This window comes from Paraburkholderia largidicola (assembly GCF_013426895.1).
Lineage (GTDB): Bacteria > Pseudomonadota > Gammaproteobacteria > Burkholderiales > Burkholderiaceae > Paraburkholderia > Paraburkholderia largidicola.
Genome location: NZ_AP023176.1, coordinates 2,231,026 through 2,288,696, shown reverse-complemented (window position 1 = coordinate 2,288,696; position 57,671 = coordinate 2,231,026). Strand labels below are relative to the sequence as shown.

Below are 57,671 nucleotides of genomic sequence, written 5' to 3'. Positions count from 1 at the left end.
GGGAATCCAGTGAATCACGCTGTTCAGGTAGACGACGTCGAAGTGCGCGTCGGCGATGTCCGCCAGTTGCCCGGCACGGCCGACGCGCGCCGCGAAACGGCCTTGCGCGCGTTGCAGCGCGCGCTCGACGCGCAGCGGCAACGGATCGATGCCGAGCACTTCACCTTGCGCGCCGACGCGCTGCGCGGCCGTTTCCGTCAGTCGGCCCGTGCCGCAGCCGATGTCGAGCACGCGTTCGCCTTCGCGCAGGTCGAGCGCGTCGAGCAATTGCAGACCGTGATTGAACTGGCGGATGCCGAGACGATCGTAGTCGTCGGCGAGCTTGGCGGAATCGAGTTGCAGGCTGGGTGCTTTCGACATGAGAGTGAGCGCAGTGGTCGTCTTTGAGCGCTCATTCTTGTCGACGCAGTACGTCGCGACAAGAAAGCATTCGAGCTATTCATATGCGCTGCGATGCTTTCCTGTCACGTTCTGGTGCGGCTGCGTTTGCTATCGTGAACAGGCATCTGCAACAGTGAATGATGCGGATGCCTGGTGTTTCGATTCGCCGCTAATTTGTGTCAAAGCGGTGTGTCAATGCGGTGTGCCGTTGCGCGCTCAGTTCGTCAATGCCTCGCGTTCGAGCTCGCGCAGTGGAATGTGCCGCACATCGCGCCCCTTCACGACGAACACGACGAATTCGGCGATGTTCTTCGCGTGATCGCCAATGCGCTCCAACGCCTTCGCGATGAACAGATATTCGAGCGCGACCGAAATGGTGCGCGGCGTCTCGTTCATGTGCGTCGCGAGCCGCTCGACGATCGCGCGGAACACTTCGTCGATGGCCTTGTCGTCGCGCACGATCTGCGCGGCGGCCACGGCGTCCATACGCGCAAACGCGTCGAGCACCCGATGCAGGATCGTCGACGCCAGTTCACCGCACTTCTTCAGTTCGACCAGCGAGATGGGCGGTGTTCCGCCATGTTCGTCGATGCGCCGCATGCGTTTGGAGATCTTGCGCGCTTCGTCACCCATGCGTTCGAGGTTGGTGACGCACTTCGACATGGCCATCAAGAGCCGCAGGTCGCGCGCAGCCGGTTGCCGGCGTGCAATCACGCGATGGATTTCCTCGTCGATTTCGATTTCGAGCGCGTTCAGCTCGCGCTCGCTGGCGCGGATGTCGTCGACGAGCGCCGGATCATAGGCGTCGAGCAACGACAGACAGCGGGTGATTTGCCGTTCGACTACGCCGCCCATTTCCAGCAGATTGGTCGACAGCATGTTGAGCGAGGCGTCGAACTGACTCGAGAGATGCTTGTCGGACATGATGCGCCCCCTTGCCACACAGGCTCGATGTATGTGATGCGGTATTTCCGCTTGTCGCCACGCTGCGTCGTATTCCGCAGTGTAGAAAACCGTATATATCGTTTTATGTTAACGGCGCAAAAATGCGCACGCAAGCGGGGTTATACCAAGGCGCAAGACCGCGTTGCCTGCGGGCAACGGGCCGGAAGGAGCAGGGGAGCGTTGCTGGCCGTTCGAGGACGGCCAGACGGTCAAGACGGGCTTATTTGCCGGCAGGCGGGATCGGAATCATCCCGGGGAAAACATAGGCCTGCAACATCGCAATCACGCCGATTAACGCGGCGCCGGCAATGGAATGGAAGAATACCGTGCGGAAAATAGGGCCGAGCGCGAATGAGCGCTCCTTCGGGTCGTCGTAGCAGGCCGCGCACGCGACCATGATGGACTGCGCGTCGATCATCTTGCCCATCACGCCGCCCGTCGAGTTGGTCGCCACGATCAGGATCGGGTTCAGATTGAGCTGCTGCGCCGTGATGCGCTGCAGGCTGCCGAACAGCGCGTTCGACGCCGTGTCGGAGCCCGTCAGGAACACGCCGAGCCAGCCGAGGAACGCCGCGAAGAACGGGTAGAGCACGCCCGCGCCCGTGAACGCGAGGCCGAGCACGGCGTCGGTGCCTGAGTAGCGTGTGAGGAATCCGAGGCCCAGCACCTGGGCGATCACCAGCACGGGGATTTTCATCCGGCGCATGGTTTGAATGAAGGCGTCTTTCCACTGCGTGGCGCTCAGCCTCAGCACGAGACCCGACAGCAGCGCTGCAACGAAGACGCCCGTGCCCGCCGCCGACAGCCAGTTGATCGTGAAGCGCGCTGCTTCCGCTTTGGCGTTGGCGGGCACCACGGGCGGCATCCGTTGCACGAGGTTGTGCAGCGCGGGCATGTCCCAGACGGGCAGCGACAGCGTGCCCTTGAAGGGGGAGCCGAGCAGCGTCGTCGAAAACGTGACGCCCGCGAACAGGTTGTTGAGCAGCTTCTTGAACTCCGGCACGCCCCACAGCGCGCAACAGGCGATCAGGATCACCCATGGCATCCACGCATAGACCGTTTCCGCCGCTGAATACGGGTACTTCCATTCGCCGCGGTCCGCCGTGACGGGTGTCGTGCCCTTGCCGGCGCGCGCGAGCGCTTCGCGTTCATCGCGCAGCAGGAAGCGCGTTTTCGGATGCCACACGAAGCGCAGGAACAACGCCGTGCAGATCACCGAGAACACGCCGGATACGACGTCCGTCATCAGATGCAGCGCGGGGCTGCCCGACGCGTAGAACTGCATGAGCGCGAACGATCCGCCTGCGCAGAGCATCGCGGGCCAGACTTCGAAGACTTCTTTCCACGATCCGCCTTCCATCTTCACGAAGGTCGCGACCAGCCAGAAGGGTACGAGGACCGAGACGAACGGCAATTGATGGCCCGCCATCGCCGACAGCGTGACCTGATCGAGCTCGCTCACGGCCGCGAGCGTGACGATCGGCGTGCCGATCGCGCCCCACGCGACGGGCGCCGTATTCGCCAGCAGATTCAGCACGGCGGACTGGAACGGCCGGAAGCCAAGCCCGACCATCACGGCGCCCGCAATCGCAACAGGCGTGCCGAAGCCCGACGTGCCTTCGATGATCGCGCCGAACGAAAAAGCGATCAGCACGCATTGCAGCCGCCGATCGAAGGAAATATGGACGATCGATTCCTTCACGATCTCGAACTTGCCTGTCACGACGCTCATCGTGTACAGAAACATGGCGGCGAGCACGATCCAGATGATGCCGAGAAAGCCGGAAAGCGAGCCGAGCGCAAACGCGGAAACGGCCGACGCCACCGGCATTCTGAAGACGAGACACGAGATGATGAACGCGGCGATGACGCCGAAAAACGCCGCATACGGCGCGGAGATGCCCAGATGCACGTTGCCCTGCGCGTCGCGGTGGCGGTGCAGGGCGATGAAGTACAGCAGCGTCAGGATCGGGATCGCGGCAATGATCGTGGAAAGGAATGCATTGCCCAACGGGTTATAGGTTTGCTGGTACATGGCTTTCCTTCCTGATCCAGGGATTCACGCCCGTCCTGCCATGGGCGGCCCGCGCCGCAGCGGCGCTCGATCCTTACAAATTCCCGACCAATGCTTGTGGTATAGCGGGACGAATCGTCGATTTCAAGTTTTGTGGCCGCCTCGGCGCATGTTTGCGAGGCTTCCTGGACCAGGAAAGCGATGTCGAGCGGTGCGGGTTTTCGCTCATATCGCGCCAGAACAGACACTGCAGTTCGCGTGATGCGCGGTGCGCAAAAAATAACGCGGTGCGTTGCCGCTTCAACGGCGAACGCACCGCGCATTCAACAGCTGCAACGGCAGCAACCGCTCAGGCCAGATCGAAGCGGTCGAGGTTCATCACCTTCACCCATGCTGCAACGAAGTCGCGCGTGAACTTCTCCTGCGCGTCCTCGCTCGCGTAGACCTCGGACAGCGCGCGCAATTGCGCATGCGAGCCGAAGATCAGATCGACGCGTGTGCCCGTCCACTTCACTTCGCCCGTCCGGCGGTCAGCGCCTTCGAACACCTCCCGTGCAGGCGACGTGGGCGTCCATTCGGTGCCCATGTCGAGCAGGTTGCGGAAGAAGTCGTTGGTCAGCGTTTCCGGACGCTTCGTGAACACGCCGTGCGTATCGGCGCCCGTGTGCACGTTCAGCACCCGCAAGCCGCCGATCAGCACCGTCATCTCCGGTGCCGTCAGCGTCAGCCGTTGCGCCTTGTCGATCAGCAGCGCTTCTGCCGGCACGTCGTACTTGCCCTTGACGAAGTTGCGGAAGCCATCGGCGAGCGGCTCCAGCACGGCGACGGATTGCACGTCGGTCTGTTCCGGCGACGCGTCCATGCGCCCCGGCGTGAACGGCACGCTGACGGGATGCCCGGCGTTCTTCGCGGCCTGCTCGATCGCCGCGCCGCCCGCCAGCACGATCAGATCGGCGAGCGAAATCTTCTTGCCACCGGACGCCGCGCCATTGAACTCGCTCTGGATGCCTTCGAGCGTTGTCAGCACCTTCGCCAGCTGCCCGGGCTGATTGGCCGCCCAGTCCTTCTGCGGCGCAAGGCGGATGCGCGCGCCATTGGCGCCGCCGCGCATGTCTGAGCCGCGGAACGTCGACGCCGACGCCCATGCCGTCGACACCAGCTGCGAGACGGAAAGCCCCGAAGCCAGCACTTTCTGCTTCAGCGACGCAATGTCGTTCTCATCGACCAATGGATGATTCACGGCGGGAATCGGGTCCTGCCAGAGCAGTTCTTCGGCGGGCACTTCCGGGCCGAGGTAGCGGGCGCGCGGCCCCATGTCGCGGTGCGTCAGCTTGAACCAGGCGCGCGCGAAGGCATCGGCGAATGCGTCCGGGTTCTGCATGAAGCGCCGCGAGATCTTCTCGTACTCGGGGTCGAAGCGTAGCGACAGGTCAGTGGTGAGCATCGTCGGCAGCAGCTTTTTCGACGGATCGTGCGCGTGCGGGATCGTCGCCGCTGCGCCCTTGGCGACCCACTGGTTCGCACCAGCCGGGCTCTTGGTCAATTCCCATTCATGGCCGAACAGGTTCTCGAAGAAGCCCATGCCCCATTGCGTCGGCGTGGCCGTCCAGGTGACTTCCAGGCCGCTCGTGATCGTGTCGCCGCCCTTGCCGCTGCCGAAGCTGCTTTTCCAGCCCAAGCCCTGATTTTCGAGTTCGGCGGCTTCGGGTTCGGCGCCGACGTTATCGGCGGGACCGGCGCCGTGCGTCTTGCCGAACGTGTGGCCGCCCGCGATCAGCGCCACGGTTTCCTCGTCGTTCATCGCCATGCGGGCGAAGGTTTCGCGGATATCGTGCGCGGCGGCGAGCGGATCGGGATTGCCGTCCGGTCCTTCCGGGTTCACATAGATCAGGCCCATCTGCACCGCGCCAAGCGGATTCTCCAGATTCCGCCCGCCATCGGTGCGGCTGGTTTCCTGGCCGTGCAGTTCCTCGTCGGCGACGAGCACGCCTTCGTCGCCTGCGTCGCGGGGCGCGGCGGCCTTACCGTAGCGAACGTCGCCGCCCAGCCAGGTTTTTTCATTGCCCCAGTAGACGTCCTGGTCCGGCTCCCAGGTGTCCACGCGGCCGCCCGCGAAGCCGAAGGTCTTGAAGCCCATGGTTTCGAGCGCGACGTTGCCGGACAAGATCAGCAGATCGGCCCAGGAAATCTTCTGGCCGTATTTCTGCTTGACGGGCCAGAGCAGGCGGCGGGCTTTGTCGAGGCTGACATTGTCAGGCCAACTGTTCAGCGGCGCGAAACGCTGCTGGCCGCGACCGCCGCCTCCGCGTCCGTCGCCCGTGCGGTATGTGCCGGCGCTATGCCACGCCATGCGGATGAACAACGGTCCGTAGTGGCCGAAGTCCGCGGGCCACCAGTCCTGCGAATCGGTCATCAGCGCGGCGAGGTCCTTCTTGACGGCGGCGAGGTCGAGGCCCTTGAACGCCTCGGCGTAGTCGAAATCCTTGTCCAGCGGATTGGACCGGCTGGAATGCTGGCTGAGCAGATCCAGCCGAAGCTGCTTCGGCCACCAGTCGCGGTTGGTCGTTCCGCCGCCAGCGGTTTGAATGAACGGGCACTTTGCATCGCTTGCCATGCGTCGTCTCCTTGGGAGGGTGTCTCCACTATGCGTTTTACGATGGTGTCGGGCTTGCGCGACAGAGCGCGGCCCCGCGCCAGCGCGTCGGGTCACGAGCGCGGCGGGATGTGCGATTACGCATATCGCCGCGATGTCGGCGCATCTGTCCGGTTTCAATATATGCGACGGCGAAGGGCAACTGAATTCGTTTGCGGCAATGCCGCCAATAGCTCGCCGCTATAGCGCGCGAGCGCATTCACTGCGGACTTGCGCTGATACCTGGTGCCGTATCGCCTATTCTTTTTGGGTTTGCGTGACAGTTCGCCCTGATTCCATTTGAGTGCGCGATGAACCGTGAGGAGCGGAACATGGAAGACGTGGATGTGCTCGTCGTCGGTGCGGGTCCCGTCGGCTTGCTGCTCGGCACCGAATTGCAGCGCGACGGCGTCGCCGTGAGCGTGATCGACACGATGCCGGCGAGAGGATTCTTCTGCAAGGCGCTCGGCATTACGCCGCGCACGCTGGAGATCTTCGACGATCTGGGAATCGTTGATCGCGCAATCGAGGCGGGTGTCTGGCTCACGGGCGTCGAGACGTGGGTCGACGGGGCGAGGGTGGCCACGCGCAGCATGCAGGTGCCGGAGCAGGGCTTGCCCTATGGGTCGCTTTCGCTTGCGCAGTACGAGACGGAGCGGCTGCTCGAAGCGGCGTTCACCGAACATGGCGGGCGCGTGCACTACGGTTTCAAGCTCGACAGCTTCGTCGAAACGGACGAGGGTGTCGAAGCGTTTCTGACGGGGCCCAAGGGCGAGGCGCGTACGGTGCGTTGCCGATGGCTCGTTGGATGTGACGGCTCGCATAGCAAGGTGCGTTCGGCATTGGGGCTGTCATATGAAGGCGCGCAATTTCCGCAGACTTTTGCGCTAGCCGATGTGGACGTCGACTGGGATCATCCGCGCGGGCCGATGTACCGCTTTGAATGGAGCGATGCGGCGCGCGCGAAAACCAGCGTGGCGGCGGTGCCCGTTCGCGGATCGGTGCGGCGCTACCGGCTGTCGATGATCGTGCCTGACGAGCATTCAGCCTCACTGGCGGGCGTTGCCGCACCCGATTTCGACACGATGCGTGCGCTGCTGTTGCCTTCGCTGCCCGAAGGCACGCAGTTGTCTTCGATGCGCTGGTCGTCGGTGTATCGGGTGAGCCATCGCATCGCGTCCGGGTATGGACACGGCCGCGTGTTCATTGCGGGCGATGCCGCACATATTCATCCGCCCGTCGGCGGTCAGGGGATGAATACGGGTTTGCAGGACGCGCACAACCTCGCATGGAAGCTCGCGTACGTGGCGAAAGGTCTTGCGCATTCCAAGTTGCTCGACAGTTATTCGGCGGAACGTCATCCCGTCGGCGTGGATGTCGTGCAGTCGACGAGCGCGGCGCTCAACGCCGTGCTCGCCCGCCAGGCCGCCAATCCGGCGATGCGCGAGACGCAGTTGCTGGTGACCTATCGCGGCAGTCCGATCGTCGCCGACATGTGCGCGGATGCGGACCCGGAGTTGCCCGCACCCGGCGACCGGCTGCCTGATGCGTGTGGTTTGTCGCAGCGCTTCGTGGGGCGCCCGCGACGGCTGCATGAGTTCATCGGGCATGGACGGCATGTGCTGCTTGGTTATGTCGATGCGGCTGGCGCGCAGGTTGATGCGTTTGTCGATGGCTACCGGGCGCTCGCCGGGTTGTTGCCGGATGCGGCCTCGGCTGTGCTGGTTGCGGCGCCCGGCTGCGACGTGTCGGGCGGCGAACTGACGACGGTGTTGACGGATACAAAGGGCGAGTTTGCGGCGGCATGTCGCGCGTCGGGCGGCATGGTGTGGATCGTGCGGCCGGATGGGCATATCGGATGGAGAAGCGGCCATTGCTCGGGCGATGCGGTGAAAAACTGGGGACGCGTTCTTCGCGGATAAGCCCGATCGTGACGCAAAAACATCCGCGTCGCGCCACATGGAGTGCACCCGCAAACAAGACATCGGTTCGCGCATGGACAAATCCTCGGGCGCGTCAAAAACGATACTGCAGGCATCACACCCCACGCCCGAGGTCCCCATGTCCACGCCTGCCCGCGCCCGCTGGCCGTATGTGTTTGTCTCCGCGTTTCTCGGCACGGCCATCGAGCAATACGACTTCCTTCTCTATGGCACGGCCTCGGCGCTGGTGTTCAACCGGCTGTTTTTCCCGAACCTCGATCCGCTCGCGGGCACGATCGCATCGCTCGGCACGTACGCCGCCGGTTATTTCGCGCGCGGCGCGGGGGCGCTGATCTGCGGACACTTCGGCGACAGGATCGGCCGCAAGACGCTGTTGATGGTCACGCTGCTCGTGATGGGCATCGCGTCGACGCTGGTCGGCTGCTTGCCGACGTACGCGTCCATCGGCATCTGGGCGCCGATCCTGCTGACGACGCTGCGCGTGCTCCAAGGCTTCGCCATCGGCGGCGAGCAGAGCGGGGCGATCGTGCTCGGCGTCGAGAGCGCGCCGGCGCATCGACGGGGACTGTACGGCAGCTGGAGCAACTCCGGCAGCTACGGCGGCGTGCTGCTATCGACAGGCGCGCTGCTGCTGACCTCGCTATTGCCCGAGCCCGCGTTTCTGTCATGGGGCTGGCGTCTGCCGTTTCTGTTCAGCGCGGTGCTGGTGGTGATCGGGTTGATCGGTCGCGCGCGTCTGCCGGAAACCGTCGAGTTCGCGCAATTGCAGGCGCGTCACGGCGTGTCCCGCTTTCCGCTCAGAGACCTGATGCGCGACCATGGGCGCGCTGTGATGATCGTCTTTATGGCGCGGCTGGGTGAAATCACGTGGTCGGTGTTCGTGGTGCTGTTCGCGGTCGCGTATGTCACGGTGCAGCTCAAGCTGCCGAAATCCGTGATTCTCGGCGCGATCATGAGCGGCGCGGCGCTCGGCGTTTTTATGGTGCCGTTCTTTGCGGCGCTGTCGGACCGTATCGGGCGGAAGCCGATCTATCTCGCCGGTTTGATCGCGTGCGCGCTCTACGTGTGGCCGTTCTTTACGATGCTCAATACGCGCGATCCTGTGTGGATCCGCGTCGCCGTCGTGCTCGCGCTCGGCGTCGTGCATCCGATGATGTACGGTCCGCAAGGCGGCTTCTTCGCCGACATGTTCGACGTGCGCGTGCGCTTCTCGGGTGTGTCGATTGGCGCGATCGGCGCGATTGTCGGCGGCGGGATCAATCCGTTGATCTGTTCGTCGTTGCTCGCGCAAGGGCACGGCAATCCGAACGCCGTGGCCACCTACATTACCGCGAGCGCGCTGGTCGCCGCGTGCTTTACGTTCTTCGCGCCGCGACGTCCGCTCGATGCAACGCACGCGGAACCCTTAACTGAGGCGCCGGAACTTCGCCCGAACCCGCTTGGCGACGCACGTTCTGCGTGACGCGCCGTGAAGCAAATACGCCTTCCTAATGGAGCAGTCGATGAATGAACACGACCGGGAACTGAACGACGGCCTCGCCGCGAAGATGGACAGCAAGCTCGAACAGGGCGCATGGGACGCGCGCCAGAAAATCGCGCTTGCGTGCCGGATGCTCGCGCACGAGGGTCATTCCGAAACGCTCGCCGGACAGATCACCGTGCGCGAAACCGACGGCACGTTTCTGACTACGGCAATGGCATACGGCTTCGATGAAGCGACGCGCAGCAACGTGATCCGCATCGACGACGAAATGAACGTGATCGAAGGCCGCGGCATGGCCAATCCTGCGATCCGTTTTCATCTATGGGTCTACCGGCGGCGGCCCGACGTGAACTGCATCGTGCATACGCATCCGCCGTACGTGAATGCTTTGTCCATGACGGGACGTCCGCTCGAAGTCGCGCACATGGACGCCACGCCCTTTCACGACGACTGCGCGTTCCTGCGCGAATGGCCCGGCTTGCCGATCGGCGATAGCGAAGGCGAGATCATTTCGACGGCGCTCGGCAACAAGCGTGTGATTCTGCTGGCGAACCACGGCTTTCTCGCGGCGACGTCTTCGCTGGAAGAATCGGCGTATCTGTCGGTGCTGATCGAGCGCGCGGCGCGCAGCCAGATTCTTGCGCAGTCGGTGGGTGAACTGAAACCCATCGACGCGGCGCGCGCAAAAGAGTCGCACGATTTTCTGCTGCTGCCGAGCATCGTCAAGTCGAGCTTCGCGCTGTTCGCACGACGCGTGATCAAACGGGAGCCGGACGTGCTGTTCTGAACGCGGCGCGGGCCGGAAACCCATGCGAGAATGGGCCGTTGCGACCTCATGATTGTCCAGCGGCGTCCAGGCCGGGAGGATTTCGCCATGCCCGACAGTTCCGCGTTCCGTCTGCCCTACGCGCCGACACTTTTCCCGATGCCGTCGAGCGGTATCGACGAGTTGAAGCGTTCGCTCGATTACATCGTGATGCCGGGCGAACTGCTGTTCGACGGACATGTCGCGCAAGACGAGTTGCGCGCATGCCGGCTGACGGGCGGCGGCGTGCTGGCAACGGCGCACATGGGCCGCCAGGAAGTGCGGCACGACAACGACCATCTGCGCTGGCTCACGGGCGATGACGTCGTCGTGCTGGTCGCGCTGGCGGGGCGCGGCACCGTCACGCAGCAAGGCTGCACGCTGCCGTTCGCAAAGGGCGATATCACGTTTCGGCGGGCACGTGTGCCGTCGGTTGCGCGTATCGACGAACCCGCGCATCTGTTGATGATCCGTTTGCCAATTGCGCGTTTTCTTGGTCAGGCGGTTTCGCGGCATGCGCAGTTCCGCCCGCAGCGCGCGGATGCCGGATCGGGCATCGTGAAGAGCCTGCATTGTTTCGTCGACGAGGTGCTGCCTTCTTTCGAGAGCATGAGTCCCGTCACACTCGCCGCCGCTGAAGAGGCGCTTGTTGCGCTGCTCGGCGCGGCCTATCGGGAAGCGGAGGAAATCGCGCAGCGCACGGGCCGCGAGGCGGCGCCCACCGTCGCGCAACCGCTGCGCTGGGTGCAGCTGACGCGGTTTATCGAAGCGAATCTGTGCGACCCGGAACTGGATGTCGAAGCGTGCGCGTTGGCTTTGGGTGTCTCGAAGCGCTACGTGCACAAGCTCTTCGAAGCGCTCGGTCTGCAGTATGGCAAGTACGTACTGCAGCAAAGGCTTGCGCGGTGTCGCGATGAGTTGCGCAATCCGTTGCTGGCCGGTCTGTCGATCGAACAGATTGCATATCGCAATGGCTTCAACGACGCGGCGCATTTCAGCCGGCGCTTTCGCGACTGCTACGGCGCGTCGCCGCGTGAGTTCCGCAAGCGCGAGAGCTTGCTCTGAGCGATCCCTTCCGGAGCAACCGCTGCTTCGTTGATGTATGATAATGATTCTCATTAAGTCAGTCATTCATCCAGCGTTCCGCCCATGCGCGAGTTCTTGCCGGTTGCGCTCGCGTTTGTCAGCGCGCTTCTCTTCTATCTCGGATCGCCGGGTCAGCAATGGCGCGCCGCGCCGTTGTGGCCGCGCTTGTCCCAAGGCGCGGCGCTCGTCGCCTTTGTCGCTGCCCTGATTCCCGGCATCGCCGCCGGTCATCTGGCAACGACGCTTTCCCTCGTCATCACCACCTTGATGGCCAGCTTCGTCGCGTTTCCGTTCGTGGCGGCCCTGCGCAGACGCGCGTCGGGAACGGCGCGATGAGCGACACCATCCGCGACGTAACGAAGAAACCGAAAGTCGAAGGACACTGGATCGGCAAGACGACGGCGGGCGTGATCTGCGGATTCATCGTCGCGCTGGCGTCGAGCGGGCTGCTCGTGCGGCTCGCGCCGAGCGCTGGTATCGATGCCGCGAAAGCCGAAACGGCGATGCTGTTCGTGCCGCTCGTCTGGACGGGCGTGTTTTCCGTCGCGTATCTGTTTCGCAGCGGTTTGCGCGCGTGGCTCTGGCTCGGCGCAGCGAGTCTCGCGACGCTGGCGCTCTTCGAAATCTGCAAGTAAAGCTCATGCGCACCGATCTCCTACGCGTCTACAAGACCGTGCATACGTGGACCGGCGTGATCTGCGGGCTCGCGCTGTTCATCTGCTTCTACGCGGGCGCGATCACGATGTTCAAGGATCAGCTGATCGACTGGACCACGCCGCGCGACAGCGTGCATCAGCTGATTCGCGTCGAAGACTCGCCGAAGCTGATCGAGCAGGTGCTCGCGACGCAGCCCGACGCACGCAAGTATCTGTCGCTGCGTTTTCACGATCGCGATCACGCGTGGCTCACATGGCCCACGCACGGCCGCACGCAGCGCGCGACGGCCACGCTCGATGCGAACGGCCAGTTGCATGTCGACACGACGCATCCGTCCGATGTCGCGCAGTTCGTCAACGTGCTGCACATGACGGCGGGCGTGCCGGGCGGCTTCGATGTCGGCATGGGTGTGATGGGCGTGGTGTCACTGCTGTACGGCCTGGCGCTGGTGTCGGGCGTGATCGTGCTGTTGCCGACGCTGATCAAAGACCTGTTCGTGCTGCGTATCGGCAAGAACCTGAAGCGGATGTGGCTCGATGCGCACAACGTGGTCGGCATTCTGAGCTTGCCGTTTCATCTGGTGATGGCGCTGTCGGTGGTGGGCTTCGGGCTGCACGACTACATCTACAGCGCGCAGGACAAGCTGATCTACGACGGCAAGCTGCAACCGATGCTCGTCGCCCAGAATCCGTTCTTCGGCAAGGCACCTGTGAAGCCAGAACAGGACGCGACGAAACTGCTCGCGCCCACGGCTTTGCTCGACAGGGTGCGCGCGCAGGCGCCAGGCTTCGAGCCGGAAGAACTGACATGGCGGCGCGCGGGACAGCCTGGCGCAACAGTTTTCGTGCGAGGCGAAGCCCCGGATTACCTCGCACGCAGCGGCGGCTTCGCGCTAATGGACCCCGTCAGCGGCGAATTCGTGAACCACAAGTTCCTGCCCGGCGACGGCAATGGCGACAACTGGGCTGCTGCCACGAGTGCGATTTACGCGCTGCATTTCGGCAGCTACGGCGGCGCGCCGATTCAATGGGGCTACTTTCTGCTCGGACTCGCCGGTGCGTTCCTGTTTTACTCGGGCAATCTGCTGTGGATCGAAAGCCGGCGCAAGACGCAGCGCGCGGAGAACCAGAGCATCGCGCAGCGGCGCTCGGCGAGCTTTCTCGCGTCGTTGACGGTGGGTGTGGCGCTCGGTTGCATCAACGGCATTGCGTTGAGCCTCGTCGCAGCGAAGTGGCTGAGCGGCCATGTCGCGGATATGCACCAGTGGCACGCGTCGATCTACTACACGGTGTTTCTCGTGTGCATTGCGTGGGCGTTCGTGCGCGGCGCGCCGCGCGCGGCCGTCGAACTGCTGCTGTGCGCGGTGATTGCCACGGCTGCGCTGCCGTTGACGAGCGTCGCCGGCTGGCTGTTTCCATCGACGAACTGGTGGGCGGGCGGCAGCGACGGCTCGCTGGCCGTCGATATCGTCGCGGCGCTCGGCGCCGCATGCTACGCGTGGATGTGGCGCGCGACGGCCAGACGCGTATCGATGGGGCGCACCGACAGCGTCTGGTTCGACCGCTCGCGTCAGAAGTCCGTGGTCAGCGACATCAGCAACGTACGCGGCTTGCCCTGAGTCAGGTAAGCGCCCGTCGTCGATGACCAGTACGACTTGTTGGTGATGTTCTCGACGGTCGCGCGGAACGTCGTCGTGTGCTTGAAGACGGTCGTCGTGTAGCGCGCGCCGAGATCGAAGGTGTCCCACGCCGGAATCGACAGCTTGTTTGCCGCATCCAGATACTGATTGCCCGTGTGGACCCACGCGGCCGTGAACGTCAGGCCCGGGACCCACGGCAGATCGTATTCGCCGCCGATGTTGAACAGATACGCCGGCACGCCGATCGGACGATAACCATCCGTCGCGCCCAGGTTCGTGTCGAGCTGCTTCGCGTTGAGCAGCGTCGCGCCCGCCAGCAGGCGCACGCCCTTCACCGGCTCGCCATACACCGACAATTCGATCCCGCGATGACGTTGCGTGCCGTTCGTGCCGAACACGTTGGTCGTGCTATCCGTGTAGGCCGTCGGTTGTTCGATCTGGAACAGCGACAGTTCGCCGCCGAAATGATTCGTGTCGTACTTCGCGCCGACTTCATATTGCTTCGAGCGGCGCGGCGACAACGTCTGGCCGACGTTGCTCGCGCCGAACGGCGCCGTCTGGCCCGCTGCGAGCGACTCCGCGCGATTCGCGAACAGCGAGATCCCGCTGGTCGGCTTGACGACGAGACCGAAGATCGGTGTGTTGATCGACTGGTCGAACGTGCTCGAAATCTGGTCCGTGCCGACCGTGTAGTTGTTCTGATGCAGCTGCTGGTGACGCGCGCCGATCGTGAACAGCACGCGGTCGTTGAAGAAGCCGAGCGTATCCGACACGGCGATGCTCTTCGTCAGGATCTGGTCCGCGAGGCTCGGCTCGTCGAAGCTGCCCGCGACGAAGCTGTTCGCCGCCGGCTCGGGCACGATGCCGCCGCCATACAGGCTGGTCGGGAAGGCGCTGCTGAAGGCGAACGCTTCGCGGTCGACGAGGCTCGTGATCGCCGCGCCCAGCGACACCATATGCGTGACCGGACCCGTCGCGAAGCGGCCGCGCACGCCGACTTCCGCCGATTCCGCGTTGGTCGTGCGCAGGATGTCGCCACGCGTGGCCGTCGTGCCCGTGAGCGCGTTGAAGGTCGGCGACGAATAGGTGCCGTCTTCGTGCGAGCGATGCACGCCGCCGCTCGCGTAGGCCGTCCAGCCCGGCAGGAAGTCATACTCGGCGCGCAGGATGCCGACGGTGTCTTCCAGCGTGCTCTGCGTCCACGGCTGCGCGAAGTTGTGCGTCGCCGACGGCGGTTCGGGCACGATGTCGCCCGTCACGGAAACGGTCGAGCGGCCTTGGTCGATGTTCTTGCGCTGATACAGGAAGTCGCCGTACAGACGCAGCTTCTCGCCGCGCCAGTCGAGCGACACGGCTGTGGTCTGGTTGTGGCGGAATTCGTCGTCGATGCTGGTCTGGCCGCCGTCGATCGACCCGTTCACACGAATCCCGAACTGGCCTTCGCTGCCGAAGCGGCGGCCGACGTCGACGTGCGTGCCGATCTGGCCCGACGCCGTGCCGTCGACGGTGACTTGCGTGAGCGGCTTGTCGTCAGCGCGCTTGAGTTCGAGATTGATGCCGCCGCCGATCGCCGAGCCTGTCGGCGATGCGCCGTTCAGGAATGCATTGGCGCCCTTGAACACGTCGACGCGTTCGAGGACATCGACGGAAACGAGCTGGCGCGGCGTGATGCCGTACAGGCCGTTCAGCGACACGTCGTCGCCGTTCAGCTGGAAGCCGCGGATCACGAACACTTCGGAGAAGTTGCCGAAGCCGTAGGCCGGGCGCACGGCGGGATCGTGCGACAGCAGATCGCCGATGCTCTGCGCCTGCGAATCCTGAATCGCCTTCGACGTGTAGCTCGTCATGCTGAACGGCACGTCGCTGAGTTTCTGGTTGCCGAGCACGCCGAACTGGCCGCCGCGCGCAATCTGGCCGCCCGAATAGGTTGGCGCGAAATCGCCGGGCAGGGCTTCCGCCTGGCCTTGCACCTTGACGGTGGGGAGCGTGGCGCCGGCGGCGCCGTTCGAAGGCGTATCGGACGACTGCGCGTGAGCCGTGATGGCGATGCCCATCGTCAGCGGCAGGGCCGCGCAGGCGAACAGATGACGGACAGCAGAATGCAGCGGCCGCACGCGCGGACGCGAAGAATTGGTGGTAGGCATGGTGGCCAATCCCTGAGTAAAACTGTTTTTTGAGGTGACGGCGGGCGTCGACTACTTTTGGTTGGGCGCGAAGCGGTCGTCGTGACGACGGATGCAGGCGAGTGACGCGATTTTATTCAAATAAGAATTATTCGCATATGCGTTTTCAATAAACGCGACGGGCAGGAATGGAAAGCGTTGCTCTGGTGCAACAGGTGGCGGGTGTTGTGTGGCGCGCTCGCGACGCGCGGGCGGCCATGGGCGGGGCGGTGGGGGAAATGAACGTTGCTGCGGCGATACAAACGCTTGCATTACACGAATAGGGGTTTATACTAACTTCTGTCTCCTCCATGTCTCCTCTTGATATGGATTCAGCCCACCGCTTGGTGGGCTTTTCTTTTTGTTCCCCCGGTTTTGTCCCCTCGTATGCGCGCGGCGCGTTGGCTTTCCAGTCACGGGCCAAAGAACGTCTGGCAAAAGTGGCCGGGTACGCGGCACTGCGCCGTTTCTGTTTGCGCGGCGGGCTGGTTCGGTTGCGGTTGATCGACTGCCGAACAGCCGGCGATCAGGCTCGCGAACATGCACAGCATCGCTGCGCTTACGTCCCTTCTGCCGTGTATGAAGAGCCCGAGCATGTCGCACCTCGAAACGCGCATCGGCGAAGCGCCGGGGCTAGCGTTCGCCGCAAGCCCCGGTCCGGCTTTCAACCAACCGATGTTACGCGCTCGCAGTCAATCGCTCCTGCGTCCGGTAGTCTTCGAGCAGCCGTTCTTTCTTTTTCGCCGCTGCCTGGATATTGCGTTCTTTCACATGACCGAAGCCGCGGATATCGTCTGGCAGGCTGGCGAGCTGGAGCGCCACGGGCAGTCGTTCGAGATCTAGCGTCGCGCAAAACTCGTCGACCAAGGCGATGTACTCCGCAATCAGTTGACGCTCGCCACGCCGCTCGGCCGTCTTGCCGAATACATCCAGTGCGGTGCCGCGCAGTCCCTTCATGCGTGCGAGCATGCGGAAGACGGGCAGCATCCACGGACCGAAGCTTTTCTTCTGCAAATTCCCGCGCTCGTCGCGTTTCGCGAGCAACGGCGGCGCGAGATGGAAGCTCAGCTTGTAATCGCGGCCCGGTTCGCCCTCGAACTGTTGACGCAGTTTGTCCAGATAAGCGGGATCCGCGTAAAGACGCGCGACTTCGTATTCGTCCTTGTAGGCCATCAGTTTCGCGAGGCCCGTCGCCACCGCGCGCGTGAGCGGCAGTTTCGCGTTGCCCGCGACCTGCGTTTCCTTCGCGCGGATCCGGTCGATCACGGTGCGATAGCGCTGCGCATACGCCGCGTTCTGATACGCCGTCAACAGCGCTTCACGCGATGCAATCAGCTTGTCGAGCGATTCCGGCATCTGCATGACGATCGCCTGTTGCGCGGCAGCCGGCTTAAGCAGCGCATGAACCGCGGCTTCGCCATGATGCGCGATATAGCGTCCCCAGCTGAACGCCTGCTGATTCTTCTCGACCGATACGCCGTTGAGTTCGATCGCGCGTACGAGGCTCGACAGTTGCAGCGGCAGCCAGCCTTTCTGCCATGCGAAGCCAAGCAGCAGCGGATTGCTATAGATCGTATCGCCGAGCAGTTTCAGCGCGAGCGCGTTGGCGTCGATGAAGGCGCATCCTTCGCCGATGCTGTCGCGTAGCCCCGCTTCCGTCTGCGTGCCAGGGAATGTCCACTTCGGGTTCTTGACGAATTCGGCGGTCGGCGTCGCGCCGCTGTTGATCGCGGCAACCGTCACGCCATGTTGCGTGCGGGACAGCACATCGTTCGACGCCGACACGATCGCATCGCAACCGATCACGAGCCGCGCTTCGCCCGTCGCGATTCGCGTCGCGTGCAACGCATCGGGCGATGACGCGACCTGCACGTGGCTGAGCACGGCGCCGCCCTTTTGCGCGAGCCCGGCCATATCGAGCACGGTGACGCCCTTGCGTTCGATATGCGCAGCCATGCCGATCAGGCCGCCAATCGTCACGACGCCCGTGCCGCCGACGCCCGTTACGAGAATGCCGTACGGCCGTGCGAGCGCCGGGAGCGACGGCATCGGCAGCGCGTCGAACTCTCCATCGACAGCGCCGCTGCCGCGCGCGGCCTTGGGCTTGCGAAGCTGCGCGCCTTCCGCCGTGACGAAGCTCGGACAAAAGCCCTTCACGCACGAAAAGTCCTTGTTGCACGACGACTGGTTGATCTTGCGCTTCGTGCCGAGCGGCGTATCGAGCGGCTCGACGGACAGGCAGTTGGATTGCACCGAGCAATCGCCGCAGCCTTCGCAGACGGCGTCGTTGATGAACGCGCGGCGTGCGGGGTCGGGATACGCACCGCGCTTGCGCCGCCGCCGTTTCTCGGTCGCACACGTCTGGTCGTAGATCAGCACGGTGGTGCCGGGCATCTCGCGGAGCGCGCGCTGCACGGTATCGAGCTGATCGCGATGATGCACATCGACACCAGCAGGCAACACGATGCCCGAGTGATATTTGTGCGGCTCGTCGGTGACGATGACGATACGCTTCGCGCCTTCGGCGTGAACCTGATGCGCGATCTGCGGCACGGTCAGCACGCCGTCGACGGGCTGGCCGCCCGTCATCGCGACAGCATCGTTGTAGAGAATCTTGTAGGTGATGTTCGCGTTCGCCGCGATCGCTGCGCGAACTGCGAGCAGACCCGAATGGAAGTACGTGCCGTCGCCGAGATTGACGAACACATGCTTGTCGCCGGAGAAATGCATCTGGCCGATCCACGCGACGCCTTCGCCGCCCATCTGGCTGAAGGTTTCCGTCTTGCGGTCCATCCACATCGACATGTAGTGGCAACCGATACCCGCAAGCGCGCGCGAGCCTTCGGGCACGTTGGTCGACGTGTTGTGCGGGCAGCCGGAACAGAACCACGGCTTGCGTTCGACGGACACGCGCGGTTTCGCGGCTTCGCGCTCTTTCGCTTCGATGATCGCGACGCGCGCGAGCATCCGCGCCCGGACGTCGTCGGGCAGGTCGGCGCGCGAGAGGCGCCGCGCGACGGCCTTCGCGATCAGCGCCGGCGACAGCTCGTAATGCGCGGGCAACAGCCAGTCGCCGCGCGGCACCGACCATTCGCCGCCTTCATTGTCGCGCTCGTCGAACTTGCCGTAGATCTTCGGCCGCACGTCCTCGCGCCAGTTGTATAGCTCTTCCTTCAGCGCGTATTCGAGAATCTGGCGCTTTTCTTCGACGACGAGAATCTCTTCCAGGCCTGTCGCGAATGAACGTGCATCCTGCGCGTCGAGGGGCCACACGCAGCCGACTTTCAGCACACGCAGGCCGATTTGAGCGCACGTGTCTTCATCGAGGCCGAGGTCGCTGAGCGCCTGGCGCACGTCGAGATAAGCCTTGCCCGCCGTGATGATGCCGAAGCGCGGCGTCGGCGAATCGATCACGACGCGGTTCAGCTTGTTCGCGCGGACATAGGCGAGCGCCGCATACCACTTCTCGTCGAGCAGCCGCGCTTCCTGCGCGAGCGGCGCGTCGGGCCAGCGGATGTTCAGGCCGCCCTCGGGCATCGTGTAGTCGGTCGGCGTGACGATTTCGACGCGGTCCGGATCGAGATCGATCGACGCCGTGGATTCGATCACGTCCGTCACGCACTTCATCGCCACCCATAGACCCGAGTAGCGGCTCATCGCCCAGCCGTGCAGCCCGTAGTCGAGATATTCCTGCACATTCGCCGGATACAGCACGGGAATGCCCGCCGCGATGAACGCGTGCTCCGACTGATGCGCAACCGACGACGACTTCGCCGCGTGATCGTCGCCCGCCAGCACGAGCACGCCGCCGCGCGCGTCGCTGCCGGCGGAGTTCGCGTGCTTGAACACATCGCCCGTACGGTCGACGCCGGGGCCTTTGCCGTACCACATGCCGAACACGCCGTCGCGCGTCGCGCCCGGCCACAGATTGATCTGCTGCGTGCCCCAGACGGAGGTCGCGGCCAGATCTTCGTTGACGCCGGGCTGGAAGACGATGTCGTTGTCGTGCAGATGCTTTTTCGCTTTCCACAGCGACTGATCGAGCGCGCCCAGCGGCGAGCCACGATAGCCGGAAATGAAGCCTGCCGTGTTCAGCCCGGCCTTGCGGTCGCGTGCTTTTTGCAGCATCGGAAGACGCACCAGCGCCTGCGTGCCGCTGATATACACACGGCCTTTTTCGAGCGTGTACTTGTCTTCAAGCGTGACGGGCGTGTCGGCTGTTTCGGCCGCTAGATCGGATGCAATGGCTAGATCGGGCGCATTCATGGCAGGGCTGTCTCCGGGGAATGTGTTTTTCGCCGAGTATAGGAAGCCGATTTGCTATCGTAAAATCACAAATAGACAATTCTGGTATTCGAAAATCAGATGGCGTTCGATCTCACACTCCGGCAGCTCCGCTACTTCGTGGCGGCGGCGCAAACGGGCCAGTTCTCGATGGCGGCGGCCAACGAGCACGTGTCACAATCGGCGATCACCAACGCGGTGCTCGCACTGGAAACCGGCCTCGGCACGCGGCTGTTCGAGCGGCTGCCGCAGGGCGTCACGCTCACGCCGGACGGCCAGGATTTCTACAACCACGCGCGGCGCGTGCTCGACGCCGCGCGCGACGCCGTGCACATGCCGCCGTTCCGCTCGCACGAGATGCGCGGGACCGTGCGCATTGCCGCTTCGTATACGGTGCTGGGCTATTTCCTGCCCGAATTGCTGGCGCGTTTTCGCGCGACGTATCCGTTCATCGAGTTCGACTTGCGCGACATGGAGCGGGCGGATATCGAGCGCGCGGTGCTCGATGGCGATGTCGAGATCGGCGTGGTGCTGCTGTCGAATGTGGAAAAGCTAAGCCGGTTCGGCAGCCAGGTGCTGATCCGCTCGCGGCGGCAATTGTGGGTCGCGCCGACGCATCCGCTGGCGCAAGTGGACGCGCCGTCGCTAAAGGACATCGCGGCGCATCCGTACATCCTGATCACGGTCGACGAGGGCGAGCAGTCGACGCTGCGTTACTGGAAAAAGAAGGGCATCGCGCCGAACGTCGCGTTTCGCACCAGTTCGATGGAAGCGCTGCGCGGGCTGGTCGCGCATGGCTTCGGCGTGACGGTGCTGTCGGATATGGTGTTTCGTCCGTGGTCGCTGGAAGGCAAGCGTATCGACGCGCGGCCCATTACCGACGTCGTGCCGCAAATGGACGCGGGCATGATCTGGCCAAAGGGCGCGCAGTTGAGCGCGCCCGCGACGGCGCTACAGCAGTTTCTGATTCATGCGTGCGGCACGTGAACGATGTTGGCACACGCGAGACACGCTTCAGTGTGAAATGCTCTCGAGCGATTTACCGAGCGTTCGCGGGCCCATCAGACCGATCGTGACGATCACGAGCGTCATCGCGCCTGCAATGAAAACGAACACACCCGCGACACCGAAATCCTTGAGCGTGAACGCGATCACGAACGAACTGAACACCGCCGACAAACGGCTCCACGAATAGACGAAGCCCACTGCCCGCGCGCGAATCGCCGTCGGATAGAGTTCCTGCTGATACGCGTGATAGGTGAACGAGATGATGTTGCCCGCCAGCGTCAGCAGCACGCCCAGTATCACGATGGCGACGGCCGATGCCGCCTGGCTGAAGAGCAGGCCGGCCACGATATTGAGCGCGGCCATGCAGACGATCACATGCTTGCGTTCGAAGCGGTCCGCAATCCAGTAGCCGAGCAACGGCCCAAGCGGCGCAGCCAGGCCGATGACGGTCGTATAGAGCAGGCTGGACGTCACCGTGATGCCTTGCTTGACGAGCAGCGTCGGCACCCAGTTCGCGAAGCCGAAGAAGCCGACCGTCTGGAAGATGTGGAAGATGATCAGCATCACGGTGCGCTTGCGATACGGCGGTTTCCACATATCGGCGAAACCGGCCTTGCGCGGAACGGGTTCGGACGGTCCCGGCTCGGGCAACGGCTGCCCGTGCTGCTGCGCGACTTTTTCTTCGAGTCGCGCGAGGACTTCGTCGGCTTCGCGAAGCCGCCCTTTACCCGCCAGCCAGCGGGGACTTTCCGGAAGATTGCGCCTGAAGTACCAGACGAACAGCGCGCTGATGCCGCCGAGCAGCACGACCCATCGCCAGCCGTCCACGCCAAACGGCGCCTTAGGCACGAGCAGCCACGAAAGAAACGCGACGACGGGCACGGCCGAGAAGCCGATCGTCTGGCAGATGGCGAATGCCCTGCCGCGCAGATGCTTCGGCGCGAGTTCGGACATGTAGGTGCCGATGGTAATCAGCTCGACGCCAATCCCCATGCCCGAGATGAAGCGCCACACGTTCAAACCGCTGGCCGTGTCCTGGAAGGCCATCACGGTGTTCGCCGCGACGTACCAGAGCAAGGACCACGTGAAGATCGCACGCCGGCCGAAACGGTCGGCGAGAAAGCCGCATGCAATGGTGCCGACGAACAGTCCGCTGAATAGCGCAGCGATGAAGCTCGCGACGCCTGACGTGCCGAACAGACCCGTGGTGGTTGGCGTGAGGATGCCGCTCTTGACGAGACCGGGCGCGACGTAGCCAGTGAAGAGAAGATCGTAGAGTTCGAAGAAGAAACCGAGGCTCAGCAGCAGGATCAGCTTCCAGACGGCGCGCGTCGCGGGAAGCCTGTCGAGGCGCGCGGATATCGCGCCCGCAGCGGTTGCCGACGCTGTCTCGACGCGCGTTGGAAAATCAGTGGCGCGTAGATCCGAGGCGCCCTCCAGAATGGCCATGTCTGTCTCCTGTCTCGTAGTTTGAATGTTTCACGGCTCAGGCAATTGCCAGCTATCCGTAGTCGATCGCAAGGCGCTTCACGCGTATTGCTCCTGCAACTCGGCGAATGAAGCGATCCGGCCCGCAAGCGCGCTTGCCACGACAGTCGGCGGGCTGGCAAGCCATACCTGACCCGGTCCGGAGCGGCCGGGGAAATTGCGGTTGATCGCGCTGATCGTCACCTGACTCGCATCCGTCGACGAACCCGGCCCGCAGTTCGCGCATGCGCCGCATGACGGTTGCAGCAGAATGGCGCCGACCTGCTCGAACGCGTCGATGTAGCCGCGCCGCACGCAATAGTCCCTGACGTCGGAGGTGCCGAACTGCAGATAGAGCTTCACATCGGATGGCACGCGCATGCCGCGCGCGGCAGCCCAGGCCAGCACTGCGTGATAGTGATCGAAGTCCTCGCGCTTTCCGGCTGTGCACGAGCCGCCATACGCAATTTCGACGCGCGGACGTTGGGCAAGATCGCGCAGCGCGATGCCGTTGCCGGGATCGCCGGGCGCGGCGAGCATCGGCGAAATTTGCGTGCAGTCGATTCCGATCACGTCGGCATAGACTGCGTCGGGATCGCTGCGCATCCACGGCTCGATCACGAAGTCGATGCCGCGCCGTTCCTTGAGGAACCTGACGGTTTCTTCATCGGGGGCGACGATGCCCGTGAAGCCGCCGAGTTCCGCCGTCATGTTCGTGAGGGTGGCGCGTTCGTCCGTCGTCAGCTGCGAAATCGCGGAGCCAGCGAACTCGAATATCTTCCCCACGCCCGCGCCGGCACGAATTCTCGGATCGGCGAGCAGATGCAGCGCGAGATCCTTCGCCGTCACGCCGGCCGGGACGGCGCCATTGAAATCGACGCGCAGCGAGTGAGGCACGGTCATCCGCACCGCGCCCGTGACGAAAGCGTTCGCCATGTCGGTCGTGCCGACGCCGAACGCCACGCAGCCGAGCGCGCCGCTATGCGGCGTGTGCGAATCCGTGCCGACGATGAGTTGACCCGGCAGCGCATAGCGCTCCGCCATCATCGCGTGAGAGATGCCTTCGGAGCCTTCGCTGAGCCCGTCGCCGGTGTCGTTCAGGTAGCCGTGATTCGTCAGGCCGTAGTCTTTGGCGAATTGCCGATGCGCGTCCGACAGTTCGCGCACATCGGGCAGCAGACCGTTTCTGACGTGCAGTTCGCTCTTGTGTGAATACGAGAGATGGTCTTCGAACGTGAGAATGGTTTCGGGCTGATGCAGCGACAATGGCTTGCCGAACGTCGCGTGCAGCATGTGCGTTGCCATGCCCGTGTAGTACTCGTGGATAAAGCGCCAGTCGGCGCGCACGAACACGCCGGAGCCGGGCGTCAGCGAATCGCCTGTGCCGTCCGTGCGCAGCGCGTGGCGCTGCAGAATCTTTTGCGCGAGCGTGCGCGGTTCGGTATCGATCGAATCTGCGGGGCACGCGGCGATTTCGATGCGGCGCATATGCTGCGCGCCGTAGCGCAACAGCCCGCCGCTTGTGAGGATCGACGCGGACAGGCTGTCGCGCGACGCAACGAGTTCTTCGATCCCGATCGGCTCGCCGCGCTGGATGCGTTCGATCAGCCCGAAATCCGTCGATGTAAACAGGCCCAGGTTATCCGCGTTCTGCCGATAAATCCGTTCGAAACTCTTCGCGATCACGAGCCGGATGCCCGCGCGATATTCCGCGAGCGGACTGTGTTCACGCGACGAACCTTTACCGTATCGATTGCCCGCGACCGTCACGCAAAAGCCGCCAGCGCGGATCGCGTCGGGGCCGATCGGATTACGGTCTCCCGTGCGGAAACCGACGTAAGGAAACCGGCCCAGCCGCTCATCGAAGCGGGTGAGCACGCTCATCGGCGTAATCTCGTCCGTCGATACGTCGTCTCTCAACGTTCCCGCCGACGCCTGCGTCAGATCGGAGCCGTCGAGTTGCCGTTCGACCCGTTCAGGATCGTCGCAAAGAAACAGTACCCGGCCCGTCAACTCCAGCTTTGCCATCTGATTTCTCCTTCAACGGAAATCTAGACGGCGACCGCGTCGACGACGAAGTGCTCGATCGGCAAAGGGGATATCGCAATTCGCGATGTCCTCGTTAACCCTCGGCCTGAGCGAGTGAGTCGATCAATGCCTGCACGGCTTTGAGACGCGACGATTTTCTGAGCGCGTGAATCTGAAGGCTGCGGTTACGCGCCCACGGTTCATCGAGTGGCCGGCGCACGAAACCCCGCGATCCGGCGAAAGCGGAGGCGGCACTCGTCGGAACGATGCCGATGCCGAGTCCCGCTTCGACCATCCGGCACTGCGCATCGAAACTGTTGACCGTCACGGACAGAGTGAGCGGCGTCCGAACCGCATCGGCGCGCTCCTTCAGCGTCTGATCGAGTGAGCCGCCCGCCTGCAACGCGACGAGCGGAAAACGGATGACGTCGCTGAAGGTCGGTGCATCGAGGGCGGCGAGTTCATGATCGGGCGGCAGTACGACCATCAGCGGATCATCCGCGAAGTGCCATGAATCGAGGCCTCCCGGTATCTTGCTGCTTGCCGAGATGCCCACATCCGCCCGATCGTCCACGCACGCGCGAATCACTTCGTCGCTGATCTGTTCGGTCAACGCGATCTGTACGAGCGGATAGCGGGCCTGAAAGGCTTTCAGACGCTCGGGCAAAAAGCCGACGATCGCGGACGCATTCGCATATAGACGCACGACGCCGGCGACCTGGCCGCTGAGCGACTGAACCTCGCGCGCCAGCGACTGCAACTGATCATGGACGGATGCCGCGCGCGAGAATGCGTGGCGGCCCGCCTCGGTCAATTCGACGCCAGCAGGCGAGCGGATCAGCAAGGGAAGGCCCATTGCGGATTCGAGATCCGCAATGCGTCTGCTCAACGCCGACGGGGCGATGTGATTGCGGCCCGCTGCCCGGGCGATGGAGCCTTCCTGCACGACGGATATGAACAGCTCCAGGCTGTACGGATCGATGCGCATGCTGCCGGACCTTGTCGACGTTCGTGGCGTGTGGGGCGGACCGATCGAGGCAGTCCGTCAGCGGCCATATTAACAGCGGCCCTTTGTGCGCCCGAGGCGGGCGCGGCGGCCATGCCGGGCAATGGACGCACTAACGCGCAGGCGGCAGAAACCGCAGCAACGCGCCCGTCACGACGGCAGGCTGCTCTTCGGCGACCCAATGGCCCGAGCCCTGCACATTGAGCGCCTCGACAGTCGTGGCGACATGCCGCAAGTGATCGCCAATGATCGGCCCGAAGCTTCCCGCGCCGCCGATGCCGAGCACAGGCATCGTCAGCTTCGTCGCGGAAAATGCCTGATTGTCTTTCACGTCTTGCGGAAACGCGCGGTAGTACTCGAAGCTCGCGCGCAGCGCGCCCGGCATCGCGTATTCGCGGGCATAGGTTTCTTCGACTTCATTTGTGAACGCGCGGGCGTTCACCGCTTCCGAATTGTGAAACCACTTCAGGTATTCGAGTTCGCGTCCGGCGATCAGCATTTCGGGCACGTCCTGTACCGAATAGAAGCGGAAGTGCCACGTGCGCGGTGACTGCACGAGTTGATCCCACGGCTCGATGCCGGGCAGCGGCACGTCGAGGATCGCGAGCGTGCGCACTTCGTCGGGATGCTGCGCCGCGTACGCATAAGCGACCATCCCGCCCATATCGTGACCCACCACATTGACCTGCGGACCGAGGTCGAGTTTCGCGACGAGCGCGCGGATGTCTTCGGCAACGTTGGCCTTCTCGTAACCCGTCGCTGGCTTCGACGTATCGCCGAGGCCGCGCAGGTCCGGTGCGAGCACCGTATAGCCGCGCGCGACGAGTTGCGGCATCACGTAGCGCCACATGTACGAGGTCGAGCCCCAACCGTGCAGCAGCACGACGGTCGTGCCGTCTTTCTTGCCCTGTGCGAGCAGATAGTGGTAACGCACGCCGTTCACGTCGACCTTGCCGTCCACGATTTTTGCGGTCGCAGTCGAGATGGCCGCCGATGTCATCGGCAGATAGTCGTCATGGGCGGCAGCGTGGGCGTGCTGCGCCGCGCCCGTCAAAACGATCGACGCGGCGAGGAAAGCGGAGATAAACGTATTGCGCATGATGATTCCAGTCGTCCTGAAGGGCGAACATGTGCGAAAGCCCGGGATGGCAATGCCGGCACGCTGTCAATGACACCGTGCGGCGACTGGAATCGATAGTAGGGAAGTGCTGGCCGATTGACGTGCGTGTTTGCCGATGAACTCGTTGCATCGGATCGAACATGTCGGCCATGCCGGCTGCGGGACGCTTTTACGAAAGGTTGGCTGGAGCGCGCAGGGCGCGCGACCTTTATGCCTTCGGAGCGACAGACGCTCCAGCGATCCCATGTCTCGCCAGCGCGTCGGCGACAAACCCGGAAGCTTTCATCTCTTCGACAAACGCATGCAACGCCGCCGCTGCTGCTTGCCCACGGCTCTTCGGCGTACCCATTGCCTGCTGGATCACCATGAACCGTTCATCGAGCAGCCGAAGCCCGTTGGCCTTTTTCGCATCGGCTTCGAGTTGCTGCTTCACGCCCGCAGCGACTTCGAGATTCTGTTCGAGGAACGTCTGCACGACAGCCGGCGAAGTCGGCGCCCGCACGATTTGCGCGGCCTTCAACTCGCGCGTCAGGAACAGGTCATACGCGCTGCCCTTGCCGACGGCCACGCGATTGTGCGCATGATCGACATCGGCATTCGTCTTGACGGGCGAGTCGTTGCGCACCAGATAGAAGCCTTCGATCAACACATACGGTGCCGTGAACGCAATCGTCTCGCCGCGCAACGGATCGACGGCGAAGAAGCCAAAATCCGCGCGCTCCTCGCTGACCGCCTGAACCGATTTGCCCGCTGCATCGAACACGACCAGTTCGAGTTCGACGCCGAGCTTGTCGGCGAAGGCTCGCGCGAGATCGACGGATACGCCGAACGGCTCGCCCGTTTCAGCGTTCTTGTTGGCGAGAATCGGATTGCCGAGATTGATCGACGCGCGCACCTTGCCGGTGGGCGTGAACGCGGCGACGACGGATTGATCGATAGTCATGAATGCTCCCGTGGCGACCGCGCTTTTGTGCCGCAGCCTGAGGGTGCAAGGATAAACCGGTTTTATGTCGACGCACAAAAGTCCCACTGAATATCACTTTAGTCTAGGGACGCGCGCTCCTCCCTCCAATATCGTGTCCCCATGGAGACGATAAGGCCGTCGATCACGACTGGGCCGAAGGAGGGCATTTTTCGACGCATCGCGCGCGTCTGTTACCCCATCGCACAGCTTCTCGCATCCCCGCATCTGGTTTCTCGCGCTATTCACCGGCGCCGCTGAGTTCACGCGTTCCGTCGCCGCGCATCGGCATTGGCAGTCATCCGCATTCAATCCGAAGCGCCATGCGCTGTGCCTCGTCACGCAAGGTCGACGGGTTCCAATCCATTACACAACGAATCGGAGACAATGAAAAAGCTGGCTATCCTCATATCCGCAGTGGCTTCAGCATGCGCTGTCGGCACTGCACATGCGCAATCGTCCCTCACGCTTTACGGCGTGATCGACAACGGCATCGAATATCAAAACGGTGGTGCGGGAGCGGTAGTCCGAGCGTCGTCGGGTGGACTTGCGGCCACCGTGTACGGCATGAAGGGCGAAGAAGACATCGGCGGCGGTCTTCACGTCAATTTCCAGTTGGAGCAAGGCTTTTCCGCCGTGAACGGCCAGGCATCCAATCCCGCCGATGCATTCAATCGCCTCGCCTGGGTCGGGCTGTCCGGCGGCTTCGGTGAATTGCGTTTCGGGCGGCAAAAGAAGCCGGAATATCTGTTTCTCAACCGGGAGATGGACGCAGTCGGCGTGCAAAGCATTGCGTCTCCGTTGAACAACTTCAACGACGTTACCGTCCGTGCGAGCAACGCGATCACGTATTTCACGCCGACGGCCTACGGTCTGACCGCGCAATTCTCGGTCGCGATGCGCGACGATACGACGAAACCGACCAACGGCATACAGTTCTACAACGCTGTCGCTCGCTGGGTAGTCGGGCATTTTCATTTCGCGGCGGGCTACGAGCAGCAGGGCAATGCAACAGGAACCTCGCTGCAACGCGTACTCAGGGCGGTGGCGTCATATGGGACGAAGTCCGCGCGCGTGTATCTCGCGTACCAGTCGGAACGCGAGTCCGACAACAGCGAGAAGCTCGATATCTATGCCCTGTCGGGTTCGTATTCGTTCAGTCCGTTCGACCGGCTTTCATTGATGTACGGCTATGCACACGACCGCACGGGTCAAGGCAACAACGCGCAGCAGGTCGGTCTGACGTATGCGTACTCGCTTTCCAGGTCGACAACCGTATACACGTCCGCGGGCTTCATCCAGAACCGCAATCAGGCGCAATTCACGCTCAACGGAACCGAATACTCCGGGATCGACGTCGCACCGGGCGCGAACGTGCGCGGCGTGATCGTCGGGATGATTCACAGGTTTTGACGCGGTGCCCCGAAACGGGTGCCGGAGCCAGCGCCCGCGCGGCCTCGACAAAAGTGCCATTGAATCTGCGTTTTGTGTAGGGACACGGCAGGCCCTGTCAAATATTCTCAACCCATCGAGACGATATGCCAGGCGCTGATCCCGTCGCCGGCGACGAACCACTCAAGGAGAGGATGTTGACCAGAAAAGTCCCGCTCAAGATCGCGATCGCTGAGCATCCGCATACGTCGGCTATCCGCAACGGCGCCATTCCCATCGAGGGCGTGGATGCCGAGTTCATCACCGTCAAGCCGCAAATCGGCGCATTCCGCCGGATGGTGCGCGATGTCGAATTCGACGTGTGCGAGCTGGCGCCGACGACTTACATCATCGCGCGGGCATATGGCGCACCCTTCGTCGGCCTGCCGATCTTCGTCGTGCGGCGCTTCCATCATGGCGGGCTGCTGGTGCGCCCGGATGCGGGGATCAAGGAGCCGAAGGACCTCGAAGGCAAGAAGGTCGGCGTGCGCGCCTACTCGGTGACGACGGGCGTATGGACGCGTCAGGTGCTGATCGACGAGTTCGGCCTCGATTCGTCGAAGGTGACGTGGGTGGTCGACGACGAAGAGCACGTCACGCAGCTCAAGCTGCCGTCGAATGTGATTCACGCGCCTGCTGGAAGTTCGCTGGCGGAAATGATGGAGAAGGGCGAATTGTCGGCCGGTTTTGCCGCGGCTGCGGGTATCGGCCGCACGGGCGCGCCGACAGGCGGCTGGCAGGAAGTCGAAGCCGACTATCCCGACCTGCTGCCGAACGCAGCCGCGCTCGAAGCCGATTACTACAAGCGCACGGGCGTCTATCCGATGCACGGCACGATCGTCGTGAAAGACTCGGTGCTGGCCGAGCACCCGTGGATCGCGAAGTCGATCTTCGACGCGTTCGCGCAGGCGAAGAAGGAATGGCTCGCGCGGCTCGATGCGGGCGAGGCGACGAGCGCGAGCGACAAGAAGTACCTCGAACTGCGCAAGATCGTCGGACACGATCCGCTGCCGTACGGTCTTCAGGAAAACCGCAAGACGATCGAAACGCTCGAAGCCACCGCATTCAAGCAGGGGCTGACGCCGCGCCGCATGTCGATTGGCGAACTGTTCGTCGACCCGCAAGCGCGCTGATCGAAAAAAGACGGAGACAACATGATTATCGATTGCCACGGTCACTTCACGACCGTTCCCGCATCGTTTCGCGCGTGGCGCGCCAAACAGGTCGAGTTCGCGAACGACCCGGCCAACGCGCCGTCGCGCGATGGCGCACGGGTGAGCGACGACGAAATCCGCGAAGCGATCGGCAACGGCCAGCTCAAGCTGCAACGCGAGCGCGGCAGCGACCTCACGCTGTTCTCACCGATCGCCGGTTTGATGAGCCACCATCTCGGCAACGAGCGCACGAGCCTCGAATGGGCGGAAGTGTCGAACGATCTCGTGTACCGCGTGACGGAACTGTATCCGGACAACTTTGCGCCTGTCTGCCAGTTGCCGCAATCGCCGGGCGCGGCGCCTGCGAATTCGATCAAGGAACTGCGGCGTTGCGTCGAGCAACTCGGGTTTGTCGGCTGCAACCTGAATCCCGATCCGACGGGCGGTTACTGGACGGGCAAACCGGTGACCGACCGCGAGTGGTATCCGCTGTACGAAGCACTCGTCGATCTCGACGTGCCCGCGATGATTCACGTTGCCGCGTCGTGCAATCCGTGCTTCCACGGCACGGGTGCGCATTATCTGAATGCCGATACGTCGGTGTTCATGCAATTGCTGCAAGGCGACCTGTTCAAGGACTTCCCGACGCTGCGCCTTGTGATTCCGCACGGCGGCGGCGCGGTGCCGTATCACTGGGGACGTTATCGCGGGATGTCGCTGGAAATGCGCGAACGTCCGCTGGAAGGTCTGCTGAACAACATTTTCTTCGACTCGTGCGTGTATCACCAGCCGGGCGTCGAGTTGCTGACCAAAGTCGTGCCTTCGGACAACGTGCTGTTCGGCTCGGAGATGATCGGCGCGGTGCGCGGCAAGGACCCGTTGACAGGCCAGTACTTCGACGACACGAAGCGCTACATCGACGGCTGCGCCGCATTGACCGACGAAGACCGCTACAAGATTTTCGAAGGCAACGCACGGCGCGTCTACCCGCGCCTCGATGCGCGGCTCAAGGCGCGCGGCAAATAAGCACGCAAGCACGACGACAGACACAGAGACACTCATGACTTCAATCGTTGATATCCACCCGCACATCATTTCCGACGACGAGAGCGCGTATCCGCCCGCGCCGCTATTCGGCAAGCGCTCCGAGTGGTCGAAGGAACGTCCGACGACCGTCGAGACACTGATCGCCGCAATGGACGCCGCCGGTGTCGCAAAGGCCGCCGTGGTCCATTCGTCGACCACGTATGGCTTCGATAACAGCTACGTGGTGGACGGTTGCGCGCAGTATGCGGATCGTCTCGTGGCGGTCGGATCGGTGGACGTGTTGCAAGAGGATGCGCCGAAACGTATCCGCGAATGGGTCGGGCGCGGCCTGGCGGGCCTGCGTCTCTTCACGGGCGGCAGCACGAAGGAGTTCGACCCGAGCGAACTCGACGATCCGCGCTCGTTCCCGGCGTGGGAACTGTGCGCGGAACTCGGCCTGCCGATGTGCATCCAGACCGGCCCGATCGGACTGCCGCAGGTGACCGCGCTCGCGCGGCGCTTTCCGACGGTGCCGATCATCCTCGATCACCTGGGCCGTCCCGAAGTCGCCGATGGCGCGCCTTACGCGAACGCGCAAAGCCTGTTCGAGCTCGCACCACTCGACAACATCTACCTGAAGCTCACGCCGCGCATTTTCGGCGACGTGAAGAAGGAAAAGGCGAGCGCGGAGACGTTCTTTCCGCGTGTGGTCGAGGCGTTCGGTGCACAACGGATGGCATGGGGCTCGAACTTCCCCACGTCGCCGGGAACGCTCGCCGGGATTCTCGCGACCGCTCAGGCAGGTCTCGCGAGCCTGAGCGACGAAGATCGCGCATGGATCTTCGGCAAGACCGCGCAAAAGCTGTATCCGGCGCTGGCCTGACGACACAGCGCGACTCGAGCTGCACGGCAGCATCCAATCAAAACTGAAGAGAAGCTAAAGATGGAGACAAACAAATCTGGGCGACCAGGCATCGCGAGCCGCTGGGCGACACTCGCGCTCCTTGCGATCGGCGTGTTGGTTTCCTTTATCGATCGCACCAGCATTTCTTCGACGCTGGCCGACGCGGGCTTTATCCGGCATTTCGCGCTGACGGACCTTGATCGCGGCTGGATCAACTCGGCCTTCTTCTGGTCGTATGGCCTCTTCCAGGTGCCGATGGGCTGGGTCGCCGACCGCTATGGCGTGAAATGGCCGTACGCGATCAGCTTCGCGTTGTGGTGCATCGCGACGGCGCTGATGGGCGCAGTGACGGCACTCGCGAGTCTCGTCGTGATGCGTCTGATCATCGGCATGGCGGAAGCGATCGTGATTCCCGCGAGCTACCGCTGGATTCGCAACAACTTCGACGAAAGCCAGAACGGCCTCGCGGTCGGCATCCTCGCAATGGGCAACAAGTTCGGCCCGGCGCTCGGCGCGCCCGTCGGCGCCTGGTTCATCGTCAACTATTCGTGGCAAGTGATGTTCATCGCGACGGGCCTCGTCGGACTGATCTGGCTCGCGCCGTGGCTGCTGCTGGTGCGCAACGATCTGCCGTCGAAGGACGAACTTACGGCGAACAGTCGCAGTGCCCGCTCGGTGAGCCTCGCGAGCATCCTGGCGAGCCCTGTCGTGTGGGGCGGCATGATCACCAACTTCTGCTACGGCTACTTCACGTTCTACTGCATGACGTGGATGCCCGCCTATCTGGTCGAGCAGCGCAACCTGTCGATCTCGCGCTCCGGGCTGTTCACATTCTTCAGCTTCGCGGGCATCGCGATTGTTGCGGCGCTCGCCGGATGGGCTGCGGACCGCGTCATCGCACGAGGACGCAATCCGATTCGTGTGCGCAAGGCATTCACGGTGGCGGGCTTTATCGGCGGATGCACGGTGCTGCTCGGCGCGTACGCGCATACCGTCGAAATGGCGCTGTTCTGGAACGTGCTGTCGCTGTCGCTGCTCGGCTTCGTCACCGCGAACAACCTCGTGCTGTCGCGCCTGACGCTGATCCCGAAGCAGGCCATCGGCCTCGTCACGGGCGTGCAGCAGGTTGCCACCAGTCTCGCAGGCGGCGTGGCGGCGAGCCTGTCGGGGTGGTTGCTGCATGTCAGCGGAAGTTATGACGTGCCGATGATGGTGATTCTCGGCTTCCTGCTGGTCGGCGCGACGGCCACGCTGATTCTGTATCGCCCCGAATGGGCGCCGAGGGTAACCGAAGCGCAGGGTTCGCTGCGGCGAGCCTGACGCGCGTCGTTCGCCGCGCAAAAAAACACAGCACGGCCGGGACCTTCGGCCCTAAAGAACCTGTTCAATCATTGAGAAACATACATGGCGAAGATCGTATTCGGGATGGCAGTGCCGCACAGCGGCATGCTGGGCCAGGCACCGGAAGACTGGCTCAAGAACGGCGAGCGCGACCGTAACAATCCGCAGCTGTGGTATCGCAACCGGACGTGGACATATCCTGAACTGGAAGCGCACCGCGAAGCTGCGTTCGAGAAATACCTGACGCTGGAAGAACGCACCGCGCGCGCCGCGCGCTGCCGCGCTGCGCTCGACGGCATGGCGGCGGCATACCGCGACGCGAAGATCGATATCGCGATTATTCTGGGCAAGGACCAGAAGGAGATCTTCACTGACTTCTCGCCGTCGATCGCGATCTATAGCGGCGAGGAAGTGCACAACGGTCCGCCGCAACGTTCGGTCTACGCACCGGACCATCACGTCACGCATCCGTGTCATCCGCAGCTCGCCACGTATCTGATCGACCATTTCCAGAAAGAAGGCTTCGATCTGACCGATCTGTTTGCATGGCCCGACAACGTGTGGATGAAGCCGCTGCCCGAGTATCCCGTGGTGCCGCATGCGTACAGCTTCGTGTATCACCAGATCATGAGCGACGACCCGCCGCCGCACGTGCCCATCATCATGAACTGCTTCTACCCGCCTACCCAGCCGTCGATGTCGCGCTGCATCGAGTTCGGGCGCGTGTTGCGGGATGCCATCAACGCATGGCCCGAGGACGTGCGCGTCGGCATTTTCGCGTCGGGCGGCCTGTCGCATTTCGTCAACGACGAAGAGTTCGATCACCGCATCATGAAGATGCTGGCCGAGTACGACTACGACGGTCTCGCCGCCGTGGATGACCGCTCGTATCAGTCGGGTACGTCGGAAATCAAGCTCTACGTGAGCGTGATGAAGGCCGTGCAGGAAACGGGCGCTGAAATGACGCTGGTGGACTACGTGCCGTGCTGGCGCACGCCAGCCGGAACCGGCGAAGGCATGGGCTTCATGTACTGGAAAGCCGCCGATTGATCGTTACCGCATCGACCCCATTCAACCGAGAGTCAAGACCATGAGCGATACGCGCCTGAACAGCATCATTCGCGCTTTCGAATCCGGCAAGCCCGCGTTTGCCGCGTTTTCCAAGCTGGACAAACAGTCGGCCATCGAGATGAGCGACGCGCCGTATGACGGCATCGTCTTCGAGATGGAGCACAACCCGTACGACGTGTCGGCGCTCGGCGATGCGTTGCAGTACATGCTCAGCCGCAAGCAGATCGTCGAATCCGGCTCGGTTGCGCCGCGCGTCACGCCGATTGCCCGTATTCCCGCCAATGGCGCCGAAATGAATCAGGCGTTTGCGAAGCAGGTGCTCGATCGCGGCGCGTATGGCGTGGTGTGGCCGCATGTGTCGACGGTCGAGCAGGCCTATAACGCCGTCGCGTCGTGCCGTTATGCGCGACCCAACAATGCGCCGCTGTACGAGCCGAAAGGCATACGCGGCGACGGCCCGGCAACGGCCGCGCGCTACTGGGGCTTGAGCCTGGCCGACTACTACAGGAAGGCTGATGTGTGGCCGCTGGCGCCGCATGGCGAAATCCTCGTCGGCCTGATGTGCGAGAGCACCGAGGCAATCGAGAACCTCGACGACATTCTGTCGAATGTGCCCGGCATCGGCTTCATCCTGATCGGCGAAGGCGATCTGAGTCAGCAACTCGGCTATCCGCGCGACTACGAACACCCCGTCGTGGCCGATGCGATGCGGCAAATCGTTTCAATTTGCCATAAGCACAATGTCGTCGTCGGCAATCCGCATGTGAACGCGAAGAATCACAAGCGGCTGCTCGAAGAAGGCTATCGCTTCCTGATGTCCGCGCCGCTGAAAAGCTACGGCGTCGTCGGTATGGCGCGCGAGATGGCCGGCTATTGAATGCACGGAGTCGAAAGCCCGGTCGAGGACAGACTGCAATTCATTCGAATATAAGGACGAAGATCCATGACTACCACTCTCACTGAGGTGCCGACGCTACGCACCAACCTGGCCACTTATCCCGTGACGAAGGCGATGAAGGACGGACGGGTTGCATCGGACCTCGTCAACCTCGACTTCTGCGGACCGACGCCCGCGCACAACGGTTTCAAGGCGATGGTGCGCGAGAACAGGTTCGATGCGGGCGAACTGGCGATCGTCACGTTCCTGCAGGCCAAGGCATATGGCAAGCCCTATGTGCTGCTGCCGACGCCGATCTCGGGCCGGTTCCAGCATCATTGCGCGGGCTTCAATATCGACTTCGGGCATCTGGAGCCGAAGGATATCGAAGGCAAGAAAGTCGGCGTGCGCACTTACACGCAGACGACAGCGCTGTGGATTCGCGGCATTCTGCGCCACGAATACGGTGTCGATCTCGACAAGGTGACGTGGATGACACTCGGCGACGGCCATCTTGCCGAGTATCGCGACCCGAGCAATTGCGAGCGCTTGCCGGCGGGCTCGTCGATTCCGCAGATGATGCTCGATGGCGAACTGAGCGCCGCGCTGCTCGGCGAAGACATGCCGAAAGACCCGCGTGTGCGCACGCTCGTTCCCGATGCGCAGGCTGCCGCGAAAGACTGGTTCGCGCGTGAAGGCGTGGTCCCCATCAATCACGTGTTCGTCGTGCACGAAGATCTTTCGAAGAAGCACCCCGACGTGGTTCGCGACCTGTACCGGATGATCGTCGAAAGCCGTGCGCTGACGGAAGGCGGCGTGCCAGCCGTGTTTCCGCCTGTCGGCCGGGAAGCGAACCGCAAGGGCATCCAGCTGGCGATCGATTGGGCGCTCGATCAGAAGATCATTCCGCATCGGCTGACGGTGGACGAGCTGTTCGATGACGTCACGGGCAGTCTGGGCTGATAGCGACGCTTCGCGCTGGCGAGATCCGGAAGAAGCAGTAAGAGACAGACAACACAAAGCGCTCACCGACATGGAGACGCAGGAGCGGCCGGACAACTCGGCCCGCTTACTGACGCATAAACAACTGGAGGCATTTCGCTGTGTATTTGACTTCGTCACTCAAAAAACTGCTGGCATGCGTTGCGGCAGGGGGCGTTTGCATCATGATACCGGCGGTGGCCGGTGCGGCGCAGAACGGGGACCTGCTGCTCAACCGTATCGGACCGGTGACGTCCGAGCTGTATGTGTCGAATGCGGACGGTTCAGGCGAGCACCGCCTGATTGCAACCGACGGCTTCGACTATCACGCTTCCTTTTCGAAGGATGGGCAGTGGGTCGTCTTCACGTCGGAGCGCGATGGACTCGGCGAGTCGAATCTGTATCGCGTGAAGATCGACGGCTCGGGCTTGCAACGGCTCACCGACCACCTCGCCGTCGACGATGCCGCCGTCGTCTCGCCAGCCGATCCGAACCTCATTGCATTCGTTTCGTCGCGCAGGGGCGAGGCCGGTTTCGGCACGACCAACGTGTGGACGCTGAACATCGCGACGGGCGCGCTGAAGAACGTCACGGGGTCGATCGCGTTCGATCCCGGCAAGCCGCATAGCTACTTCCGGCCTTCGTGGTCGCCGGACGGCAAGTGGCTGGCGCTGTCGTCGGATATCGGTTCCGACTGGCGCGGTCATAACCTGCCCGTCGGCTGGGAACGCACGCAGGAAAGCAGCATCTATCTGATCCGGCCCGATGGTGCCGGATGGAAGAAGATTGCGGGGAATCCGGGCTTCGATGAAGGCTCGCCGTCGTGGTCGCAGGATGGCAAGCAGGTCGTGTTCTATGAGACGCCCGTCGAGTCGACGTGGGGCGCGCATCGTCCCGAGGGGATCAACTCGGTCAGTTCGCAACTGGTGTCGGTGGATGTATCGGGCCTTGGCCGAACGACGTTGACGTCGACGCCGGGCCTGAAGGTGTTTCCGCAGTACGTGAGCGCGACGAACGTTGCCTATCACGTCAAGGGCGGCGACACGGAAGGCATCTACACGACGGCGGGCACGTTCCGCTCGACAGCGGGTACCGGTATCCGCTCGCCGCGCTATTCGGCGGACGGCAGCAAGATGGTCTACGAGAAAGTGACGTTCCGGCCGGCGCACGCGAATGGGACGCCGCTCTTCAGTTTCGACCGTGCGTGGAATTACAGGTACATCGACGTGTTTCCGCAGCTGTCGGCGGATCGCAAGAAGCTGGTGTACACGGAAAAGGCGATCAACTCGTCGATTGCCATCATCAACCCCGATTTCTCCGGCTACACGCGCATCTACGATCCGTCGACGAGCGGCCTCGATCCGGACATGGTGAAGAAAGGACTCGCAGGCGCATTCCAGCCGACGTGGTCGCCGGACCGTCAATGGGTCGCATTCGGCGTGGGTGACTGGTTCTTCACGCGTGGCGCGGGGCCGGGCCGTATCGCGCGGATCAAGGCGGACGGCAGCATGAGCGGACATCCGGAAATCCTCACGGACGGTTCGATCAACGCAGGCTTTCCGAGCTACTCGCCGGACGGCAAGAAGATCGTCTATCGCGTGTGGAGCCAGAAGGTGCAGGGCCTGCGCATTCTCGATCTGGATACGCGCACCACGACGGTCCTGACCACGGAAGCGGACAACCTGCCAGGCTGGTCGCCGGACGGCACGAAGATCGTGTTCACGCGCAAGCAGATCAACCCGGCCGATCCGAACAGATTCAACTACGACGTGTTCACCATCAAGCCGGATGGTACGGGCCTCAGCCGCCTGACGGACGACGGCTCGAACCAGGGGCACGCCGTGTGGACGTGGGACGGGCGTATCGCGTACAGCTCCGGCACCTATGGTTTCAGGGACGAACTCGCGCTATACGACAACAGCTTCCAGCCCGACGGACAGAACTGGGTGATGAACGCCGACGGCAGCGATCAGCACGCCATCACCGACACGCTGTGGGAAGAAGCGATGCCGATGTACATTCCGAACCCTTGACCGGTTGATTCCATCGATATGAAAAAGGGCGCTGTGTTGTTGCACAGCGCCCTTTTTGCATTTCCTGACTGACGTGCTTGCGCTCGACTCAAGCAAGCCGGAACTGCGTAACGGAAGCACGCAGGCGTGCGGCCTGATCGTCGAGCGATGCGGCCGCAGCAGCAGCCTGTTCGACCAGCGCGGCATTCTGTTGCGTGACTTCATCCATCTGCGAGACGGCACGGTTGACCTGCTCGATGCCCGTGCTCTGTTCGGTCGATGCCGCCGCAATCTCGCCCATGATGTCGCTCACACGCGCAATCGATTGAAGGATTTCGCGCATCCGTTCGCCCGCGTCGGCAACCTGGCCGGTGCCTTCGTCGACACGGACGAGCGATGCCTGGATCAGCGCCTTGATGTCCTTCGCAGCCGACGCGCTGCGTTGCGCAAGCGAGCGCACTTCGCCCGCGACTACCGCGAAGCCGCGGCCTTCCTCGCCGGCGCGTGCGGCTTCGACGGCCGCGTTCAAGGCGAGAATGTTGGTCTGAAACGCGATCCCTTCGATGACGCCGATGATGTCGCCAATCTTGCGCGACTGTTCGACGATGCCCTGCATCGTGCCGACCACCTGATCGACCGCTTCGCCGCCGCTCTTGCTTGCCGCCGACGCCTGCACGGCGAGCTGGCTGGCCTGGCGCGCGTTATCGGCGTTGTGCTGCACGGTCGTCGTCAGTTGCTCCATGCTCGCGGCCGTTTCCTGCAGCGATGCCGCCTGCTCCTCGGTCCGTTGAGAGAGGTCGGTGTTGCCTTGCGAGATTTCGCTCGACCCCGTGGCGATGGATTCGCTCGTGAGCTGGATGTCGCGCACGAGTTCGCGCAACTTGAGCTTCATCTCGTGCAGCGCGAACATCAGGCTGCCGCGATCCGCCGATGCGAGATCGATCTCCGCGGCCAGGTTGCCTGCCGCGATCTGCGCGGCGAACGCGGCAGCGTCCGAGGGCTCGCCGCCGAGCGTCCTGCGAATGCTCCTGGTCATGTACCACGCCATCAGGCACACCACTGCGAGAATCGCCGCCGAAATCGCGAGCAGGCGGGTGGCGGTGCGCCAGAAGGCAGCGTCGATGTCGTCGTAGAAGAAGCCCGTGCCGATCCACCAATCCCATTCGGGAACCGCGACGACGCCTTGCAGCTTCGCTTCGTACTTGCCGTTCTGCGAGCGCTGGATCAGCACGTCGACGAGTGCGTAGTGACTGTTCGATAAACCCCGCCGGTAAGCGTCCAGATCCGTTTCGCCCGGCAACGCGCCTTTACCGACCATGCGCCTGCCGATCAACTCGTCGACGGGATGCACGAGCATCAGGCCGTTTGGGTTCATCACCCAGTAGTAGCTCTTTTTGTCGGCGTTGAGCGCATTCAAGGTGCGTTTCGCAGCCGCTTGCGCTTCGTCGTGCGTCATTTTGCCGTTCGCTTCGAGCGCGCGGTATGACTGGATCATGTGTTCTGCTTTCGTCAGAAGATTGATCGCTTCGGCCTGGCGGTTGGCAATCAGCGCATTGTTCAACGCATGCAGCGACACGGCGACGACACAGGCGATGCCCAATAGTGCCGCGGTGACCAGCACGATCAGTCGGGTAGAAATTCTCATTGGCTTGCGGTTGGAATCGTTAGGGCTCTGCAAGATTTATCGGCCGGATGCCGGATAAATTGAGTGCAGGGCGAATTCGAATTCGCCATATCGGGCCCAGTTTTTCTTATCGCCCAGACGTGCGAAGCGCGGCTTGTGCCGCGCTTTCGAAGGGACGGTCTTCGGAAGTGGTGTGCTGCGATTCAGGCCGCTTTCGTCTGGACCTGACGAAAGCGTGAATCCTGGCTAATTGCTTTAACGAGCGCACCAGCGACGATTGGCAACCCGCTCGACGGGTCGCCAATCGATGCATGCAGTTACGCTGCCAATCAGAAGTGAATTTCTGCCATGAGCATGGGTGCGGACGTGATGGTGCCGACTGTTTCGCTGGTCGGCGTGCCGTACATGTGATGCCAATACTCATAACCGACGCCGGCGTAGACCGCGCGAGGATGACCAGCGAACGAGCCCAGATCCGCGAGCAGCGAGACCCGTGTGAGGAATTCGGTGGTGGTTTCGACGCCGAAGCCGTCCTTGCCTTTGGGGCCAGTCACACTGGCGAAGCCGCGGAAAATGAATGGAACGGGACCGGCTCTGAACGGAAAGAGCCACGAGCTTTCGATGTGCCATGCCGTATGAAAGTGCACGTCGACGCCGGTAATGCCGTTGTGATTGCTCTCGGTTCGCGCACCCGCCGTCAGATTCAGGAAGCCGCGCGGTAACGCGAATTCGATAGTCGGACCCAACACGAGCATCCGTGCGCGTTCCCCATAAGCGTCGTTCTTCGCACCGAATTCATAGCCGACGGTGAAGCCCGCGTCGCGAATGATGCCGATGCCCACGCGCCGTCCAAGAATCTTGCCTGCGCTCAGTTCGACGCGGCCGATGCTATACACCTCCTGTGCGCCGCCTGACGACGGACCGCCCGCTTCAGGATTCGCGGCGTTGGAGACGAGGTAGTCGACATTGAATGCATAGCTGCCGAACCGGAAGCCGCCCGTGGTCGTGAGCGAGCCGATGTTCTGCACGATCTTGGCGCTCATGCCCGGATAGTGGAAGTCATTGCCGTAGCGATAGCCGATATACGTATCGTTCCATGACACGGGCGGCTCGCCGGGCTCCTCGCCCGACTTCAGACTCGGCGCAGTGAGCGGGGCAGCCGTGTTCGTTTGTGTCTGTGGTTTCTGCGGTGCATCCTGCGGCGCTGAAACGGCGGGCGCGGTGTAGACCTCCGCGTATCCAGGTTCGCTCAAGCAACAGAGCATTGCTGCGCCGAGAAGCGATGTGCGCAAAGCTGCCGATATGTTTTTCATGTCTCCGTCCGATGTGCATTTGTTATCAATCCCGCTTTGTCCAGCTTGCTGGAGGACGAACAAGGAGCAAGATGCTCGGGGCGTAGTTGTGAGAAGCCGTCTGGACCATCGAGCGTGGCCGCTTTCGGGCTCCCGGTCCGGCCGCACCGCCGACGTGTGGTTGAACGAATCAACACGGAAAAGGGTGTCGCGGTGGGAAGAAATACTATTGAATGCCTCGACGTTTGCCTTTACACAAAAATCAGATTCGCTGGCATTTTTGTGTGGCGTGTTGAAGCGCAGACGCGTCTCCGTCTCGAATCGCCGTCAGTTGTTCGTCGATAAAAAATGCCAGTGAATCTGATTTTTGTGTAGGGACGCGCGAGCGGGCCGCACCTATTCTTGCTCTCACAAGACAATGCGTCCGGCGGCGGGAGTCTTCTTCCGGTTGTCGGCGAGCGAAGTCAACAGGAGACGCTATTGCCCAGCAAGGTCGCCCCCGTCGAGCGGTCAATGAGCATTCGCTCACACCTTGCGCCTTCTCCCGCTACTCTACGACCCGGACACACGCGACGCCGCGTATCCCCGTCGTCTCGCCGCACAGCCGCGCAAGCGACGCAATCAGCTCTACGAATTTAATCAACGGAACCGCGCATGGCTTCATCGTGAGTCATGCGTTCGCGCCAATCCGGCTGGTTCCAGAAAAAGCAGAGACTGTTGGAGACAAAATGAAGAAGCTGATCGTTATCGCATCGGGCGTCGCGAGTGTGTGCGCCGTCAACGTTGCACATGCGCAATCGTCGGTCACGCTATACGGCGTGATCGACAATGGCATCGAGTATCAGAATCCGGGCACGGGATCTGTGACGCGTGCGGTATCAGGCGGACTGTTCGCGAGCCGATATGGATTGAAAGGCAGCGAGGATATCGGTGGCGGCCTGCATGTCAACTTTCAACTGGAGCAGGGATTTTCAGGCGTGACGGGGGCGGCTTCGAATTCGGCCGCAGCCTTCAATCGACAGGCATGGGTCGGCATGTCGGGTGGCTTCGGTGAGATGCGCTTTGGCCTTCAGAACACGCCTCAGTACATCTTCATGAACCCCGAACTCGACCCGCTTGCAGTGATGAGTGTCGCGTCGCCGATGAACAACTTCAACAGCCTGACCGTGCGCGTCAACAACGCGATTTCCTACTTCACGCCGACGGTCTACGGCCTGACTGCGCAGTTCATGGTCGCCATGCGCGATTCGACGACAAAGCCCACAAACGGATTGCAGTTCTATAACGCGGCTGTCCGCTATGTGAACGGGCCGTTCCGCGCAGCGGCTGGCTATGAGCAGGCCGCCAACGCGGCCGGAACCTCGATACTGAAAATTTTCAACGCCGGTGCGTCTGTTGGAGTGGGGGCTGCGCGCTTCTATCTGGCGTACCACACGGAGCGGCAGACCGACGACAGCACGAAGCGCGACGTCTACGAAGCATCGGGGTCGTATCTGCTCAGTCCCGCCGACTCGGTAGCGCTGCTGTACGGTTATGCGCACGATAGAACGGGTCAGGGAAATAACGCTCAACAAGTCGGTCTTGCTTACGAACACTTTCTTTCCAAGGTCACGACGCTTTACGCATCGGCCGGCTTCATCCAGAACCGGAATCAGGCGCACTTCACGCTGAACGGCACGGCGTACACGGGCGTGACGGTTGCGCCCGGCAACAATACGCGCGGCATTACGCTCGGAATGGTGCACGCATTCTGATATCCGAAGGCTGGCGGCGCATGCGTTGGGGTAAATCGCAGGTCGCTGCCCACGGTACGGTATGCGAAGATGTGGAGCAACCTGGAGACGGTGAATCACGCAGGGACCGAGTCCTGTGATACTGAAATAACGATGGCGGCCGACACCCAGTCGGCCAGACCGTCAGAGAGACACGATGACGTACAGTGCCATGGCAAAGGTTCAACCCAAGTGGAACGACAAGGCGAAGCACACCACCGTTCCCAAGGTCCGTTTGTACGTTGAGCGCCCCGAGGAAGAGAACTGGTTGGTGCATGTCGGGCATGTGACGGACCGGGGGCGCTGGCGAACGGAACCTCACGCGCATCCGGCCTACGGTCAGGTCATATTCGTTCGTAGCGGACGCGGCGTCATGAACCTGGAAGGCAGCAGCGTGCCGTTCGAAGGTCCCTGCGCATTGCTGTTGCCGACAGAATGCGTTCACGGCCTCGACTATGAGGTCGATGTGGACAGATGGGTCGTGACGATCGAGGTCGCCTATCTGACGCAAGTCAACGCGAAGCTCCACGAGTTCATCGAGTTGTGGGCGGCACCGCGGATGATCCCGCTCGCGGATTCCGCGGACGCGGGAATGGCGTTCTACAGCCTGATGCAGCGCCTCAAGGATGAGGTCGAGTCCGACGCGGTCGGTCATGTGGTGGGCGCGGAAGCATTGCTCACTACGCTGCTGCTGATGTTGCTTCGTGAAGCGCGTCTCGACCAGACAGGCAGCGAAAGCGGGACGCGCAACGATATCCGCCTCGTCGACCGGTTCCGCAAACTGATCGACCAGCATTACCGCGAGAACCTGCCGTTGCAAGACTATGCTTCGATGATGGCGGTGTCGCTGGTTCAACTTCGCGCAGCCTGTGCTTCCGCCACCGAGCAAAGCCCCACCAAGATGATTCATGCACGGATCATCACCGAGGCCAAGCGCGATCTGATCTTTGGGAACATGTCGGTGGAACAGATCGCGTTCGGTCTTGGCTTCGCGGACGCCGCGTACTTTACGCGCTTCTTCCGCCGGGAAGTGGGGCAGGCGCCGAGCCAGTTCCGCGCGGCGGCGCGGCAATAGTCGCAAGCGTTCGCGTTGCGTCGTGCCGCATTGATCGGTCGAAAAAATGCCAGCGAATCCGATTTTTGTGCAAGGACGCCCAATTGCATATCGACTACGCTTAGCCCATTTGTTCTCGAAGCTAATCGCTGATGACTCGGTCCCTCCAGAGAGACAGGCTAACGCGTTACGGATTCATCGCGGCGTTCATCGCGCTGACGTTGTTGACGGGATTGATCACCGCGTGCAAGAGCGTCGCTCTGCGCACGGGCGATGCGCAAACGGATCTCGTCTATGTGGGCACGCAAAATAGCGAGATTCGCGCGCTGCGCTTCGATACGTCGACCGGCAAGCTGAGCGCGATCGGCACGGTGGCGCAAGGGCCGAAAGCGACGTGGGTCGCCGCGCATCCGCGACTGCCCGTGCTCTATGCCGTCGATGACGACAGCGCCCGAGAAGGCAGCGTCACCGCTTATGCAGTGAACCGCGCAACGGGCGCGCTAACGAAAATGAACGTGGTTCTCGCTGGCGGCAGCGGCACGACGAATCTCTGGCTCGACACGTCCGCGACGACCTTGCTTGCCGCGAATTTCGGCGGCGGCTCGGTGTCGAGCATCACGGTCAATGCCGATGGGAGCCTGGGCTCGCTGGTATCCACGATCAGGGAGACTGGTTCGGGCCCGAACCGCCGACAGGCGAGCGCGCACGCGCACAGTGCCGTCGTCGATCCATCGGGGCGCTATGTGCTCGTTCCGGATCTCGGCGCCGATCGCGTGTTCATCTATCGCTTTGACCTTGCGACGCACGCATTGCTGGCCGGCGATGAAGCTGGCCCACATCCGTTCGTCGTTCCGCCAGGCAGCGGCCCTCGTCATATCGCGTTTGGTCCGGATGGCACGCTCGCTTATCTGCTCACCGAGTTGTCGGCGGAAGTCATGGTGCTGCGCTGGGATGCGGCGAACGCGCGCCTGACGCTCGTGCAATCGTTGCCTGTCAGTAATGTTGCCTTTCAAGGTGTGAAAAGCGGGGCGGAGATTGCGATCAGTCAGGACGGGCGCTTTGTGTATGTGGAAAACCGCGGCGAAAACGAACTGGTCGTTTATCGCGTGAATCCTGAAACAGGGATGCTTTCGCTGATTCAGCGCGCGTCGTCGGGTGGCGACAAGCCGTGGGGCTTTGCGATTCATCCGTCGGGGAAGTGGCTGCTGGTCGCTAACCAGCGTAGCGGGAAAGTGAATGTGTTCCGCATTGATACCGCGACGGGCATGGTGTCGGACACGGGAGAAGCGGTCGATATGTCGACGCCCGTTAGTGTTGCCTTCGTGGAGTGAGGAACGGGAGTACGCGATGCTGTTGAAGCCATTGCGCTGACGGCTGAGGTTTCGTGCGCGGGGTCGAGAACGGGGCGACCCTATCGCGGTGTCCATTCCATTTCGACCAGATTCGGTCGATCGTCCGTTCGAGATCAATTCGAGAAGCTTGCATTGGGCGCTGCGGTTCTGTTTTGTTCGAGTACCTGCGCACACCCATGACACATATGAAGGCACTACTCTTTACAACCTCTTTGCTCCTCGCCCCTTTGATCGCACATGCCGAAATAAGTCACGATACCTTTTGCTTTAGTTCAGGAGGGGCGAAATCGACGAATTTCGAAATGCAGACCTATTTTGATTCGTCGAGCAAGTTGTCGTGGGGGTTCGTCAAATATCAGAATTCCCGACAAGCCATTCCATTGATCCTTGCCGAATCAACGTCACAAACACTCGACAAGAATGCTCCTGATGAAGAAACCACAACCTGGGTCGAGGTTCATGGAAAGCAGGTCACGGGTGAATATCAGATGGTGAGCCAAGGGACGATGGTCCCTTCGATGGTTTATATCAACAAGAAAAGCGGCAAGAAAACCGCGTTTGGATTGAATTCAGGCGCTGCGACTGACACAGGCAGTTGCGACTGGCAATGACAGTGCGAATCGCCTTCTCGAAGCCGATGCAGATCAAGCTGCCTGCGACAGCGATTTCGCGCTGGCGATCAGATCGTCGAGCATCGCGGCACGCCGGCCCGGATCGGTGTCGCGTCCCGTCATGAAGCACAGCGCTGCGATGGGCAACCCAGTGCGATCGCGAACCGGAGCGGCCATGCAAAGCCGGAACGACATCGACAGACCCTCCGTGCAGCAATAGCCTTGGGCTGCCGCATCGCGAACGTCCCGCATGAAGTCGTCGAACGCGATACGGCGTCCGTCAACCAGCACGTAGTCTTCGTCTGGAATCAACGCATGGACGTCGTCGTCGGTGAGATGGCCAAGCAACAGACGACCCGTCGCCGTCCATGGAATCGGCACCTTCACGCCGATATCGGATGTGATGTTGAATGGGCGCGCGCTGTTTTCCGACAAGACCACCGTGTACTTGTTGCCTTCGAGCATGCATAGTTGTGCAGTCTCGTCGTACTTGCGCACGAGACCGAGTATGGTCTGATGCGCGCGGCTGATGAGATCATTGTGCATCGCGTAATCGGCGCCGTAGTAGTGCATCTCGCGTCCGAAAAACACGCTGCCGTCGGCGGCCGTTTCGAGCCACCCCGCCTCCGTGAGGATCGTGACCAGTTCGTAGACGCTCGAACGCGGTGCACGCGTTGCCTCGATCAACTCCCGCATCGTCAGCGGACGCCGCGCAGTATGCAGCTCCCTGAAAATGCCGATCACGCGGTCCACGCCCCGGGCCCGTGACGATTCTGGTGCAGACATTCCGTAGACTCCGTCGGCGATAGGAACCGCAGTTCGTTCTTGTGTTGTCGTCGTAAATACTTCAGCGTGCGTTTCCGCGGCGCGAGGTTAGCGGACCTTGGGCCGGCCTGCCGCATTTTTCGCGGCAGCACTGGTCACAGTCCCACGCGCCGATGGATGTAATGGATCAGTGATCGAGCACGCGGTGCAGGAACTGCTTCGTCCGTTCGTTCTGCGGCGTGACGAAGATCTCTTCCGGCACGCCCTGTTCGGCGATTACGCCTTTGTCCATGAACACGACGCGGTCCGCCGTCTTGCGCGCGAAGCCCATCTCGTGCGTGACGACGACCATCGTCATGCCGTCGCGCGCGAGCCCACGCATGACCTCCGTCACTTCGCCGACCAGTTCAGGGTCCAGCGCGGATGTCGCTTCGTCGAAGAACATGATGCCGGGCTCGACGGCCAGCGCACGCGCAATCGCAACACGCTGCTGCTGCCCGCCCGACAACTGGCTCGGATAGTGTTCGGCGCGATCGGCGAGGCCCACGCGGTCGAGCACATCCATCGCGCGTTTGCGCGCGTCGACGGCACTCATCTTGCGCGCCTTGATCAGCGCGAGCGTCACGTTGCCCAGCGCGGTCTTGTGCGGAAACAGATTGAACTGCTGGAACACCATGCCGACGTGGCCGCGGATTTCCTTGGCGCGGCGCACATCGTGCAGCGGAACATCGTTGACCCAGACTTCGCCCGAATCGGCCGTTTCGAGGCCGGCCATGATGCGCAGCACCGTGCTCTTGCCCGAACCGGATGCGCCGATCAGCACGAGCACTTCGCCGGGGCGCACTTCGAGATTGATTTCCTTGAGCACCTTCGTGGCGCCGAACGACTTGCTCACGCCGTTCAGGTTGATGACTGGCTTGGACCCGATGGATGTGGTCATGACAACAGGCTCCGACGATCATGATGGCGCACCCACTGCGACAGCGGGAAACACACGACGAAATACAGTACGGCGACGAGTCCGTAGATTTCGACCGGCTTGCCGACGCGGTCGACGATGGCCTGACCGCCATGCATCAGCTCCGACAGGCCGATCATGCTGACGATCGACGTATCCTTGATCAGCGACAGATACTGGCCGATCAGCGGCGGCAACACGATCTTGCCCGTCTGCGGCAACACGACCGAGAAGAACGTCTGTGTCTTGCCAAGGCCGAGAATCTGCGAGACTTCCCATTGCCCTTTGGGCACGGCTTCGATGCCCGAGCGGAACACTTCGGCGATATATGCGCCCTGGTACACGCTCAAGCCGACGACACCCGCCGCGAACACATCGATCGCATAGCCGAAGTACGACACACCGAAATAGATGAACATCAGCGTGATGAGCACGGGTGTGCCGCGAAACAGCTCGGTGTAGAGCTTCGCGACGCGCGCGCTGCCCCATGGTCCGAACGAGCGCAACACGGCGGCGAGCAGGCCGATCAGCGTGCCGCCGACAATCGACGCCGCAGAGAGCAGCAAGGTCGCGACCAGTCCATGAAGCAGGATCGACAGACTGGTCGTCAGCAGTTCGGTTGACATGGGCGGTTTCCCCTCTATGAATCAGACGCGGGCCGGATGCGGTTCAGGTCGGGTTCAGTTACGGTTCGCTTGACGCGGAATCAGCAATAGCCGCCTACGCGTGTGCTGCTTCAGCATTAAGGGCGGCTGGAATACGCGCGCGCCGATCTGCTCCGCGATCCATGACAGGCAATTGCTCAGGACCAGATACGCGATCAGCGTGACCGAGAACGTCTGGATATAGAGCAGCGTGCGCGCATTGATCACGGTCGCCGTTCCCGTCAGTTCAGGCAATGCAATCGCGGACAGCAGCGACGTGCCAAGCAGCAACTGGATCAGGTTGTTGACGATCGCGGGATAGACGGCGCGCGCCGCTTGCGGCAAGACGACTTCGATAAAGATCTGCGCACGCCCAAGGCCGAGAATGCCGGCCGCTTCGATCTGTCCGCGCGGCACCGACTGAATGCCGGCGCGGAAGACTTCGGCCATATACGCCCCCACATTCACGCCGAGCGCAATCACGCCCGCCGTATACGCACTCAGATTCAAGCCCAGCGATGGCAGACCGAAGAACACAATGAATATCTGCAGCAGAACGGGCGTGTTGCGGATCAGTTCGATATAGCTGCGCGCTACGACACGCAGCGGCGCGAGATGCGACGCGCCCGCGAGCGCCGTCAACAGGCCGAGAATCTGCGCGACGCAAAATGCGAGCAGCGTGATCTGCAACGTGAGCCACGCCGCCTGGAAGAACTCGGGCACATAGCCCCACAGGGTCAGCCATTGATAACTCATCGCCATTCCTTCGCAAAGTCGGGCTGTCGTTCGCGCCGCGCGTTCGGGTTCAGAACTGCGGGTTCAATGGATAGCGGGGCGGGGTGCCGAACCATTTCGTGTAAAGCTGCGCATTGAGCTTCGACGCGTTGATGTTGAACAGGAACAGGTTCAGATAGTTCAGCCAGACCTGATCGCCCGCCTTCGCGCCGAACGCGTTGTATTCGAGCGGGACGAGGGCTTCGTTGGTGACGGTCAGTTCCGGGTCCAGCTTCGCCTGATAGGCGAGAAAGTTGTTGTCTTCGATCATCGCGTCGGCCTGGCCCTGCTTGACGGCGAGGATGGCGGCTTCCGAGCTGTCGTATTCCTGGATCTTCACGGGGATGCCCAGCGCGCGCACTTCGTCACCGTTCGTCGATCCCTTGACGGTCGCAATCGTGTGGCCGGACATGTCCTTGACCGACTGAATGCCGCTGCTCTTCTTGACGAGCAGCGCCTCGCTCGCGACGACATAAGGCGTCGTGAAGGCGATCTCCTTTGCGCGCTCGAGATTGCGTGTGAAGTTGCAGAAGACTACGTCGACTTTGGCGGTCTGCAGATTCGGAATGCGGTTTGCGCTCGTCGTGTTGACCATCTCGAGCTTGACGCCCATCTGTTTCGCCAGTTCTTTCGCGAGATCGACGTCGTAACCGTCCGGTTGCCCGCTCTTGTCGTAAAAGCCGAAGGGCGCAAAGCTCAGACAGTCACCGACACGCAGCGTGCCGCGTTGCAGGACGGCCTGCAAGGTCGAGCCGGTCGCGGCATCCTGGCCGGGTGCCTCGACCTTGGTGCAACCGGTGAGTGCCAGCAGGCCGACGACGGCGGACAAACAGGCGAACCTTGCGCTTTCTTTGAACAGTCTCATTTTCGACCCTGTGAGAGAAATGCCCATCTGGACGGAGCGCTCGCGACCAAAGCGGAAAGGGCGGCCGCAGGCGTGACAATCGATCGATCGCGTACCTGCCTGTTTGTCCGGTATATCGGAATCAAGTCCGGTACAGCAGATGCGGCCCAGTGTTCCACGGAAAAAAAGGAATGACAAGCGGGTATACGAGCGGCTCGCCGGGCTGGTTTGAGGGCGCAGAGAAAGCTGCGGAGTACCTTTTCCGACGTCTTCAGGGTCGCGAGGGGCACACACGAAAATCTTGCTATTTATTTCGATGTGCGAAATGACGACGCGGAAGGTAGGGTGATGTGGCAAGTGCCGGAATATGTTCTGGTGCCCAGGGCGGGACTCGAACCCGCACGCCTTTCGGCGCTACCCCCTCAAGATAGTGCGTCTACCAATTCCGCCACCTGGGCAAGGGGGCGCAATTGTATCGACTATCGCATCACATTTTCAAGTGGTCCGTCAGGGAAGTCCGCGCTTTGCAGCGACACGCTATCCGTACGTGAAACTGCAATCACCCTGCGACTCACCAACCCTCCGAAACCACATCATTTCAACATTTCTTGAAATATAGAAATGGAGCGAGTAAAGTGATCGACATGGACACGATCAACGCCGTACGCGCGCTCGGCGCGCTCGCTCACGAATCCCGCCTCGCCATCTTTCGCCAGCTCGTCATTGCCGGCCCCGAAGGCATGGCAGCGGGCGAAATCGCGCAGCAGCTGGGGATTTCTCCTTCTGGCCTGTCGTTTCACCTGAAAGACCTCACGCACGCCGAACTGGTGACCTCGCGACAGGAAGGGCGCTTCGTCATCTACACCGCCAACTTCGATGCGATGACCACGCTGATCGGCTTTCTCACTGAGAACTGCTGCGCGGGCGCCCCCTGCGCCGCCAGCGACCTTTCCAACTGCTGCGGAGACAAGCCATGAAACGCATGCACATCCACGTCGCGGTCGAGAACCTTGCGGACAGCATCCGCTTCTATAGCGCGATGTTCGGCAATGTCGAGCCGACGGTGACGAAGCGCGACTACTGCAAGTGGGAGTTGACCGATCCGCCCGTGAACTTCGCGATCTCGCAACGTGGCGCGAAACCGGGCGTCGACCACATCGGCATCCAGGTCGAAACCGATGAAGAACTTGCCGAGATGAACGCGCGCTTCGCCGCGGCCGCCCTCCCTGTGCAGCACCAGAGCGGCACCACGTGTTGCTATGCGAAGTCCGACAAGGCGTGGACCGTCGATCCGCAAGGCGTCGCGTGGGAAACCTTTCGGACGCTCGAATCGGCCCCCGTTTACGGGCAGTCGCATATCGAAGCGTTATCCGCGAACGAAACCACGGCTGCCTGCTGCATTCCGTCCGAGACCGCGATGTCATTCCGGAGCCGCCAATGAGCGACAAACCTTATTCCGTGCTGATCCTCTGCACGGGCAACAGCGCGCGCAGCATCATGGCTGAAGCGCTGTTCAACGTGCTTGGCAAAGGGCGCTTTCGCGCCTACAGCGCGGGCAGCCATCCATCCGGCGCGGTCAATCCGTTTGCGATCGAGCGATGCCGCGCGCTGGGTTACGACACGGCACCGATGCGCAGCAAGAGTTGGGACGAGTTCGCCAAATCAGACGCGCCGCAAATGGACTTCATCATCACCGTGTGCGATCAGGCCGCTGGCGAGGTTTGCCCGATCTGGCCCGGCAAGCCCGTCACAGCGCATTGGGGATTCGAAGATCCCGCGGCCTTCGAGGGAAGCGACGATGAAAAGCGCAAGGTCTTCGACAAGGTCTATCGACAGATCATGAACCGCGTGAGCCAATTCGTGAACCTGCCGTTGCACGTTCTCGATCACAACGCGATCCAGCGTGAAATGCGCGCGATCGGCGAGCGCCCGGCAGAAGAAGCCAATGAGCAGCATTGAAGCCCGCAACGCCGTGCGCCCGGCGATCGGTTTTTTCGAGCGCTATCTGACGCTGTGGGTTGCGCTGTGCATCGTTGCCGGTGTCCTGTTCGGCCAGATCCTTCCGGGTGTGTTTCAGGCGATCGGCCGTATGGAAATGGCGCACGTCAACGTGCCCGTCGGGATGCTGATCTGGGTGATGATCATCCCGATGCTCGTCAAGATCGACTTCTCGGCGATGAAGCAGGTCGGCAGCCAGTGGCGCGGCATTGGCGTGACGCTCGCGGTCAACTGGCTCGTCAAGCCGTTCTCGATGGCGCTGCTGGGCTGGCTGTTCATCCGTCACGTGTTTCGGCCCTGGTTGCCCATCGAGCAGCTCGACAGCTACGTCGCGGGTCTGATCCTGCTGGCCGCCGCGCCGTGCACGGCGATGGTGTTCGTGTGGTCGCAACTGTGCAAGGGCGATCCGTATTTCACGTTGTCGCAGGTCGCGCTGAACGACTCGATCATGATCGTGGCGTTCGCTCCACTCGTCGCGTTGCTGCTCGGCTTGTCTGCGATTACGGTGCCGTGGGATACGCTGATCGCGTCCGTCGGTCTGTACATCGTCATTCCCGTGATCCTCGCGCAACTGTTGCGGCGCCATCTGCTCGCGCGGGGCGAAGCGCATTTTCGCGGCGTCGTCGCGCGCCTCGGCCCGTGGTCGATCTGCGCATTGCTTGCGACGCTGGTATTGCTGTTTGCGTTTCAAGGGCAGGCGATCGTCGCGCAGCCGCTGGTGATCGCGATGCTTGCCGTGCCGATCCTCGTTCAGGTGTTGCTGAACTCGGGGCTCGCCTATCTGCTCAATCGCAGGCTTGGCGTCGCACATTGCGTGGCGGGACCTTCGAGTCTTATCGGCGCGAGCAACTTTTTCGAACTCGCAGTCGCCACGGCAATCAGCCTGTTCGGTTTCCATTCGGGCGCGGCGCTCGCGACGGTGGTCGGCGTATTGATCGAGGTGCCCGTGATGCTGCTGGTCGTCGGCATCGTGAACCGTTCACAGGCCTGGTACGAATCAGGGCATCGGCAAGCCGCGCCCAGCCTTCGGAGAAACTGATCATGCTGAGCGATCTGCCGAACATCAGCGCTGCACATCTCGACACGCCGCAACTGGAGAAGCTGACGCCCGCGGCTGCATCGACGCATCCGCCGCGCATCCTGCTGCTTTACGGGTCGCTGAGGGCCACGTCGTACAGCCGGCTGCTTACGCTCGAAGCCGAACGCATCCTCCGGCATTTCGGCGCGGACACACGCGTATTCGATCCTCACGGCCTGCCGCTCGCCGACAGTGTCCCGGCAGACCATCCGAAAGTGGTCGAACTGCGCAAACTGTCCGAGTGGTCCGAGGGACAGGTATGGTGCAGCCCCGAGCGTCATGGCAACTTGACGGCCGTGTTCAAGAACCAGATCGACTGGCTTCCGCTCGAAAGCGCGGGAATACGGCCGACGCAAGGCCGCACGCTCGCCGTCATGCAGGTATGCGGCGGCTCGCAGTCTTTCAACGCGGTGAATGCGCTGCGCGTGCTCGGCCGGTGGATGCGGATGGTGACGATCCCCAACCAGTCGTCGGTCGCGAAGGCCTGGCAGGAGTTCGATTCCGACGGCCGGATGAAGCCCTCCGCCTACTACGACCGCGTGGTCGACGTGATGGAAGAGCTGTTCAAATTCACGCTGCTTGTGCGGGATCGTTCGGACTATCTGACCGATCGCTACAGTGAACGGAAGGAGGCAGCGCCCGCGCCGGCAAGCACGCTTGCCAGCGCGGCAATGCGACACGAAACCAGTTCGAATGCCGATACCGACGACAGCGAAACTGAATGAGCGCGACCACGTTCATGTAGACAGAGACGTGGGCGCCCGGATCGTTTTTTCGTGTGCATCGATCGATGACGATTCACCCAGCGTCCATCACCTCGTCCGCTTCGCGCGCGGCTTGCCTGCCGCATCGCCATTCGGGCTGTCGACGTCCTGCGGGTCTTCGCTTTCCAGTTGTCGCTTGTCGGATTGTTCGATCGGGGGCTCGTTGGGCGCATCGTCCGCGCCCTCGGCCTCGATCTGCCGGCGTGCCGTATCCCAGTACTCATCAGCGTGTTTCCTGGGGTCCTCATCCCGCTCCCAAAGTTGATAAGCACGTTCACGAATCCGATCGTCGGTACTGCGTTCGCCACCATATTCAGCCATGTCGCTCTCCGGGGAAAATAGCGCCTTTGCATTGAGCATTCGCGATGCCTGATCCCGGAATGGCGTCGGCCATGTCATCCGATACTTTCGACGGCGGCATCAACCTGCCTGTCACGCGGGCCGGGAAGCCCAAAATGCCTCGCAAGCGTATCGACGACGTTCTCCGCCATGCTCCTCCGCGTTTCGTCCGTCGCCGAGCCGATATGCGGCGTCAACACGACCCGGCGATCGCGGATCAGCGCTTCGGGTACGACCGGTTCGTGCTCGAAAACATCGAGCGCCGCGCCCGCAATCGCGTCCTGCGCCAGCGCGGCAATCAGCGCCGCCTCGTCGACCACGGGCCCGCGTGAAATGTTGACGAGATACCCACGCGGTCCGAGCGCATCGAGCACCGCGCTATCGACGAGATGATGCGTGGAAGGAGACAGCGGGCAGGTCAGAATCAGCATGTCGCAATCGCGCGCGAGCCGGACGACGTCGTCGTAGTACGGCATATCGACCGATTTCCGGCTCGGACCGAAATACGCGAGGGTCGAGCCACATGCCCGCAGACGTTTCGCGATTGCGGACCCAATCGTGCCGAGTCCGACAATCCCGACCTTCATGCGCGAGATCGAACGCCCAAGCGGATAGTGTCCATGCTCGGGCCACGCGCCCGTACGGACGAAGGCGTCGGCGTTGATGAAGTCGCGGGTCACGGCAAGCGCAAGACCGACGGCTGCATTCGCGACGTCTTCGGCCAGAATGTGCGACGTGTTTTCGATCGTGATACCGCGCGATCGGGTTGCCTGCACGTCCAGATTGTCGAGACCTGCGCTGTAGCTCGAAATGATCTCGACAGCAGGTACGGCATCGAGAAACGCTGAATCGATCTTCGTCTTGCGCAACGCGATGCCGCGCACTTCATGACCATGCTTCGCCAGAAACGCAGCGGCGGCGTCGGGATCTTTCGGCAGATCGAGAACATTGAATAGCGCCCTGAGTTCCGCATTGGTCCACTCGGGCAATTCCGCCGCGTTGAGTACGGTGGGCTTCAGCGTGTCCGCTTGTTGCATAGCTTGATTTCCATTAAGTGCCGGGCGTGCGCATCTGCACGCGCTTGATATTGCCCATGAACAGCAGGTAGACGACTGCCGCGACGAGGCAGTGTGCAGCGACGAAGTAGAGCCCGACCGTATAGCCGCCCGTTGCCTGCACGATGTAGCCGAACGCGATCGGCGTGACGATGCCGCCGATGTTGCCCACGCAATTGAAGATCGCGCCCGCAAGGCCAACCGCCTCGCGAGGCGCCGTGTCGCTGACGATGGCCCACGTGCCCGCGCCCGCCGCCGTGCCTTTGCCGAAGAACGCAAGCGTCATCAGCAGCACGATCAGGACATTGCTCTCGGTGAAGGCGGACAGTACGATGCAGCAGCCCACCAGCATGCCGACGATATACGGGGTCTTGCGCGCCCACGAAACGCTCCAGCCGCGACGGATGAGCATGTCGGAGATCACGCCGCCCGCAATGCCGCCGAGAAAGCCGGACACCGCGGGAACCATCGTTGCGAAACCCGCTTCCATGACGTTCATGCCGCGCGCCTGCACGAGGTAGATCGGGAACCACGTGATGAAGAAATAGCTCAGCGCGATGGTGCAATACTGGCCGATATACGAGCACCACAGCATCCGGTTGCCAAGCAGCGTCCGCACGAGCGCCCACGACACGGCGGGTCGTGCCTGCAGTTCGTGTTTCGAGTCGATGTCGATCATCGCGCCGCCTGCGATGATGTGATCCAGTTCGCTCGACGATACGCGCGGATGGTTGCGCGGTTCATGCATGACGACGGCCCACAGGCCAGCCGCTGCGATACCGATGAGTCCAAGCGCGATGAACGGCGAGGGCCAGCCGAACTTCCCCGTGAGCCAGCCCGCGAAAGGCGAGAAGATCGCCACCGCGAAATACGAAGCGGAAGCGAAGAGGGATGTCGCGAGGCCGCGTTCTTCCTTCGGGAACCACATGACCGCGACGCGGCCGTTCGCCGGGAAGCTCGGTGCCTCGATCAGGCCGAGCGCGAAGCGCAGCGCAAACAGCAGCGCGAGTGCAACGGAGACATCCGACGTGACGTTGCCGATGAAGCCGACCAACATGGTCGCGATCGACCACAGAATGAGCGTCGCACCATACATCTTCTTGGTGCCGAGGCGGTCGAGCAGCAGGCCGCCTGGAATCTGGCCCACCACATACGCCCAGCTGAATGCCGACAGCACATAGCCCAACTGCACATGATTCAGGCCGAATTCCTTTGCGATGCCCGGCCCGGCAATCGACAGGATTGCGCGGTCCGCATAGGCGATCGTCGCCAGCAGCAGGATCGTCGCAAGGATCGAGTAGCGCGTGCGCGTCATGCGCTCCGATGCCGTCGATATATACTGGGTCGTTCGCTGTGAAGCCATCGATGTCTCCTCCTGGGTGCGCGTCGTGCGGATTTTCTTGGTGTGTTTATGTGTTGCATTAAACCGGCGGCACCTATGACCGTCAACCTTGATTGAGTCAATCAACGTGAAGAACTGGATGACACAGGAGGAGGCGTGCGCGGCGCTCGGCGTGCGCAAACAGACGCTATACGCCTATGTCAGCCGCGGTCAGATCGAGGTGCGCTGGGACCCCGATCACATCAGCCGCAAGCTTTATCGCGCGTCGGATATTTCGATGCTGATGAAAAAGCGCGACCTGGGGCGCGCGCGCAAGAACATCGCGGCGAGCACGATGGCGTGGGGCGAGCCGATCATCAATACGCATATCTCGACCATCGTTCGTGGCAGGCTGTATTACCGTGGCAAGGACGCGATTCAACTGGCCGCGACCGCGACGCTGGAGGAAACCGCGCAACTGTTGTGGGATTCGGCCGAACGGCCCCGCTTTCCGGCTTCCCAACCGGTCAGGCTGGAAGGGTCCGCAAGAGCGCGTGCCTTCGCCGCCATGAGCATGGCAGCGGCTGAGGGCGGGTCGGTTCACGCGCCGGACGTCGAGCGCATGCATGAGGACGCGGCCGGACTGGTCGGTCGTCTCGCGAGTGCGTTTGTCGGGCTTGATTCGGACGAGGGGCCGCTGCATCTGCGCATCGCGCGTGCATGGCGGGCTGAGCCGCATGCGGAGCTGTTGCGCCGGACGCTCGTGTTGCTCGCGGATCAGGAACTGACCAGCTCGGCGTTTGCTGCGCGTGTTGCTGCGTCGACGGGGGCGTCTCTGGGTGCGTGCATGCTGGCGGGACTTGCCGCGTTCTCCGGGCCCTTGCACGGCGACGCGATTGCACGCGTACATGCGTTGATCGACGACGCGCGCCATTCAGGAGCCGCGCAGACCGTGCGACGCCGGCTCGCCGACAACGAGCCGTTACCCGGCTTTGGACACGAGCTCTA

General features: G+C 62.4%; 48 protein-coding genes and 1 tRNA gene (2 of these 49 only partly in view). 27 read left to right on the top strand and 22 right to left on the bottom strand.

The window, feature by feature from the left end; all coding sequences use genetic code 11:
- From PPGU16_RS39000 to katG, 4 genes are all read right to left on the bottom strand, one after another.
- Nucleotides 1-360, bottom strand: the start of a protein-coding gene (locus PPGU16_RS39000) for a class I SAM-dependent methyltransferase (protein ID WP_180726130.1). The gene continues 450 nt to the left of window position 1, outside the view; only the first 360 of its 810 coding nucleotides appear in the window; its start codon is at nucleotides 358-360; the stop codon falls past the left edge of the window.
- A 237-nt stretch (nucleotides 361-597) separates the two neighbouring features.
- Entirely contained in the window at nucleotides 598-1,305 is a 708-nt protein-coding gene (gene phoU, locus PPGU16_RS38995; protein WP_180726129.1) for a phosphate signaling complex protein PhoU, read from the bottom strand.
- A 241-nt stretch (nucleotides 1,306-1,546) separates the two neighbouring features.
- Nucleotides 1,547-3,361: an L-lactate permease gene (locus tag PPGU16_RS38990; protein WP_180726128.1), complete on the bottom strand. Its 1,815-nt coding sequence runs from the start codon at nucleotides 3,359-3,361 to the stop codon at nucleotides 1,547-1,549.
- A gap of 328 nt (nucleotides 3,362-3,689) precedes the next feature.
- A complete protein-coding gene (gene katG / locus PPGU16_RS38985; protein WP_180726127.1) occupies nucleotides 3,690-5,954 on the bottom strand; it encodes a catalase/peroxidase HPI in 2,265 nt (754 codons plus the stop codon).
- Nucleotides 5,955-6,304: 350 nt separating this feature from the next.
- Here katG and PPGU16_RS38980 point away from each other — a divergent pair, with 350 nt between their 5' ends.
- The 7 genes from PPGU16_RS38980 (at nucleotide 6,305) to PPGU16_RS38950 (ending at nucleotide 13,564) form a co-directional block, all read left to right on the top strand.
- Complete coding sequence (locus PPGU16_RS38980) at nucleotides 6,305-7,894, top strand: FAD-dependent monooxygenase (RefSeq protein WP_180726126.1); 1,590 nt, start codon at nucleotides 6,305-6,307, stop codon at nucleotides 7,892-7,894.
- Nucleotides 7,895-8,033: 139 nt separating this feature from the next.
- A complete protein-coding gene (locus tag PPGU16_RS38975; protein WP_180726125.1) occupies nucleotides 8,034-9,377 on the top strand; it encodes an MFS transporter in 1,344 nt (447 codons plus the stop codon).
- 40 nt (nucleotides 9,378-9,417) lie between these two features.
- The gene (locus tag PPGU16_RS38970; protein ID WP_180726124.1) at nucleotides 9,418-10,185 is read left to right on the top strand and encodes an aldolase; all 768 of its coding nucleotides are present in this window, start codon (nucleotides 9,418-9,420) and stop codon (nucleotides 10,183-10,185) included.
- 87 nt (nucleotides 10,186-10,272) lie between these two features.
- Nucleotides 10,273-11,268, top strand: a complete 996-nt coding sequence (locus PPGU16_RS38965) for an AraC family transcriptional regulator (RefSeq protein WP_180726123.1) — start codon at nucleotides 10,273-10,275, stop codon at nucleotides 11,266-11,268.
- Nucleotides 11,269-11,364: 96 nt separating this feature from the next.
- The gene (locus PPGU16_RS38960; protein ID WP_243460709.1) at nucleotides 11,365-11,625 is read left to right on the top strand and encodes a hypothetical protein; all 261 of its coding nucleotides are present in this window, start codon (nucleotides 11,365-11,367) and stop codon (nucleotides 11,623-11,625) included.
- Complete coding sequence (locus PPGU16_RS38955; RefSeq protein ID WP_180726121.1) at nucleotides 11,622-11,924, top strand: hypothetical protein; 303 nt, start codon at nucleotides 11,622-11,624, stop codon at nucleotides 11,922-11,924. The genes PPGU16_RS38960 and PPGU16_RS38955 overlap by 4 nt, the downstream gene beginning before the upstream one ends.
- Nucleotides 11,925-11,929: 5 nt before the next feature.
- Nucleotides 11,930-13,564, top strand: coding sequence for a PepSY-associated TM helix domain-containing protein (locus PPGU16_RS38950; protein WP_180726120.1), 1,635 nt, complete (start codon nucleotides 11,930-11,932; stop codon nucleotides 13,562-13,564).
- Here PPGU16_RS38950 and PPGU16_RS38945 read toward each other — a convergent pair.
- Entirely contained in the window at nucleotides 13,516-15,729 is a 2,214-nt protein-coding gene (locus tag PPGU16_RS38945) for a TonB-dependent receptor (protein WP_180726119.1), read from the bottom strand. The genes PPGU16_RS38950 and PPGU16_RS38945 overlap by 49 nt on opposite strands.
- A gap of 696 nt (nucleotides 15,730-16,425) precedes the next feature.
- Complete coding sequence (locus PPGU16_RS38940) at nucleotides 16,426-20,013, bottom strand: indolepyruvate ferredoxin oxidoreductase family protein (protein ID WP_180726118.1); 3,588 nt, start codon at nucleotides 20,011-20,013, stop codon at nucleotides 16,426-16,428.
- 99 nt (nucleotides 20,014-20,112) lie between these two features.
- Here PPGU16_RS38940 and PPGU16_RS38935 point away from each other — a divergent pair, with 99 nt between their 5' ends.
- Nucleotides 20,113-21,018, top strand: coding sequence for a LysR family transcriptional regulator (locus tag PPGU16_RS38935; protein WP_180726117.1), 906 nt, complete (start codon nucleotides 20,113-20,115; stop codon nucleotides 21,016-21,018).
- 27 nt (nucleotides 21,019-21,045) lie between these two features.
- Here the strand turns inward: PPGU16_RS38935 and PPGU16_RS38930 are convergent, their stop codons facing one another.
- From PPGU16_RS38930 to PPGU16_RS38910, 5 genes are all read right to left on the bottom strand, one after another.
- Nucleotides 21,046-22,488, bottom strand: a complete 1,443-nt coding sequence (locus PPGU16_RS38930) for an MFS transporter (protein ID WP_180726116.1) — start codon at nucleotides 22,486-22,488, stop codon at nucleotides 21,046-21,048.
- A 78-nt stretch (nucleotides 22,489-22,566) separates the two neighbouring features.
- Nucleotides 22,567-24,534, bottom strand: a complete 1,968-nt coding sequence (locus PPGU16_RS38925) for an aconitase family protein (RefSeq protein ID WP_180726115.1) — start codon at nucleotides 24,532-24,534, stop codon at nucleotides 22,567-22,569.
- Between the two features lie 94 nt (nucleotides 24,535-24,628).
- A complete protein-coding gene (locus PPGU16_RS38920; protein WP_180726114.1) occupies nucleotides 24,629-25,522 on the bottom strand; it encodes a LysR family transcriptional regulator in 894 nt (297 codons plus the stop codon).
- A gap of 130 nt (nucleotides 25,523-25,652) precedes the next feature.
- Nucleotides 25,653-26,639 (bottom strand): alpha/beta fold hydrolase, encoded by a 987-nt coding sequence (locus tag PPGU16_RS38915; RefSeq protein ID WP_180726113.1) that lies wholly within the window; start codon nucleotides 26,637-26,639, stop codon nucleotides 25,653-25,655.
- A 229-nt stretch (nucleotides 26,640-26,868) separates the two neighbouring features.
- Nucleotides 26,869-27,603: an ABC transporter substrate-binding protein gene (locus PPGU16_RS38910; protein WP_180726112.1), complete on the bottom strand. Its 735-nt coding sequence runs from the start codon at nucleotides 27,601-27,603 to the stop codon at nucleotides 26,869-26,871.
- A 405-nt stretch (nucleotides 27,604-28,008) separates the two neighbouring features.
- Here PPGU16_RS38910 and PPGU16_RS38905 point away from each other — a divergent pair, with 405 nt between their 5' ends.
- The 9 genes from PPGU16_RS38905 to PPGU16_RS38865 all read left to right on the top strand — a co-directional run bounded on the left by PPGU16_RS38905 (nucleotide 28,009) and on the right by PPGU16_RS38865 (nucleotide 38,439).
- Nucleotides 28,009-29,034 carry a porin gene (locus PPGU16_RS38905; protein ID WP_180726111.1) on the top strand — a complete coding sequence of 342 codons (1,026 nt, stop codon included), beginning with the start codon at nucleotides 28,009-28,011 and terminating at the stop codon, nucleotides 29,032-29,034.
- 173 nt (nucleotides 29,035-29,207) lie between these two features.
- On the top strand, nucleotides 29,208-30,185 hold the full coding sequence (locus PPGU16_RS38900) for an ABC transporter substrate-binding protein (protein ID WP_180726110.1): 978 nt from the start codon (nucleotides 29,208-29,210) through the stop codon (nucleotides 30,183-30,185).
- 21 nt (nucleotides 30,186-30,206) lie between these two features.
- On the top strand, nucleotides 30,207-31,232 hold the full coding sequence (locus PPGU16_RS38895) for an amidohydrolase family protein (RefSeq protein WP_180726109.1): 1,026 nt from the start codon (nucleotides 30,207-30,209) through the stop codon (nucleotides 31,230-31,232).
- Nucleotides 31,233-31,266: 34 nt separating this feature from the next.
- On the top strand, nucleotides 31,267-32,115 hold the full coding sequence (locus PPGU16_RS38890) for an amidohydrolase family protein (protein ID WP_180726108.1): 849 nt from the start codon (nucleotides 31,267-31,269) through the stop codon (nucleotides 32,113-32,115).
- A 60-nt stretch (nucleotides 32,116-32,175) separates the two neighbouring features.
- Complete coding sequence (locus tag PPGU16_RS38885; protein ID WP_180726107.1) at nucleotides 32,176-33,456, top strand: MFS transporter; 1,281 nt, start codon at nucleotides 32,176-32,178, stop codon at nucleotides 33,454-33,456.
- Between the two features lie 84 nt (nucleotides 33,457-33,540).
- Nucleotides 33,541-34,527 carry a DODA-type extradiol aromatic ring-opening family dioxygenase gene (locus tag PPGU16_RS38880; RefSeq protein ID WP_180726106.1) on the top strand — a complete coding sequence of 329 codons (987 nt, stop codon included), beginning with the start codon at nucleotides 33,541-33,543 and terminating at the stop codon, nucleotides 34,525-34,527.
- Nucleotides 34,528-34,567: 40 nt separating this feature from the next.
- Nucleotides 34,568-35,425, top strand: coding sequence for an HpcH/HpaI aldolase family protein (locus PPGU16_RS38875; protein ID WP_180726105.1), 858 nt, complete (start codon nucleotides 34,568-34,570; stop codon nucleotides 35,423-35,425).
- 66 nt (nucleotides 35,426-35,491) lie between these two features.
- On the top strand, nucleotides 35,492-36,388 hold the full coding sequence (locus tag PPGU16_RS38870) for a substrate-binding domain-containing protein (RefSeq protein WP_180726104.1): 897 nt from the start codon (nucleotides 35,492-35,494) through the stop codon (nucleotides 36,386-36,388).
- Between the two features lie 203 nt (nucleotides 36,389-36,591).
- Entirely contained in the window at nucleotides 36,592-38,439 is a 1,848-nt protein-coding gene (locus PPGU16_RS38865; RefSeq protein ID WP_180726103.1) for a PD40 domain-containing protein, read from the top strand.
- A gap of 88 nt (nucleotides 38,440-38,527) precedes the next feature.
- Here the strand turns inward: PPGU16_RS38865 and PPGU16_RS38860 are convergent, their stop codons facing one another.
- Both PPGU16_RS38860 and PPGU16_RS38855 read right to left on the bottom strand, forming a co-directional pair.
- Nucleotides 38,528-40,063, bottom strand: a complete 1,536-nt coding sequence (locus PPGU16_RS38860; RefSeq protein ID WP_180726102.1) for a methyl-accepting chemotaxis protein — start codon at nucleotides 40,061-40,063, stop codon at nucleotides 38,528-38,530.
- A gap of 308 nt (nucleotides 40,064-40,371) precedes the next feature.
- On the bottom strand, nucleotides 40,372-41,295 hold the full coding sequence (locus tag PPGU16_RS38855; RefSeq protein WP_180726101.1) for a hypothetical protein: 924 nt from the start codon (nucleotides 41,293-41,295) through the stop codon (nucleotides 40,372-40,374).
- Nucleotides 41,296-42,062: 767 nt separating this feature from the next.
- Between PPGU16_RS38855 and PPGU16_RS38850 the strand changes: the two genes are divergently transcribed.
- The 4 genes from PPGU16_RS38850 to PPGU16_RS38835 all read left to right on the top strand — a co-directional run bounded on the left by PPGU16_RS38850 (nucleotide 42,063) and on the right by PPGU16_RS38835 (nucleotide 46,123).
- Nucleotides 42,063-43,088, top strand: a complete 1,026-nt coding sequence (locus PPGU16_RS38850; RefSeq protein WP_180726100.1) for a porin — start codon at nucleotides 42,063-42,065, stop codon at nucleotides 43,086-43,088.
- A gap of 175 nt (nucleotides 43,089-43,263) precedes the next feature.
- Entirely contained in the window at nucleotides 43,264-44,181 is a 918-nt protein-coding gene (locus PPGU16_RS38845) for a helix-turn-helix domain-containing protein (RefSeq protein ID WP_180726099.1), read from the top strand.
- Between the two features lie 131 nt (nucleotides 44,182-44,312).
- Complete coding sequence (locus tag PPGU16_RS38840; RefSeq protein ID WP_180726098.1) at nucleotides 44,313-45,491, top strand: lactonase family protein; 1,179 nt, start codon at nucleotides 44,313-44,315, stop codon at nucleotides 45,489-45,491.
- A 206-nt stretch (nucleotides 45,492-45,697) separates the two neighbouring features.
- Entirely contained in the window at nucleotides 45,698-46,123 is a 426-nt protein-coding gene (locus PPGU16_RS38835) for a hypothetical protein (protein ID WP_180726097.1), read from the top strand.
- A 33-nt stretch (nucleotides 46,124-46,156) separates the two neighbouring features.
- On the opposite strand, the gene PPGU16_RS38830 is transcribed toward PPGU16_RS38835, so the two are convergent.
- From PPGU16_RS38830 to PPGU16_RS38805, 6 genes are all read right to left on the bottom strand, one after another.
- Complete coding sequence (locus PPGU16_RS38830; RefSeq protein ID WP_180726096.1) at nucleotides 46,157-46,909, bottom strand: IclR family transcriptional regulator; 753 nt, start codon at nucleotides 46,907-46,909, stop codon at nucleotides 46,157-46,159.
- A 166-nt stretch (nucleotides 46,910-47,075) separates the two neighbouring features.
- Nucleotides 47,076-47,828 (bottom strand): amino acid ABC transporter ATP-binding protein, encoded by a 753-nt coding sequence (locus PPGU16_RS38825; RefSeq protein WP_180726095.1) that lies wholly within the window; start codon nucleotides 47,826-47,828, stop codon nucleotides 47,076-47,078.
- Entirely contained in the window at nucleotides 47,825-48,472 is a 648-nt protein-coding gene (locus PPGU16_RS38820; protein WP_180726094.1) for an amino acid ABC transporter permease, read from the bottom strand. The genes PPGU16_RS38825 and PPGU16_RS38820 overlap by 4 nt, the downstream gene beginning before the upstream one ends.
- 54 nt (nucleotides 48,473-48,526) lie before the next feature.
- Complete coding sequence (locus PPGU16_RS38815) at nucleotides 48,527-49,246, bottom strand: amino acid ABC transporter permease (protein WP_180726093.1); 720 nt, start codon at nucleotides 49,244-49,246, stop codon at nucleotides 48,527-48,529.
- Nucleotides 49,247-49,295: 49 nt separating this feature from the next.
- A complete protein-coding gene (locus PPGU16_RS38810) occupies nucleotides 49,296-50,129 on the bottom strand; it encodes an ABC transporter substrate-binding protein (RefSeq protein ID WP_180726092.1) in 834 nt (277 codons plus the stop codon).
- A gap of 352 nt (nucleotides 50,130-50,481) precedes the next feature.
- Nucleotides 50,482-50,566 (bottom strand) — tRNA-Leu (locus PPGU16_RS38805).
- 186 nt (nucleotides 50,567-50,752) lie between these two features.
- Between PPGU16_RS38805 and PPGU16_RS38800 the strand changes: the two genes are divergently transcribed.
- Genes PPGU16_RS38800 through arsH form a run of 5 tightly spaced genes read left to right on the top strand, consistent with a single transcriptional unit; the run spans nucleotide 50,753 to nucleotide 53,909 of the window.
- Nucleotides 50,753-51,085 (top strand): ArsR/SmtB family transcription factor, encoded by a 333-nt coding sequence (locus PPGU16_RS38800; protein WP_180726091.1) that lies wholly within the window; start codon nucleotides 50,753-50,755, stop codon nucleotides 51,083-51,085.
- Nucleotides 51,082-51,549, top strand: a complete 468-nt coding sequence (locus PPGU16_RS38795) for an ArsI/CadI family heavy metal resistance metalloenzyme (RefSeq protein WP_180726090.1) — start codon at nucleotides 51,082-51,084, stop codon at nucleotides 51,547-51,549. Before PPGU16_RS38800 ends, PPGU16_RS38795 begins: the two co-directional genes overlap by 4 nt.
- Nucleotides 51,546-52,067, top strand: coding sequence for an arsenate reductase ArsC (locus PPGU16_RS38790; protein WP_180726089.1), 522 nt, complete (start codon nucleotides 51,546-51,548; stop codon nucleotides 52,065-52,067). Before PPGU16_RS38795 ends, PPGU16_RS38790 begins: the two co-directional genes overlap by 4 nt.
- Complete coding sequence (arsB, locus tag PPGU16_RS38785; protein WP_180726088.1) at nucleotides 52,054-53,145, top strand: ACR3 family arsenite efflux transporter; 1,092 nt, start codon at nucleotides 52,054-52,056, stop codon at nucleotides 53,143-53,145. The genes PPGU16_RS38790 and arsB overlap by 14 nt, the downstream gene beginning before the upstream one ends.
- Before the next feature lie 2 nt (nucleotides 53,146-53,147).
- Nucleotides 53,148-53,909 (top strand): arsenical resistance protein ArsH, encoded by a 762-nt coding sequence (arsH, locus tag PPGU16_RS38780; RefSeq protein ID WP_180726087.1) that lies wholly within the window; start codon nucleotides 53,148-53,150, stop codon nucleotides 53,907-53,909.
- Nucleotides 53,910-53,996: 87 nt separating this feature from the next.
- Here arsH and PPGU16_RS38775 read toward each other — a convergent pair whose 3' ends face one another.
- Genes PPGU16_RS38775 through PPGU16_RS38765 form a run of 3 tightly spaced genes read right to left on the bottom strand, consistent with a single transcriptional unit; the run spans nucleotide 53,997 to nucleotide 56,705 of the window.
- Nucleotides 53,997-54,308 carry a DUF2934 domain-containing protein gene (locus PPGU16_RS38775; RefSeq protein WP_224032348.1) on the bottom strand — a complete coding sequence of 104 codons (312 nt, stop codon included), beginning with the start codon at nucleotides 54,306-54,308 and terminating at the stop codon, nucleotides 53,997-53,999.
- Between the two features lie 35 nt (nucleotides 54,309-54,343).
- Complete coding sequence (locus PPGU16_RS38770) at nucleotides 54,344-55,324, bottom strand: 2-hydroxyacid dehydrogenase (protein WP_180726086.1); 981 nt, start codon at nucleotides 55,322-55,324, stop codon at nucleotides 54,344-54,346.
- Between the two features lie 13 nt (nucleotides 55,325-55,337).
- Nucleotides 55,338-56,705 (bottom strand): MFS transporter, encoded by a 1,368-nt coding sequence (locus PPGU16_RS38765; RefSeq protein WP_180726085.1) that lies wholly within the window; start codon nucleotides 56,703-56,705, stop codon nucleotides 55,338-55,340.
- A gap of 118 nt (nucleotides 56,706-56,823) precedes the next feature.
- Here PPGU16_RS38765 and PPGU16_RS38760 point away from each other — a divergent pair, with 118 nt between their 5' ends.
- A protein-coding gene (locus tag PPGU16_RS38760; protein ID WP_180727232.1) for a citrate synthase family protein crosses the window boundary here: on the top strand, nucleotides 56,824-57,671 show its 5' portion. It continues 304 nt past the right edge of the window; only the first 848 of its 1,152 coding nucleotides appear in the window; its start codon is at nucleotides 56,824-56,826; its stop codon lies off the right edge, out of view.

Excerpts from the sequence above, each read along its gene's own strand:
- PPGU16_RS38980 (WP_180726126.1), top strand. The coding sequence starts at position 6,305 with ATGGAAGACGTGGATGTGCTCGTCGTCGGTGCGGGTCCCGTCGGCTTG.
- PPGU16_RS38845 (WP_180726099.1), top strand. The coding sequence starts at position 43,264 with ATGACGTACAGTGCCATGGCAAAGGTTCAACCCAAGTGGAACGACAAG.
- PPGU16_RS38945 (WP_180726119.1), bottom strand. The coding sequence starts at position 15,729 with ATGCCTACCACCAATTCTTCGCGTCCGCGCGTGCGGCCGCTGCATTCT.
- PPGU16_RS38870 (WP_180726104.1), top strand. The coding sequence starts at position 35,492 with ATGACTACCACTCTCACTGAGGTGCCGACGCTACGCACCAACCTGGCC.
- PPGU16_RS38990 (WP_180726128.1), bottom strand. The coding sequence starts at position 3,361 with ATGTACCAGCAAACCTATAACCCGTTGGGCAATGCATTCCTTTCCACG.
- PPGU16_RS38825 (WP_180726095.1), bottom strand. The coding sequence starts at position 47,828 with ATGACCACATCCATCGGGTCCAAGCCAGTCATCAACCTGAACGGCGTG.
- PPGU16_RS38880 (WP_180726106.1), top strand. The coding sequence starts at position 33,541 with ATGGCGAAGATCGTATTCGGGATGGCAGTGCCGCACAGCGGCATGCTG.
- PPGU16_RS38920 (WP_180726114.1), bottom strand. The coding sequence starts at position 25,522 with ATGCGCATCGATCCGTACAGCCTGGAGCTGTTCATATCCGTCGTGCAG.
- PPGU16_RS38800 (WP_180726091.1), top strand. The coding sequence starts at position 50,753 with ATGGACACGATCAACGCCGTACGCGCGCTCGGCGCGCTCGCTCACGAA.
- PPGU16_RS38930 (WP_180726116.1), bottom strand. The coding sequence starts at position 22,488 with ATGGCCATTCTGGAGGGCGCCTCGGATCTACGCGCCACTGATTTTCCA.
- PPGU16_RS38965 (WP_180726123.1), top strand. The coding sequence starts at position 10,273 with ATGCCCGACAGTTCCGCGTTCCGTCTGCCCTACGCGCCGACACTTTTC.
- PPGU16_RS38820 (WP_180726094.1), bottom strand. The coding sequence starts at position 48,472 with ATGTCAACCGAACTGCTGACGACCAGTCTGTCGATCCTGCTTCATGGA.
- PPGU16_RS38795 (WP_180726090.1), top strand. The coding sequence starts at position 51,082 with ATGAAACGCATGCACATCCACGTCGCGGTCGAGAACCTTGCGGACAGC.
- PPGU16_RS38915 (WP_180726113.1), bottom strand. The coding sequence starts at position 26,639 with ATGCGCAATACGTTTATCTCCGCTTTCCTCGCCGCGTCGATCGTTTTG.
- PPGU16_RS38865 (WP_180726103.1), top strand. The coding sequence starts at position 36,592 with ATGATACCGGCGGTGGCCGGTGCGGCGCAGAACGGGGACCTGCTGCTC.
- PPGU16_RS38810 (WP_180726092.1), bottom strand. The coding sequence starts at position 50,129 with ATGAGACTGTTCAAAGAAAGCGCAAGGTTCGCCTGTTTGTCCGCCGTC.
- arsB (WP_180726088.1), top strand. The coding sequence starts at position 52,054 with ATGAGCAGCATTGAAGCCCGCAACGCCGTGCGCCCGGCGATCGGTTTT.
- PPGU16_RS38900 (WP_180726110.1), top strand. The coding sequence starts at position 29,208 with ATGTTGACCAGAAAAGTCCCGCTCAAGATCGCGATCGCTGAGCATCCG.
- phoU (WP_180726129.1), bottom strand. The coding sequence starts at position 1,305 with ATGTCCGACAAGCATCTCTCGAGTCAGTTCGACGCCTCGCTCAACATG.
- katG (WP_180726127.1), bottom strand. The coding sequence starts at position 5,954 with ATGGCAAGCGATGCAAAGTGCCCGTTCATTCAAACCGCTGGCGGCGGA.
- PPGU16_RS38875 (WP_180726105.1), top strand. The coding sequence starts at position 34,568 with ATGAGCGATACGCGCCTGAACAGCATCATTCGCGCTTTCGAATCCGGC.
- PPGU16_RS38840 (WP_180726098.1), top strand. The coding sequence starts at position 44,313 with ATGACTCGGTCCCTCCAGAGAGACAGGCTAACGCGTTACGGATTCATC.
- PPGU16_RS38905 (WP_180726111.1), top strand. The coding sequence starts at position 28,009 with ATGAAAAAGCTGGCTATCCTCATATCCGCAGTGGCTTCAGCATGCGCT.
- PPGU16_RS38850 (WP_180726100.1), top strand. The coding sequence starts at position 42,063 with ATGAAGAAGCTGATCGTTATCGCATCGGGCGTCGCGAGTGTGTGCGCC.
- PPGU16_RS38765 (WP_180726085.1), bottom strand. The coding sequence starts at position 56,705 with ATGGCTTCACAGCGAACGACCCAGTATATATCGACGGCATCGGAGCGC.
- PPGU16_RS38925 (WP_180726115.1), bottom strand. The coding sequence starts at position 24,534 with ATGGCAAAGCTGGAGTTGACGGGCCGGGTACTGTTTCTTTGCGACGAT.
- PPGU16_RS38895 (WP_180726109.1), top strand. The coding sequence starts at position 30,207 with ATGATTATCGATTGCCACGGTCACTTCACGACCGTTCCCGCATCGTTT.
- PPGU16_RS38835 (WP_180726097.1), top strand. The coding sequence starts at position 45,698 with ATGAAGGCACTACTCTTTACAACCTCTTTGCTCCTCGCCCCTTTGATC.
- PPGU16_RS38955 (WP_180726121.1), top strand. The coding sequence starts at position 11,622 with ATGAGCGACACCATCCGCGACGTAACGAAGAAACCGAAAGTCGAAGGA.
- PPGU16_RS38910 (WP_180726112.1), bottom strand. The coding sequence starts at position 27,603 with ATGACTATCGATCAATCCGTCGTCGCCGCGTTCACGCCCACCGGCAAG.
- PPGU16_RS38775 (WP_224032348.1), bottom strand. The coding sequence starts at position 54,308 with ATGCTCAATGCAAAGGCGCTATTTTCCCCGGAGAGCGACATGGCTGAA.
- PPGU16_RS38935 (WP_180726117.1), top strand. The coding sequence starts at position 20,113 with ATGGCGTTCGATCTCACACTCCGGCAGCTCCGCTACTTCGTGGCGGCG.
- PPGU16_RS38815 (WP_180726093.1), bottom strand. The coding sequence starts at position 49,246 with ATGAGTTATCAATGGCTGACCCTGTGGGGCTATGTGCCCGAGTTCTTC.
- PPGU16_RS38950 (WP_180726120.1), top strand. The coding sequence starts at position 11,930 with ATGCGCACCGATCTCCTACGCGTCTACAAGACCGTGCATACGTGGACC.
- PPGU16_RS38770 (WP_180726086.1), bottom strand. The coding sequence starts at position 55,324 with ATGCAACAAGCGGACACGCTGAAGCCCACCGTACTCAACGCGGCGGAA.
- PPGU16_RS38940 (WP_180726118.1), bottom strand. The coding sequence starts at position 20,013 with ATGAATGCGCCCGATCTAGCCATTGCATCCGATCTAGCGGCCGAAACA.
- PPGU16_RS38975 (WP_180726125.1), top strand. The coding sequence starts at position 8,034 with ATGTCCACGCCTGCCCGCGCCCGCTGGCCGTATGTGTTTGTCTCCGCG.
- PPGU16_RS38860 (WP_180726102.1), bottom strand. The coding sequence starts at position 40,063 with ATGAGAATTTCTACCCGACTGATCGTGCTGGTCACCGCGGCACTATTG.
- PPGU16_RS38890 (WP_180726108.1), top strand. The coding sequence starts at position 31,267 with ATGACTTCAATCGTTGATATCCACCCGCACATCATTTCCGACGACGAG.
- PPGU16_RS38790 (WP_180726089.1), top strand. The coding sequence starts at position 51,546 with ATGAGCGACAAACCTTATTCCGTGCTGATCCTCTGCACGGGCAACAGC.
- arsH (WP_180726087.1), top strand. The coding sequence starts at position 53,148 with ATGCTGAGCGATCTGCCGAACATCAGCGCTGCACATCTCGACACGCCG.
- PPGU16_RS38970 (WP_180726124.1), top strand. The coding sequence starts at position 9,418 with ATGAATGAACACGACCGGGAACTGAACGACGGCCTCGCCGCGAAGATG.
- PPGU16_RS38885 (WP_180726107.1), top strand. The coding sequence starts at position 32,176 with ATGGAGACAAACAAATCTGGGCGACCAGGCATCGCGAGCCGCTGGGCG.
- PPGU16_RS38830 (WP_180726096.1), bottom strand. The coding sequence starts at position 46,909 with ATGTCTGCACCAGAATCGTCACGGGCCCGGGGCGTGGACCGCGTGATC.